This is a genomic window from Scandinavium sp. UTDF21-P1B (assembly GCF_040750395.1).
Taxonomy (GTDB): Bacteria; Pseudomonadota; Gammaproteobacteria; order Enterobacterales; family Enterobacteriaceae; genus Scandinavium.
In genome coordinates this window covers 1-43,510 of the sequence record NZ_JBFLVD010000039.1, presented here as the reverse complement: position 1 = coordinate 43,510, position 43,510 = coordinate 1, and the positions used below count along the sequence as shown (strand labels likewise).

The 43,510-nt window shown below is 55.5% G+C and carries 41 protein-coding genes and 3 tRNA genes; 27 read left to right on the top strand and 17 right to left on the bottom strand.

Annotated features, from left to right (window positions below):
* Positions 1-67: 67 nt before the first annotated feature.
* Together AB1287_RS22040 and dkgB are read left to right on the top strand one after the other, a co-directional pair.
* A tRNA-Asp gene (locus AB1287_RS22040) sits at positions 68-144 on the top strand.
* 164 nt (positions 145-308) lie between these two features.
* A complete protein-coding gene (gene dkgB / locus AB1287_RS22035; RefSeq protein WP_312629359.1) occupies positions 309-1,112 on the top strand; it encodes a 2,5-didehydrogluconate reductase DkgB in 804 nt (267 codons plus the stop codon).
* 15 nt (positions 1,113-1,127) lie between these two features.
* Here the strand turns inward: dkgB and yafC are convergent, their stop codons facing one another.
* Entirely contained in the window at positions 1,128-2,036 is a 909-nt protein-coding gene (gene yafC, locus AB1287_RS22030) for a DNA-binding transcriptional regulator YafC (protein WP_435619112.1), read from the bottom strand.
* 105 nt (positions 2,037-2,141) lie between these two features.
* Between yafC and AB1287_RS22025 the strand changes: the two genes are divergently transcribed.
* The 3 genes from AB1287_RS22025 to AB1287_RS22015 all read left to right on the top strand — a co-directional run bounded on the left by AB1287_RS22025 (position 2,142) and on the right by AB1287_RS22015 (position 5,107).
* Positions 2,142-3,317, top strand: coding sequence for an MFS transporter (locus AB1287_RS22025; protein WP_435619111.1), 1,176 nt, complete (start codon positions 2,142-2,144; stop codon positions 3,315-3,317).
* 135 nt (positions 3,318-3,452) lie between these two features.
* Positions 3,453-4,253: an endonuclease/exonuclease/phosphatase family protein gene (locus tag AB1287_RS22020; protein WP_435619110.1), complete on the top strand. Its 801-nt coding sequence runs from the start codon at positions 3,453-3,455 to the stop codon at positions 4,251-4,253.
* Between the two features lie 83 nt (positions 4,254-4,336).
* Positions 4,337-5,107, top strand: a complete 771-nt coding sequence (locus tag AB1287_RS22015; RefSeq protein WP_435619109.1) for a class I SAM-dependent methyltransferase — start codon at positions 4,337-4,339, stop codon at positions 5,105-5,107.
* A gap of 47 nt (positions 5,108-5,154) precedes the next feature.
* Here the strand turns inward: AB1287_RS22015 and mltD are convergent, their stop codons facing one another.
* Together mltD and gloB are read right to left on the bottom strand one after the other, a co-directional pair.
* Positions 5,155-6,519 carry a murein transglycosylase D gene (gene mltD / locus AB1287_RS22010; RefSeq protein ID WP_435619108.1) on the bottom strand — a complete coding sequence of 455 codons (1,365 nt, stop codon included), beginning with the start codon at positions 6,517-6,519 and terminating at the stop codon, positions 5,155-5,157.
* Positions 6,520-6,591: 72 nt separating this feature from the next.
* Positions 6,592-7,347 carry a hydroxyacylglutathione hydrolase gene (gloB, locus tag AB1287_RS22005; RefSeq protein ID WP_435619107.1) on the bottom strand — a complete coding sequence of 252 codons (756 nt, stop codon included), beginning with the start codon at positions 7,345-7,347 and terminating at the stop codon, positions 6,592-6,594.
* 32 nt (positions 7,348-7,379) lie between these two features.
* Here gloB and AB1287_RS22000 point away from each other — a divergent pair, with 32 nt between their 5' ends.
* Positions 7,380-8,102, top strand: a complete 723-nt coding sequence (locus AB1287_RS22000; protein WP_435619106.1) for a class I SAM-dependent methyltransferase — start codon at positions 7,380-7,382, stop codon at positions 8,100-8,102.
* Here the strand turns inward: AB1287_RS22000 and rnhA are convergent.
* Positions 8,099-8,566 carry a ribonuclease HI gene (rnhA, locus tag AB1287_RS21995; protein ID WP_312629351.1) on the bottom strand — a complete coding sequence of 156 codons (468 nt, stop codon included), beginning with the start codon at positions 8,564-8,566 and terminating at the stop codon, positions 8,099-8,101. The two genes, AB1287_RS22000 and rnhA, sit on opposite strands and share 4 nt — an antisense overlap.
* A gap of 62 nt (positions 8,567-8,628) precedes the next feature.
* On the opposite strand from rnhA, the gene dnaQ reads away from it, so the two are divergent.
* Both dnaQ and AB1287_RS21985 read left to right on the top strand, forming a co-directional pair.
* Positions 8,629-9,360 (top strand): DNA polymerase III subunit epsilon, encoded by a 732-nt coding sequence (dnaQ, locus tag AB1287_RS21990; protein WP_435619105.1) that lies wholly within the window; start codon positions 8,629-8,631, stop codon positions 9,358-9,360.
* A gap of 128 nt (positions 9,361-9,488) precedes the next feature.
* A tRNA-Asp gene (locus AB1287_RS21985) sits at positions 9,489-9,565 on the top strand.
* A 146-nt stretch (positions 9,566-9,711) separates the two neighbouring features.
* Here AB1287_RS21985 and AB1287_RS21980 read toward each other — a convergent pair.
* Positions 9,712-10,545 carry an oxidoreductase gene (locus AB1287_RS21980; RefSeq protein ID WP_435619104.1) on the bottom strand — a complete coding sequence of 278 codons (834 nt, stop codon included), beginning with the start codon at positions 10,543-10,545 and terminating at the stop codon, positions 9,712-9,714.
* Positions 10,546-10,707: 162 nt separating this feature from the next.
* Here AB1287_RS21980 and AB1287_RS21975 point away from each other — a divergent pair, with 162 nt between their 5' ends.
* On the top strand, positions 10,708-11,652 hold the full coding sequence (locus AB1287_RS21975) for an AraC family transcriptional regulator N-terminal domain-containing protein (protein ID WP_435619103.1): 945 nt from the start codon (positions 10,708-10,710) through the stop codon (positions 11,650-11,652).
* Here AB1287_RS21975 and AB1287_RS21970 read toward each other — a convergent pair.
* On the bottom strand, positions 11,649-12,059 hold the full coding sequence (locus AB1287_RS21970) for a winged helix-turn-helix transcriptional regulator (RefSeq protein ID WP_435619102.1): 411 nt from the start codon (positions 12,057-12,059) through the stop codon (positions 11,649-11,651). The genes AB1287_RS21975 and AB1287_RS21970 overlap by 4 nt on opposite strands.
* Before the next feature lie 97 nt (positions 12,060-12,156).
* Here AB1287_RS21970 and AB1287_RS21965 point away from each other — a divergent pair, with 97 nt between their 5' ends.
* The gene (locus AB1287_RS21965) at positions 12,157-12,906 is read left to right on the top strand and encodes an SDR family NAD(P)-dependent oxidoreductase (protein ID WP_435619101.1); all 750 of its coding nucleotides are present in this window, start codon (positions 12,157-12,159) and stop codon (positions 12,904-12,906) included.
* A 71-nt stretch (positions 12,907-12,977) separates the two neighbouring features.
* On the opposite strand, the gene AB1287_RS21960 is transcribed toward AB1287_RS21965, so the two are convergent.
* The 8 genes from AB1287_RS21960 to fadE form a co-directional block, all read right to left on the bottom strand.
* A complete protein-coding gene (locus AB1287_RS21960) occupies positions 12,978-14,624 on the bottom strand; it encodes an alpha-glucosidase (protein ID WP_435619100.1) in 1,647 nt (548 codons plus the stop codon).
* A 2-nt stretch (positions 14,625-14,626) separates the two neighbouring features.
* Positions 14,627-16,267, bottom strand: a complete 1,641-nt coding sequence (locus tag AB1287_RS21955) for an alpha-glucosidase (protein ID WP_435619099.1) — start codon at positions 16,265-16,267, stop codon at positions 14,627-14,629.
* A gap of 87 nt (positions 16,268-16,354) precedes the next feature.
* Positions 16,355-17,449: an ABC transporter ATP-binding protein gene (locus tag AB1287_RS21950; RefSeq protein WP_312629302.1), complete on the bottom strand. Its 1,095-nt coding sequence runs from the start codon at positions 17,447-17,449 to the stop codon at positions 16,355-16,357.
* Between the two features lie 2 nt (positions 17,450-17,451).
* Positions 17,452-18,297, bottom strand: a complete 846-nt coding sequence (locus AB1287_RS21945) for a carbohydrate ABC transporter permease (protein WP_312629301.1) — start codon at positions 18,295-18,297, stop codon at positions 17,452-17,454.
* Positions 18,294-19,214: a carbohydrate ABC transporter permease gene (locus tag AB1287_RS21940; RefSeq protein WP_312629300.1), complete on the bottom strand. Its 921-nt coding sequence runs from the start codon at positions 19,212-19,214 to the stop codon at positions 18,294-18,296. The genes AB1287_RS21945 and AB1287_RS21940 overlap by 4 nt, the downstream gene beginning before the upstream one ends.
* Complete coding sequence (locus AB1287_RS21935; RefSeq protein WP_435619098.1) at positions 19,215-20,480, bottom strand: ABC transporter substrate-binding protein; 1,266 nt, start codon at positions 20,478-20,480, stop codon at positions 19,215-19,217.
* A 181-nt stretch (positions 20,481-20,661) separates the two neighbouring features.
* Positions 20,662-21,432 (bottom strand): amidohydrolase, encoded by a 771-nt coding sequence (locus AB1287_RS21930; RefSeq protein WP_435619097.1) that lies wholly within the window; start codon positions 21,430-21,432, stop codon positions 20,662-20,664.
* Between the two features lie 172 nt (positions 21,433-21,604).
* Positions 21,605-24,049, bottom strand: a complete 2,445-nt coding sequence (fadE, locus tag AB1287_RS21925) for an acyl-CoA dehydrogenase FadE (protein ID WP_435619096.1) — start codon at positions 24,047-24,049, stop codon at positions 21,605-21,607.
* A gap of 237 nt (positions 24,050-24,286) precedes the next feature.
* Between fadE and lpcA the strand changes: the two genes are divergently transcribed.
* Together lpcA and AB1287_RS21915 are read left to right on the top strand one after the other, a co-directional pair.
* Positions 24,287-24,868, top strand: a complete 582-nt coding sequence (gene lpcA / locus AB1287_RS21920) for a D-sedoheptulose 7-phosphate isomerase (protein ID WP_312629295.1) — start codon at positions 24,287-24,289, stop codon at positions 24,866-24,868.
* Between the two features lie 107 nt (positions 24,869-24,975).
* Entirely contained in the window at positions 24,976-25,743 is a 768-nt protein-coding gene (locus AB1287_RS21915) for a class II glutamine amidotransferase (protein WP_312629293.1), read from the top strand.
* On the opposite strand, the gene dpaA is transcribed toward AB1287_RS21915, so the two are convergent.
* Positions 25,714-26,451: a peptidoglycan meso-diaminopimelic acid protein amidase gene (gene dpaA, locus AB1287_RS21910; protein ID WP_312629292.1), complete on the bottom strand. Its 738-nt coding sequence runs from the start codon at positions 26,449-26,451 to the stop codon at positions 25,714-25,716. The genes AB1287_RS21915 and dpaA overlap by 30 nt on opposite strands.
* Positions 26,452-26,839: 388 nt before the next feature.
* Between dpaA and AB1287_RS21905 the strand changes: the two genes are divergently transcribed.
* The 8 genes from AB1287_RS21905 (at position 26,840) to dinB (ending at position 34,084) form a co-directional block, all read left to right on the top strand.
* A complete protein-coding gene (locus AB1287_RS21905) occupies positions 26,840-28,183 on the top strand; it encodes a Na(+)-translocating NADH-quinone reductase subunit A (RefSeq protein WP_435619095.1) in 1,344 nt (447 codons plus the stop codon).
* Between the two features lie 3 nt (positions 28,184-28,186).
* The gene (locus tag AB1287_RS21900) at positions 28,187-29,425 is read left to right on the top strand and encodes an NADH:ubiquinone reductase (Na(+)-transporting) subunit B (protein ID WP_312629360.1); all 1,239 of its coding nucleotides are present in this window, start codon (positions 28,187-28,189) and stop codon (positions 29,423-29,425) included.
* Positions 29,418-30,212, top strand: coding sequence for a Na(+)-translocating NADH-quinone reductase subunit C (locus AB1287_RS21895; protein WP_435619094.1), 795 nt, complete (start codon positions 29,418-29,420; stop codon positions 30,210-30,212). Before AB1287_RS21900 ends, AB1287_RS21895 begins: the two co-directional genes overlap by 8 nt.
* Positions 30,205-30,843: an NADH:ubiquinone reductase (Na(+)-transporting) subunit D gene (locus AB1287_RS21890; protein WP_435619093.1), complete on the top strand. Its 639-nt coding sequence runs from the start codon at positions 30,205-30,207 to the stop codon at positions 30,841-30,843. The genes AB1287_RS21895 and AB1287_RS21890 overlap by 8 nt, the downstream gene beginning before the upstream one ends.
* 6 nt (positions 30,844-30,849) lie before the next feature.
* Entirely contained in the window at positions 30,850-31,446 is a 597-nt protein-coding gene (gene nqrE, locus AB1287_RS21885) for an NADH:ubiquinone reductase (Na(+)-transporting) subunit E (protein WP_435619092.1), read from the top strand.
* Between the two features lie 11 nt (positions 31,447-31,457).
* Positions 31,458-32,681 (top strand): NADH:ubiquinone reductase (Na(+)-transporting) subunit F, encoded by a 1,224-nt coding sequence (gene nqrF / locus AB1287_RS21880; RefSeq protein WP_435619091.1) that lies wholly within the window; start codon positions 31,458-31,460, stop codon positions 32,679-32,681.
* A gap of 2 nt (positions 32,682-32,683) precedes the next feature.
* Entirely contained in the window at positions 32,684-32,899 is a 216-nt protein-coding gene (nqrM, locus tag AB1287_RS21875) for a (Na+)-NQR maturation NqrM (protein ID WP_435619090.1), read from the top strand.
* A 126-nt stretch (positions 32,900-33,025) separates the two neighbouring features.
* Positions 33,026-34,084, top strand: a complete 1,059-nt coding sequence (gene dinB, locus AB1287_RS21870) for a DNA polymerase IV (protein WP_312624890.1) — start codon at positions 33,026-33,028, stop codon at positions 34,082-34,084.
* 147 nt (positions 34,085-34,231) lie between these two features.
* On the opposite strand, the gene pepD is transcribed toward dinB, so the two are convergent.
* Entirely contained in the window at positions 34,232-35,689 is a 1,458-nt protein-coding gene (gene pepD, locus AB1287_RS21865; RefSeq protein ID WP_312624889.1) for a cytosol nonspecific dipeptidase, read from the bottom strand.
* 255 nt (positions 35,690-35,944) lie between these two features.
* On the opposite strand from pepD, the gene gpt reads away from it, so the two are divergent.
* The 3 genes from gpt to crl all read left to right on the top strand — a co-directional run bounded on the left by gpt (position 35,945) and on the right by crl (position 38,204).
* Positions 35,945-36,403: a xanthine phosphoribosyltransferase gene (gene gpt, locus AB1287_RS21860; RefSeq protein ID WP_312624888.1), complete on the top strand. Its 459-nt coding sequence runs from the start codon at positions 35,945-35,947 to the stop codon at positions 36,401-36,403.
* A gap of 100 nt (positions 36,404-36,503) precedes the next feature.
* Positions 36,504-37,748 (top strand): esterase FrsA, encoded by a 1,245-nt coding sequence (gene frsA, locus AB1287_RS21855; RefSeq protein WP_435619089.1) that lies wholly within the window; start codon positions 36,504-36,506, stop codon positions 37,746-37,748.
* A 57-nt stretch (positions 37,749-37,805) separates the two neighbouring features.
* On the top strand, positions 37,806-38,204 hold the full coding sequence (gene crl / locus AB1287_RS21850; RefSeq protein WP_312624885.1) for a sigma factor-binding protein Crl: 399 nt from the start codon (positions 37,806-37,808) through the stop codon (positions 38,202-38,204).
* Positions 38,205-38,264: 60 nt separating this feature from the next.
* Here crl and ompC read toward each other — a convergent pair whose 3' ends face one another.
* Positions 38,265-39,362 (bottom strand): porin OmpC, encoded by a 1,098-nt coding sequence (gene ompC, locus AB1287_RS21845; protein WP_435619088.1) that lies wholly within the window; start codon positions 39,360-39,362, stop codon positions 38,265-38,267.
* 275 nt (positions 39,363-39,637) lie between these two features.
* Between ompC and proB the strand changes: the two genes are divergently transcribed.
* From proB to AB1287_RS21825, 4 genes are all read left to right on the top strand, one after another.
* Complete coding sequence (gene proB / locus AB1287_RS21840; protein ID WP_435619087.1) at positions 39,638-40,741, top strand: glutamate 5-kinase; 1,104 nt, start codon at positions 39,638-39,640, stop codon at positions 40,739-40,741.
* A gap of 10 nt (positions 40,742-40,751) precedes the next feature.
* A complete protein-coding gene (gene proA / locus AB1287_RS21835; protein WP_435619086.1) occupies positions 40,752-42,005 on the top strand; it encodes a glutamate-5-semialdehyde dehydrogenase in 1,254 nt (417 codons plus the stop codon).
* Positions 42,006-42,105: 100 nt separating this feature from the next.
* Positions 42,106-42,181 (top strand) — tRNA-Thr (locus AB1287_RS21830).
* Between the two features lie 163 nt (positions 42,182-42,344).
* Positions 42,345-43,510 (top strand): tyrosine-type recombinase/integrase (locus AB1287_RS21825; protein WP_435619085.1); only part of this gene is annotated, 1,166 nt, incomplete at its 3' end.

The following is a 43,510-nucleotide window of genomic DNA, read 5'->3' as shown; positions in this document are numbered from 1 at the left end:
GAACTGCCAGGCATCAAATTAGCAGTAAACCGGGGTATGAAGCCGGCAGAAGTAGAAAAAATTCGGTGGAGCGGTAGTTCAGTCGGTTAGAATACCTGCCTGTCACGCAGGGGGTCGCGGGTTCGAGTCCCGTCCGTTCCGCCACTTATTGAAGGCCCTGAGCATATGCTCAGGGCTTTTTCTTTTGTTTTGAATTTGTCATTGTTGCCAGAATCGCAAAAATCCTCTGCATTTTTCACTCTTTTTCTCCCCGTCTGTACTCGTGATAATCCTCTGACTAGATAAACAAAGCCCTTAATGAGGAAAATATGACAATCCCTGCATTTGGTTTAGGTACATTCCGTCTGAAAGATGACGTCGTTATTGCATCTGTTAAAACGGCACTGGAGCTTGGCTATCGTGCTATTGATACTGCACAGATCTATGACAATGAAGCAGCGGTAGGACAGGCTATCGACGAAAGTGGCGTCCCGCGCAGTGAGTTGTTTATCACAACCAAAATCTGGACGGAAAACCTAAGCAAAGAAGCGCTGATTCCAAGCCTTAAAGAGAGCCTGAAAAAGCTTCGTACTGATTACGTCGATCTCACCTTGATCCACTGGCCGTCTCCGCAGGATGCCGTGTCTGTCGAAGAGTTTATGCAGGCGCTGCTGGAAGCGAAAAACAGCGGATTAACGCGAGCAATTGGCATTTCTAACTTCACCATTCCGCTGATGGAGAAAGCCATTGCAGCGGTAGGTGCAGAAAATATTGCGACCAATCAGATTGAACTCTCTCCGTATCTGCAAAACAGGAAAGTGGTTGAGTGGGCGAAACAGCACGGCATTCATATTACTTCCTATATGACGCTGGCCTACGGTAAAGCGCTGAAGGATGAGGTCATTAACCAGATTGCTGAGAAGCATAACGCAACGCCAGCACAGGTTATTCTTGCGTGGGCAATGGGTGAAGGCTATGCGGTGATCCCATCCTCTACGAAACGTGAAAACCTGGCGAGCAATCTTCAGGCGCAGGAGCTTATCCTGGATGAGGCTGACAGGGCTGCGATTGCGAAACTGGACTGCAACGATCGTCTGGTCAGCCCGGAAGGTCTTGCACCAGAGTGGGATTAATCAAAGAGGGGGCATTCATGCCCCCTCTTTACTTTTCCGCTGAGCTTCATGTTCGCTCAGAAAATCAATAAAGGCGCGGATCCGCGTACTCACTGCACGATCGCTGTAATAGACAGCACTGAACGGCATTTCGACCGGAAGCCGTTTATCTGCCAACAGTTCGACAAATTCCCCGCTGGCAATCTCATTATCGACCATAAAATCTGACAGGCACGCGATGCCATTCCCTTGCAGACAAAGCTGCTTCAGTGTTTCACCGCTGTTTGAGGATATCCCACACTGAATTTCGTGCAGCTGCCCGTCGCAGCACGAAACCGGCCACATATTGAGCGATACCGGCTCGGTAAATCCGATACAAAGGTGCTGCTTCAGTTCTTCTACCGTTTCTGGTTTTCCGTGACGAGCAATGTAGTCCGGTGAAGCAATGATCTTCCTGAGGCTGCTGAAAAGAGGGCGAGCGCGAAGGCTTGAATCGGCTAATGTTCCCACGCGGATAGCCACGTCAACCTTACGCTCAATCAGGTTGATAAACGTCTCAGAAGAAACCAGCGACAACGTAATTTCCGGATAACGCTCCCGGAACGGTTTGATCAGCGGCATCAGATAATGCAGCACTACCGGGGTGGCGGCATCAATCCGCAGTAGTCCACGCGGTGTATGACGAGCTTCCATCAGTTCATTCTCTGCGGCAGCCATCTCCTGCAGAACGCCCTGCATACGGCGAAAATAGCGCTCACCTTCTTCCGTCAGGCTGAGCTGACGGGTAGTACGATTCAGCAGGCTCACGCCAAGCTTCGATTCCAGCTTTTTCACCGCACGACTGACGGCCGAATTGGCCTGTCCTAACTGCTCTGCTGCGCGACTAAAACTTCCGCTTTCCACGACAGCGACAAAGATAGCTATTTCTTCGGATGTGGCTCTCATTATTGCTTCACCTGCAAAATTCTATTGATACTTTAACCATTTTTGTTATTTAAACACCGGCGCATACTGCGTGTCATCTTAATCCTGAATGATACGGAGTAAATTATGCCTCTGGCGCTACTTGCACTAACGATCAGTGCCTTTGCAATTGGCACGACTGAATTTGTCATTGTGGGTCTGGTTCCCACCATTGCTGAACAACTGTCTGTTTCTTTACCTTCTGCCGGGCTGCTGGTCTCTATCTATGCTCTTGGCGTGGCCATTGGTGCCCCGGTCCTTACGGCCTTAACCGGGCGTATGCCGCGTAAACAGCTGCTGCTGGCGCTGATGGTGCTCTTTACCGCCGGGAATCTGCTGGCGTGGCAGGCTCCGGGCTACGGGACGCTGGTGATTGCCCGCCTGTTAACCGGCCTGGCTCACGGTGTTTTCTTCTCCATTGGCTCGACCATTGCGACAAGCCTGGTGCCGAAAGAGAAAGCGGCATCTGCGATTGCCATCATGTTTGGTGGCTTAACTGTCGCGCTGGTTACGGGGGTGCCTCTGGGGACATTCATCGGTCAACATTTTGGCTGGCGTGAAACCTTCCTGGCTGTTTCCCTGCTTGGCGTGGTAGCGCTAATCGCCAGTGCTGTCCTCATACCTAAAAATATTCCGCAGCGCGCCACGGCGACGCTTCGTGAACAGCTTCAGGTGCTCATACACCCCCGCTTATTGATGATTTATGCAATTACCGCACTGGGCTACGGTGGCGTCTTTACTGCCTTTACCTTCCTCGCACCGATGATGCAAAACCTGGCCGGCTTCTCACCTTCTGCGGTGAGCTGGATCCTGCTGGGATACGGAGTGTCGGTTGCTATTGGCAACATCTGGGGAGGCAAACTGGCCGATAAACATGGTGCGGTCCCGGCTCTGAAAATCATCTTTGCGGCGCTGGTTGTCCTGCTGCTGGTCTTCCAGTTTACTGCTTCGGTACAGTATGCAGCGCTGGCAACGGTGTTGGTGATGGGGATTTTCGCTTTTGGTAACGTCCCTGGCCTGCAGGTATATGTTGTCCAGAAAGCAGAACTGTATACGCCTTCTGCGGTTGATGTGGCCTCCGGCCTGAACATTGCAGCCTTCAACGTAGGGATTGCTCTGGGTTCGATTATCGGTGGACAGACGGTGGAACATTATGGTCTGGCACAAACTCCGTGGATTGGTGCAGTCATTGTGATGGCGGCGTTCCTGCTGATTGGCATCAGCGGTCGCCTTGATAAGACCGTAAACGTGGCTATCGGCTAAGTCCGCATTTGCTTACAGTGTAACGAGCATCTTTCTGGAAAATGGCGTTGAAACCGTAAGCAAAAATCCCTATAACTGAAGAACCACTCCGCGATGGCGGCGTGGTTTTTCTGCTATTGAGGCCAGAAGTTTAACGTGCGAAAAAATACCTATGCCATGCGCTATGTTGCCGGACAACCGGTCGAGAGGATTTTACCTCCCGGCTCGTTTGCAACTATTGGCAAGGCATTGCCGGCAGGAGAACCGCTGAGCAGTGAAGAAAAAATTCGTGTTCTGGTATGGAATATCTTCAAACAGAAGCGCGCCGAATGGCAGTCGGTTCTGAAGAACTTTGGCAAAGATGCTCATCTGGTTTTGTTACAGGAAGCTCAGACGACACCTGAGCTAGTCAGATTCGCGACCACCAACTATCTTGCTGCCGATCAGGTTCCCGCTTTTGTCTTACCGCAAAATCCTTCTGGCGTGATGACATTGTCATCTGCTCATCCGGTGTATTGCTGTCCTCTGCGCGAACGCGAGCCGATTTTACGCTTAGCGAAATCGGCGCTGGTGACGGTTTATCCATTACCGGACTCCCGACTTTTGATGGTTGTAAACATCCACGCCGTCAATTTTAGCCTCGGTGTCGACGTGTACAGCAAACAGTTGCTGCCTATCGGCGATCAGATTGCTCACCATAGCGGGCCCATCATCATGGCTGGTGATTTTAACGCCTGGAGCCGCCCGCGTATGAATGCGCTGTATCGTTTTGCGCGCGAGATGTCGCTGCGCGAAGTCCGTTTTACCGACGATCAGCGCCGCCGCGCGTTTGGTCGCCCCCTCGATTTTGTGTTCTATCGTGGTCTGAATGTGCATGAAGCCTCCGTTCTGGTAACCAGCGCATCCGATCACAACCCTCTACTAGTGGAATTCAGTCCCGGCAAACCTGAGCGATAAAGGTAAGTCAGGTCTGCCGTGGGGCAGACCTGTGCACGTGAGGTGCTGCCCTTTTATTCATTCAACCAAGCAAGGACAACACAATGACCACACAAACTCACCATAATAATGTCGACAAGCAGTTTGGCTCTCAGGCAAGCGCCTATCTGACCAGCGCAGTGCACGCGTCCGGGCGTGATTTGCAGCGCCTGGGGGAAAGGCTGAGCGCATTTCCTCAGGCTCAGGTGCTTGATGTGGGCTGCGGAGCAGGCCATGCCAGCTTTGTGGCAGCAGCTAATGTATCCCGGGTGACGGCTTACGATCTGTCGTCACAGATGCTGGATGTCGTGAAGCAGGCGGCGACAGATAAAGGGCTGAGTAACATCACCACAGCTCAGGGTTATGCTGAAACTCTTCCCTTTGATGATGACGTATATGACGTGGTTATCAGCCGTTATTCAGCCCACCACTGGCACGATGTCGGGCAGGCGCTGCGGGAAATCAAACGCGTGCTGAAGCCGGGTGGGATCTTCATCATGATGGATATCATGTCGCCGGGCCATCCACTGCGGGATATCTGGCTGCAGACCATTGAAGCTTTGCGTGATACCTCGCACGTGCGAAATTACTCCAGTGGGGAATGGTTCTCAATGGTTAACGAGGCAGGACTGGTTACCGATAGCCTGATTGCGGACCGGCTGCCGCTGGAGTTCAGCTCCTGGGTGACGCGTATGAGAACGCCTGAAGCGCTGTGTACTGCGATTCGCCTGTATCAGGAGAGCGCTTCGCAGGAGGTGAGGGCGTACTTTGAACTGCAGGAGGAAGGGTCGTTCACCAGTGACACGCTGATGATTGAAGCCCATAAAGCGAAGTAAATAAAAAAGGCACCGGGGAATCGGTGCCTTTTTCGTTGAGCAGAGTATCAGGAATCGGGTCTGTCGCTGTTTTTGACATACAGCGTCAGCTGATCGCCCGGTCGCAGATTGTCGGTATCGCTGTTCCAGCGGACAACATCATTGATGTTGACGCCATGACGCTTAGCGATGCTCGACAGCGAGTCCCCTTTGCGAACGCGATAGGTAATACTATCGCTATTCTTCGCCAGACGGGATGCGCTGCTGCCTGCGCCTACGGTCAGGTTTTGACCGACTTTCAGCTGTGAGCCACGCAGTGAATTCCACTGCTGCAGATCCTTCGAGGTCACGCCTAAACGTGCCGCGATGCCTGAAAGCGTATCACCAGAACGAACCTTGTAACTACGGCTGGTCATTGGCGTGTTATCGGCCACCAGAGTCGGCTGAACGGCGGCAATTTCGCCAGACGCCAGAGACTCACGCAGCTGATCGGCATGCTTTTTCGGAACCATTACGTATTTTGGTCCGCTGGCACCGAGGGTCGAGCCCTTAACGCCGGCATTAAATGCCTTCAGCCTGGTGACTGAAATACCCGCCATATCTGCGACCTGCTTCACGTCTACTGGGTTATCCAGGCGAACGCGGGCAAGTGCACGACTCTCATCTGCCGTTGGCAGCTGAACGCCGTAGCGTTTGCTGTTCTTGAGAATATCGCTCAAGGCCAGCATCTTGGGTACGTAGATCTTCGTTTCCTGAGGCAAAGAGAGCGACCAGAAATCGGTTGGTTTCCCGCGCGATCGGTTCGCTTTCACTGCTTTCATGACCCGGCCTTCACCGCTGTTATAGGCCGCGACGGTTAACAACCAGTCGCCGTCAAACATCTTGTTCAGACGCTGCATCATGTCGAGAGCTGCCGTTGTAGAGGCAACCACATCGCGACGTGCATCGTATGCTCGGGTCTGTTTTAAACCATAATTGCGCCCTGTGCTCGGAATGATCTGCCAGATGCCTGCGGCATTGGCGCCAGACGTTGCATGGGGGTCAAAAGCGCTCTCCACTATGGGTAGTAGTACTAGTTCCATGGGCATGTTGCGTTTCTTAACTTGCCCGGCTATCCAGTACATATACGGCTCTGCCCGTAAAGTTACATCGTGGAGATAGCTCTTATTACGTAAATACTTCTGTTTCTGTTCGCGAATCCGGCCATTATCCGGAATTCCCATCTTTAGCTCGCCGCCAATGAAAGCCCACAAATCCTTATCCTGCGCATAAAACGTTCCGTCGTCCATCCATCGCGCTTGACTTGTAAACTTTCCTGCTTCCCCTTGACTAGCCGCAGAAAGGCTCTGTGCGTGCTGCTGTACGTTACCATCTCGATTAGCCTGGCAACCCACCAGCAGGACAGAGGCGAGTAATATCGCTCGTGCCTTCATGTGTGTGGTCAATAGTTGCTTAAAAGACGAGCAATCATAATGGCGAAAAATTAAAAAGGCAACCCTGAATGTCTAGAAGTTATCTTTCTTTGACCGTAACCATGCAAAACGCTGTTCAGGTTGTTGCAATTTTGTTTCTTTGTCTATTTCTTTAATTAAATCAATATCATTTGTGCGTAAAAATACATTATTACGTCGTTCATTTTTCAGAATTACGGGTAGTGTCATTTGGTTTTTTGCACGTAACTCCTTCACTTCACTGTAATAATCATTTATGGCTCGATCCTGAGGCAAAATGCTGAGCGCAAACTTCATATTTGCTAATGTGTACTCATGGGCGCAACATACAAGCGTATGGTCGGGAAGTGCACTTAGCTTTTGAAGTGACTGATACATCTGCTCCGCAGTACCTTCAAATAACCGCCCGCAGCCGCCAGAGAAGAGCGTGTCGCCGCAAAAAAGATAAGGATCGCTAAAGAAACATATGTGCCCCAGGGTGTGGCCTGGCGTGGCAATTACAGAAAATTCGCATCCCAAAATAGTGATACGATCGCCTTCCTTAACGATGTTCGTCGCCCCTTTATGTTGTGTCTCTTCAGGGCCATACACCACAAGATCCGGAAATGTATCCACCAGTTCCTTCACGCCGCCAACGTGATCGTTGTGATGGTGAGTGAGCAAAATGGCCTCCGGCTGCCATTGATGTTCGGCAATCGCCGCAAGCACCGGTGCCGCTTCGCCCGGATCTACAATCAGGCAACGACCCTCGTCCTGATTCAGAACCCAGATGTAGTTGTCCTGCAACGCAGGAATACTGTTAAGATTCATAAATTACCTCTCATAATGTCGCGGAAGGTGTGATGAAACCGGCAAGGATACCTCTGAAAGCCACGGCTCCCCGCCACTGGGCTGAAATGCCCTGGGGCGAATACTATCGCGAGGCGCTGGAGCAACAGCTGAAGCCGTGGTTGGCAAAACTGTATGGATTTCATCTGCTTAAGATTGGCAATTTGAGCGCGGAAATCAATACCGATGCGTGCGCTATCTCTCATCAGGTTAACGTCTCCCTGGATGGCAACCCGGTGCAGGTGAAAGCAGATCCGCTGTATTTGCCCTTTGCGGAAAAATCAGTGGATGCCTGTTTACTGGCGCATACCTTGCCCTGGTGCTCTGATCCGCACCGTCTGCTGCGCGAGGCCGATCGTGTGCTGATTGACGACGGCTGGCTGATTCTGACCGCCTTCAACCCGATAAGCCTGATGGGCTTGCGCAAAATGGTGCCGGTTCTTCGTAACCGTATGCCTTATAATAGCCGGATGTTCAGCCTGATGCGTCAGCTCGACTGGCTGGCGCTGCTTAACTTCGAAGTATTGCATCAGGGACGCTTCCAGGTGCTGCCCTGGACGAAACAGGGCGGGCGACTCCTGAGTACGCATCTCCCGGCTTTGGGATGTTTACAGGTGATTGTGGCGCGTAAAAGGACGGTGCCGTTAACGCTCAACCCAATGCGCCAGAGCAAAGCGAAAACGCAGTTGCGTCCGGCGGTCGGAGCCACAAGGCAGTATCGTAAACCTCAGGATTAGTTTTCCGGCTTGTAGCCCGTATCTTCCTGCGTCGGGCTCATTGCTGCGGCGCGGGCAAGCTCATCGCAGCGTTCGTTTTCCGGGTGGCCCGCGTGGCCTTTTACCCACTCCCAGCGAATTTTGTGCTCGCCAAGCGCGGTATCCAGTCGCTGCCAGAGATCGACATTTTTCACCGGTTTTTTATCCGCCGTTTTCCAGCCGCGTTTTTTCCAGTTGTGGATCCACTGGGTAATTCCCTGGCGCACATACTGGCTGTCGGTGCTCAGCACCACTTCGCAATGCTCTTTCAGCGCTTCAAGCGCCACGATGGCCGCCATCAGTTCCATCCGGTTATTGGTGGTCAGGCGATAGCCTTCGCTGAAGGTTTTTTCATGCTGACCGTAGCGTAAAATTGCGCCATAGCCGCCGGGTCCTGGGTTACCGAGGCAGGAACCGTCGGTGAAAATTTCTACCTGCTTAAGCATCTCTGGTAGACTTCCTGTAATTGAATTCGACGTAAACGGTAAGTCTGACATAAATGAGCGACATGAGCACTGCAATTACCCGCCAGATCGTCCTCGATACCGAAACCACCGGTATGAATCAGATCGGTGCGCATTACGAAGGGCACAAGATCATTGAGATCGGTGCGGTTGAAGTGATCAACCGCCGCTTAACAGGAAACAACTTCCACGTTTATCTCAAGCCCGATCGGCTGGTGGATCCGGAAGCTTTTGGCGTTCACGGGATCGCCGATGAGTTTTTGCTGGATAAACCGACCTTCGCCGATATCGCCGATGAATTTATCGACTACATCAAAGGCGCCGAGCTTGTCATTCATAACGCCTCGTTCGATATCGGCTTTATGGACTATGAATTCGGCAAGCTGAACCGCGGTATCGCAAAAACCAATACTTTTTGTAAGGTCACCGATAGCCTCGCGCTGGCGCGTAAGATGTTCCCCGGTAAGCGTAACAGCCTCGATGCGTTGTGCTCACGCTATGAAATCGATAACAGCAAACGTACGCTGCACGGCGCATTGCTCGATAGTCAGATCCTGGCCGACGTCTATTTGCTGATGACCGGCGGGCAAACGTCTATGACTTTTGCGATGGAAGGGGACAGTGCTCAGCGGGCAGGGGATACCGGCATTCAGCGTATTGTGCGTGCGGCAAGCCAGCTAAGAGTGATTTCCGCCACGGATGAAGAGTTAGCTGCCCATGAAGCGCGCCTCGATTTGGTGCAGAAGAAAGGCGGCAGCTGCCTCTGGCGTGCCTGAGCAGCGTTCAGATGCGTTAAAAAGCAGCGCGTGGGCGATTTTTGCAGCAAACGGTTCAAAACCTGAGAAAAAGCGTTGACGCTGGATCGAGGAATACGTAATATTCGCCTCGTTCCCAAGGGAACAGTGGAGCGGTAGTTCAGTCGGTTAGAATACCTGCCTGTCACGCAGGGGGTCGCGGGTTCGAGTCCCGTCCGTTCCGCCACTATTCGAGGCCATGCTATTCAGTAGCATGGCCTTTTTCGTATCTGTGTTTTCTGGTATGCCTGTCCAGTATGCCGTTCCCGCCCGGCAAAGTGCAAAGCGATGCCCTGAAGCAACCCTGGACCGTTGTGATGCCAGCCCTGTGCCTTAGCTATCGGTTGATTTGCTGACTGATTGCCATGCGTCAATATCGGCGCTCATCTGCCGGAGTTTATCCCTGACGAAGGTCACAGCGTCGCTGCCTAAAAGCAGGGAGGTCGGCGGCGTCGGAGAATCCACGAGCTGTAAAATCGCCCAGGCAGCCTTCTGCGGATCGCCTGCCTGGTGGCCGCTGCGCTGTATTCGCGTATCGCGAATGGGGCCAAAACTCTCATCGTAATCGCTGATGCTGCGCGGAGAGCGCACCATTGAGCGCCCGGCCCAGTCGGTTCGAAAGGAGCCCGGCTGAATGGCAGTCACTGCGATATTAAACGGCTTTAGCTCCTTAGACAGGGTCTCAGAAATCCCTTGCAGGGCGAACTTGCTGCCGCAGTAGTAGCTGATACCGGGCATGGTGATAAAGCCGCCCATTGAGGTGATGTTCAGAATATGCCCTGCGCGGCGCGAGCGGAACCAGGGCAGAAAGGCCTTAATCGTTGCCACGGCTCCAAATACGTTGACGTTAAACTGTGCCAGAATCTCGCTCATGGGTGACTCTTCCATGATCCCTTCGTGGCCGTAGCCGGCGTTATTGACCAGCACGTCGACCGCGCCGACCTCATGTTCCACGGCATCCACCATGGCGGGAATAGCGTCGAAGTCGGTGACGTCGAGGATGCGGCCCACGCAGCGCCCGGGAGCCAGGGCTTCAAATTCAGTCCGCGCCCGTTCGTTTCTTACCGTTCCCACGACCCGATGCCCTGCCTTGAGCGCCTCTTCCGCCAGCGCGCGCCCTAAGCCGCTGCTGACGCCGGTGATAAAAAAGAGTTTTGCTGTATTCATCGATTGTTCCTCCGTTTGCCAGAGGGGAAAGGATACGGCGGGGGGAGGGGAAGCGTAAGATCCGATTCTCTCTGATGTTTGCCTGTTTCTATGAACGCTCTGGACGCCGTCAATACCGGATGTCAGACTTGAGGAACTCGCCACCTCACTGTCGCAGGCTATATGACCGATGACGCATCACCCATCACCCGCGAGATGGTCAGGCTTCTTGAGCGCCTGACCCCGCATGAGGGCTATACGCTTACCGCTTTACCGGACGTGCGCTTTCTGCGCTCTAACCGACCACTGCTGCGCACCCCGGTGCTGTACGAGCCGGGGATCGTGATTGTGGTGCAGGGAAGGAAGCGGGGCTTTCTGGGAGAGGATGTCTATTTGTATGACGCCCGGCATTATCTGATGGTTTCCCTGCCGGTGCCGTTTACCATGGAAACGGATGCCAGCGCCGATGAGCCGATGCTGGCCATTTACATCCGGCTTGATTTCAACCTGGCCGCGGAGCTGATGCTGGATCTGGATGAGCGCGGTATGGCCGCTGCCGCCGCACCGCCGAGAAGCATGATGTCGAGCCCGATGGATGAGGCCCTCAGCCGTTCGGTTTTGCGTTTTCTGGAGATCATGTCCGATCCGCTTGATGCCGACATTCTGGGCCACTCCCTGCTGCGGGAGCTGTACTATCGTGTGCTGACCGGCGAGCAGGGACAGACGCTTCGCAGCGCGCTTAACCTGCGGGGCCAGTTTGGCAAAGTGGCAAAAGCGCTGCGCAAGCTGCACGCGGAGTATGATTCAAACCTGGATGTTCCGGCATTGGCGAAGGAAGCCCGGATGAGCGTACCGACGTTCCACAGCCATTTCCGGGCCGTCACCAACACTTCGCCGATCCAGTATCTGAAGTCGACACGCCTGCACCAGGCCCGGCTGCTGATGCTACGCAACGATCTTACGGCCTCTGCGGCCAGCGCCCGGGTGGGCTATGAAAGCGTGTCTCAGTTCAGCCGTGAGTTCAAACGGCTGTTCGGACTGAGTCCGGTACGTGAGGTGGAGCGTATGAGACGCACCTTTTCCGTTCCCGCACCGGTTACGCCCTCAGAGTACGTTTCCTCACACTAAGCGCGGCGTATCCCGGGATGATTATCGTGCGTGCCTTCAGGGGCGGAGGAAGTCCCTGAGGGCCGCTGTTCCCGGTTCTGTACGATTTTACCAATCTCCGCCGTATGCCGCTCTCCCCACTGGCACAGCGGTGCCAGCGCGCTGGCCAGCGACTGGCCGAAGTGAGTCAGCGAATACTCCACCCGGGGTGGGATCTCGCCATAGTCGGTACGCTCGACGACGCCGTCCAGCTGCAGCTCCTTAAGCTGTTGAATCAGCACTTTATCGGTCACTTTGCCGACCGCGCGCCTCAGCTCACCGTAGCGGTGAACGTTGTGGGCGAGGTGGAAAAGTACCAGGGGTTTCCACTTGCCCCCCAGCACAATTAAAGCGGCCTCAAGACCGCAGCTAAACTCTTTATTTAACATGCTCGCCGCTCTTTACATGGTACTTACCAAAAGGTGCATACTATACTAAATGACTAACGCTATCTATGCTATGGCCTCCACCACTGAGGAGGTCGATATGAGTAAGTTAGCGGGAAAAGTCGCGGTGATTACCGGCGGCAACAGCGGAATTGGTCTGGCAACGGCGAAGCGTTTTGCGCTGGAGGGGGCGCAGGTGGTTATCACCGGGCGCAGGCAACAGGCGCTGGATGAGGCGAAGGAACTCATCGGGCACGACGTGATGGCTATTCAGGGCGATATTGCCAACCTTGCCGATCTGGAACGCATTTTTTCTCAGATCGGCGCCGTAAAAGGGAAAATTGATATCCTCGTTGCTAATGCCGGGCTGGGTGAGGTTCAGCCGCTCGGGGAGATCACTGAGGCATCCTACGAAAAGACCTTTGGCGTGAACGTTAAGGGGACGCTTTTTACCGTACAGAAAGCGCTTCCGTTGATGTCGTCAGGAGGATCGATTGTCCTCACCGGCTCAACGACCGGCTCGATGGGTACGCAGGCCTTCAGCGTCTACAGCGCCTCTAAAGCGGCAATTCGCAACTTTGCCAGAAGCTGGGCCCTGGATCTGCGAGGCACGGGGATTCGCGTCAACGTCCTGTCTCCCGGCTCAACCATCACCCCCGGTCTGCTTAACGTAGCGGAAAGCACCGGGCAAAAGGAGGCAATGCTGGCAGATTTTGCCCAGCAAACGCCGCTCGGCAGAATTGGCGATGCGGATGAGATCGCTGCCGCCGCGCTGTTCCTCGCCTCCGACGACAGCAGCTTTATGACCGGCAGCGAACTGTTCGCTGACGGCGGGCTGGCCCAGGTGTGATAGTCAGGCCACAGCCGCTTCTTCGGCTGTGGCCTGAGCATCAGGTTGAAGTGGAAAATGCCCCGCTGCCCTCAAAACTGATAAACCCGCGTTTCCCAGTGATGCAGCCGGTAAGGCTCGTCAATCTGTGCAGCGTTCCCCAGCACACACTTCGCACCTTCAAGGCTGAGCTCGCTCTGCGGCCAGTGTGCAGATTTGGACGACAAATTACACAGCACCAGAAACGTCTCGTTGCCCAGCTCACGGGTATAAGCATAGATCTGCGGGTGATCCGCCAGCGCCAGCTGATAGCGGCCATAGATTAGCGTGCGCTCTTTTTTACGCAGGGCGATCAGGGCCCGATAAAAATTGAGCACCGAATCGGGATCCTGCTGCTGAGCGGCGACGTTAATGATGACGTGGTTGGCATTGACCTGAAACCAGGGCTTAACCTCACTGAAACCGGCATAGGTCGAGTGATCCCACTGCATAGGCGTGCGCGAATTGTCGCGCCCGGTGTGGGTGAGGAAAGCAATGATTTCCTCTTCGCTTTTGCCCTGCGCCGCCATATCCCGCCACATGTTTTTCGCTGAGACATCATCGAAGTCGGCCAGGTTATTAAAGTGGGTGTTGGTCATGCCGATTTCCTGACCCTGATAGATAAACGGCGTGCCCTGCATCAGAAAATAAAGCACCGCGAGACAAGTCGCACTTTCCCGCCAGTAGTGCTGGGTATCGCCCCAGCGTGAGGTGATTCGGGTTAAATCGTGGTTTTCGACGTACAGCGCATTCCAGCCTTTGCCCTCCAGCGCCTCCTGCCAGGCGGTGAAGATTTTTTTCAGCTGAGCGGGAGAGGGGCGGATCCCGGCTTCGGTTTCCCACAGCCGTACGTGCTCGAACTGGAACACCATATTCAGACGATTGCGATGCTCGCCGACCCACTCCTCGGCGTGAGCGGAATCCAGGCCGTTTACCTCGCCAACGGTGACGATATCGTAGTGCTGAAAGACGTTGCGGCTCATGTCGTCGACGTAGTCCAGCAGCCCGTCGTAGTTGAGGTGGCTTTTCATTGACGGCACATAGCGCAGATTATCAGGGTTGGGCACATCGGCAAGCGTCGGCTCTTTTTTCATATGGCAGATGGCGTCGATGCGAAAGCCGTCGATGCCTTTGTCCAGCCACCAGCGCATCATCTCGTAAACCGCGCTGCGTACTTCCTGATTCTCCCAGTTCAGATCCGGCTGACGACGGGTAAACAGGTGCAGGTAATACTGTTCAGTGTGCGGATCAAACTCCCACGCTGAGCCTTTGAAAATGCCTTCCCAGTTGTTCGGCTCCGCGCCATTTTTCCCGTCGCGCCAGGTGTACCAGTCGCGTTTCGGATTGTCTCTTGAAGAGCGGGATTCCAGGAACCATGGATGCTCGTCGGAGGTATGGTTGACGACCAGATCGATAATCAGCCGCATCCCGCGGGCGTGAACTTCGGCCAGCAGGCGGTCGAAATCGGCCATTGTGCCGAACTCCGCCATGATCTGCTGATAGTCGCTGATGTCGTAGCCGTTGTCGTCGTTAGGCGATTTGTACATCGGGCAGATCCAGATCAGATCGATGCCCAGATCCTTCAGGTAGTCGAGTTTATCGGTGATGCCGTTGAGATCGCCAATGCCGTCGCCATTGCTGTCCTTAAAACTGCGCGGATAAATCTGGTAGGCCACGGCCTCTTTCCACCAGGTTGCCATCGTTATCTCCCGATCAGTATTGCGAAGGATTCATAAGGTTGGAGCTCGATGCTCGAGCCAAGCAGTTCGCGTGGGGCGTAATGGCTAATCACGCATTCGCCGTGCCAGCCGTGCATCTCTTCTGGCAGCTTCAGCATCACGCGTTTGCGGCTGAAGTTGTTTATCACCAGCAGCGTGTCGCTGCCGAGGGTTCTGAGCCACGCGAAAACCTGCGGGTGGCTGGCAAAGATCTGCTGAAAGTCGCCGTACACCAGAACAGGGTGCTGTTTACGCAGCGCCACCAGCTTCTGGTAATGCCAGAAAACAGAATCCGGATTCGCCAGCGCGGCGGCGACGTTGACTTCCCTGTAGTTGGGGTTCACGGCAATCCATGGTGTACCGCTGGTGAAACCAGCATTTGGGCTTGCGTCCCAGTGCATTGGCGTGCGGGCGTTGTCGCGCCCGTTGGCGTGGATGCCGAGCATCATCTCTTCATGGCTGACGCCTGCCTCCACCCGTTCGCGGTAGAGGTTCAGGGTTTCGATATCACGGTAGTCATGGATGGATTTGAAGCGCACGTTGGTCATGCCGATCTCTTCGCCCTGATAGATATAAGGCGTCCCCTTCAGGCAGTGCAGGGCGGTGGCGAGCATTTTGGCAGAGGCTTCGCGATACTCTCCCTCGTCGCCGAATTTGGACACCGCTCGTGGCAGATCGTGGTTGCTCCAGAACAGCGAGTTCCAGCCTTCGTGCGCCAGCGCCGTTTGCCATTTATCGATCACGGCTTTGAAACCCGACAGCTCAAACGGCCTGCTGCGCCACTTTCCGGCGTGCTCGTCCCAGAACTGCTTGATGTGGTCAAACTGGAACACCATCGACAGCTCATCGCGATCTTCAGCGCTGTAGAGCAGCGCATCCTCCGGCGAGGCGCTCCAGGCTTCACCGACCGTGACGTAATCACCTTTGCCGAAGGTGGCCCGGTTCATCTGGCGAATCAGCGCGTGCAGGTTTTTGCCGTTGGCCATGATTTGCTTATCGACCTCTTTGCCAATCAGGTCGATAACGTCCATGCGAAAGCCGCCAATACCGCGGGCGAGCCAGCGATTCATCATGGCGTGGACTTCTTCGTGTACGCGCGGGTTATCCCAGTTGAGATCGGGCTGGCGCTTTGAAAACTGATGCAGATAGTATTCACCGCTCGCCTCGTCGAACGCCCAGCCGCTGCCGCCAAAATAAGAACGAAAGCCATTCGGCGGCCCGCCGTCCGCTGCCGGTTTGCGCCAGATGTAGAAGTCACGGTATTGGCTATCGGGGGATTTTAGCGCTTCGAGAAACCACGGATGCTCGTCGGAGGTGTGGTTGACCACCAGATCCATCAGGATGTGGATATCGCGCCGTTTCGCCTGTTCGATAAGTTCGTCCATTCGGGCAAGGGTACCGAACTCGGCGGCGATATCTTCGTAGTCGGAGATGTCGTAGCCGTTATCGTCCATCGGCGAGCGATACACCGGCGAGAGCCAGATCAGGTTAATACCTAGCTGGTGGAGGTAATCGAGCTTACTAATGATGCCGCCGAGATCGCCGATCCCATCGCCGTTGCTGTCCATAAAGCTGCGCGGATAGATCTGGTACACCACGGCGCTGTGCCACCATTTTTGCTCCATTGCTTTCTCCTTTGAATGTCGGGTGGCGCTGCGCTTACCCGACCTACAAAACCCTTGCAGGGGGGATAAGCGTAGAGACATCCACCACTAAAGCCTTTGAAATGCCAGTCCCGCATCATCGAACAAATAGCAGCGCTCCGGCGGCAGGCGCAGGCCGAGGCGCTGATCGGGCGCGATTTCCAGCCGCGACGTCAGGCGCGTCACCAGAGGTTCGCTGCCATAGCCTCCGTTGACGTAGAGCAGCGTTTCGTTGCCCATCTGCTCGACAAACAGCACTTCGCCCTCCACATCCGCCACGGGCAGGTCAATCAGCTGAACGTGCTCCGGGCGGATGCCAAGCCATACGCGATCGCCAACTTTTCCCCTCAGCGTATCTATTGGCAGCACCATGCGCTGGCGGTTCTCCAGATCCACCCCCGTTTCGCTTTCGCTCGTTGCGGTGAGCGTGCCAGCAATCAGGTTCATCTTCGGTGAGCCAATAAACTGCGCAACGAACAGGTTGGCGGGGCGATCGTAGAGCTCAAGCGGAGAGCCGACCTGCTCTATATGGCCCTGATTCAGCACCACAATCCGGTCAGCAAGCGTCATCGCCTCCACCTGATCATGGGTGACGTACAGAATGGTGGCGTTAATACGCTTGTGCAGCGCGGCGATCTCCATGCGCATCTGTACGCGCAGTGAAGCATCAAGGTTTGAGAGCGGCTCGTCGAACAGAAACAGGCTGGGTTCGCGCACTATCGCCCGGCCAATCGCCACGCGCTGACGCTGGCCGCCGGAAAGATCTTTCGGCCGCCTGTCGAGCAGGTTTTCAAGTTGCAAAATGCGCGCACTGTTCCTGACTTTTTCATCGATCTCCTTGGCCGGGCGCTTTGCCATTTCAAGAGCAAACGCCATGTTCTGGTAAACCGTCATGTGCGGGTAGAGCGCGTAAGATTGAAACACCATCCCGATGCCGCGCTCGGAGGGGGAGTCATCGTTCACGCAAACGCCGTCGATGCGCATTTCGCCTTCGCTTATCTCTTCAAGCCCCGCCACCATCCGCAGCAGCGTCGATTTGCCGCAGCCCGAAGGGCCGACCACAACCACGAATTCGCCATCGCTGACGGTCAAATCCAGCGGCTTGATCACCTCCGAAGAGGAGCCGTAACGCTTGCTGATCTTGTCGAGTACCAGTTGCCCCATCGTTACCCCTTAATTGCTCCGCTGGTGAGCCCGCTGACGATACGTTTCTGAAAGATCAGCACCAGGATGATGATCGGCAGCGTCACCACCACCGATGCCGCCATAATGCTGCCCCATGGCAGCTCGAAGGTGGAGGCACCGCTGAACATGCTGATGGCTACCGGCACCGTGCGTTTGTCTCCGGAGATGATGAACGTCAGCGCGAACATAAATTCGTTCCACGCGCCGATAAACGCCAGCAGGCCCGTGGTGACCAGCGCCGGGGCGAGGATCGGCGCAAAGACGCGGCGGATAATGGTCCAGGTGCCTGCGCCATCGACAATGGCCGCTTCTTCGAGTTCGACCGGGATCGACTTCATAAAGGTGGTCAATACCCAGACGGTAAACGGCAGCGAAAACGTGGTGTAGGAGAGAACGAGCGCGCCAAGTGAGTCATACAGCCCCAGAAAGCGCACCAGTTCGAACATGCCGGTCAGCACCGCCACCTGCGGGAACATCGATACGCACAAAATGGTGAACAGCAGAAAGCGCCTGCCGCGAAATGGCACGCGGGCCAGCGCAAACGAGGCGGTGACGGAGACCAGCAGGCAGATGCCAACGGTGATGGTCGCTACCAGCACCGAGTTCAGCAGGCTGCGGGCGATACCGTTATCCACCAGCGCGACCACATAGTTGTGCCAGTGCCAGCCGCTCGGCAGATAGGCCGGTAAAAACAGCTCCTGTCCGGTGCGCAGCGAGGTCAGGATTGCGTAGTAAAACGGGAAAACGCAGAACAGCACGGCAAGCGTCGCGCCTGCGTAAATCGTGAGGTTTTTGCCAAAGCGTCGCTGGGTGCGCGTGGTTTTCATGGCCGCTTCTCCTTGTCGTTAAGCTTTGAGACGCGGATAAAACAGGCGGCAATGCCCGCCACCATCATAAAGACCAGCACCGACGCCGCGGAGCCCGCGCCCATATCCTGATAGGAGATGATCTGCTCGCGGGCGTAGCCGGAAACGGACATGGTGGCTTCGCTGTTGGAGGTCAGGACGAAAATCAGATCGAAAATGCGCATGGCGTCCATCACCCGGAAAATGACCGCCACGACCATGGCAGGCAGGATCAGCGGCAGCGTGATGCGCTTAAAGCGCTGCCAGGCGCTTGCGCCGTCCACGCGTGCGGCTTCGTAGAGATCGCCCGGGATCAGCTGTAGAGCCGCCAGGAGCATCAGCGCCATAAACGGCGTGGTTTTCCAGACGTCGGCGATCACCACGGCCCACATCGACAGCGACGGTTCCGCAATCCACGCCAGATGCGCCTGATAGCCGAAGATCTTCGCCAGCAGATCGTTCACTACGCCGTACTGATCGTGGAACATCCAGCCCCACATTTTGGCGCTGACGATGGTCGGAATAGCCCACGGCACCAGGATGGCGGTGCGCACCAGCCCCTGGCCGCGAAACTTCTCGTTCATCAGCAGCGCGAGCAGCATGCCGAGCAGCACTTCCAGACAGACGGAAACCACCGTGAACCACAGCGTGTTGCCTACAGCCTGCCACCAAAGCGGATCAGCCAGCACGCCGCTGATGTCGCCGTCATGGTTGAGGTAATAGTTAGCCAGCCCCACCATCTGATACTCGCCCGGGTTGTCGAGCATCGCGTTGGTGAAGCTGAAAAAGAAGGTGCGAGCCAGCGGCCATCCTGCCGCCAGCGCCAGTAATAAAAGGGCGGGCGCCACCAGTATCCATGCGATACGGCGGCGCCGCTGCTGATAGCCTGAGTGCGCCAATTAATGCCAGTCCTTGCCTTTCACGCGCTCCAGGCGCTTTTGCAGATCCGCCACCGCAGTTTTGCCGTCGCTGCCGCCGTTCAGCACCTTAAAGGTGACGTTGAAGATGGCGTTGGAGACGCGCGGGTACTGACTCCTGGTCGCAGTTGCCGGGCGCGGGACCGCATTGGCGAAGATCTCTTTGAACATCGTCAGGTGCGGCGCGCTTTCCATCACGGCTTTGTCTTCATACAGCGCTGAACGCGTCGGGGCAAAACCGAGATACTTCAGCTGCATTTTCTGCGAGTCGGCATCGGTGAGGATTTTCAGCAGCGCAATAGCCGCGTCTTTGTTTTTGGTGTTGGCGTTGATTGACCACTGCCAGCCGCCCAGCGCGTTGGCGGATTTGCCGTCCGGCCCGGCAGGCAGAGGGGCTACGCCCACTTTGCCTTTCAGCGGGCTATCCGCCCCTTGTGATAACAGGTAGGCGTATGGCCAGTTGCGCATAAAGAGCGCGTCACCGTTCTGGAATACGGCCCGTGACTCTTCTTCTTTATAGCCGAGTGCGCCTTTTGGCGTGATTTTGCCAATCCAGCCTGCGACCATGTCCAGCGCCGCCGCGGCCTTTGGATTGTTAACGGTCACGTTCCCTTTTTCGTCGATAAAGGTGCCGCCACCGTAGGAATCAATCCACTCCAGCGCGTTACAGGTCAGGCCTTCGTAGGATTTGCCCTGGAAGATCATCCCCCAGAAGTTGTTGTGCCCGGCCTTGCGCTCTTCGGCCTGAATTTTGGTGGCAATGCGGGTCAGCTCATCCCAGGTTTTTGGCGGCTGCTCGTTGTATTTTTCCAGCAGGTCTTTGCGGTAATAGAGCACGCCAGTGTCCAGATAGGCGGGGATAGCTTTGACCTTGCCGTTTACGGTGTCATTGGCCCACGGGCCCGGGAAGAAATCGCCCTTCATGTCGCTGACTGCGTCGGTCAGATCCAGAGTTTGCTTATCGAGCAGCCCGACCCAGATGGTGTCTGACTGGAACAGATCCACCGCTTTTTCATCTTTAGCGGCGAACAGCTGCTGGAGCAGGGCGAGCTTCTCGTCGGAGGCCGCCGGGAATTCAATAAACTCCAGCTTGTTGTGGGTTTGCTTTTCAAAACGGTCTTTGACGTAGCTGCAGTATTCCTTACCGCCGGGAGAGATAGGGCATTCCATACGCAGGGTGTCGGCCAGCGCCGCGTTTGCGACACCTGCCAGCGCTAAGGTCATCATACTTAACGTCAGTTTTTTCATTATGTCCTCGACTGTTCAGACGTAACCAGAGGTGGCGTATATAGAAAACGCCATCTCAAAAGCTAGTTAACAACGAGGCCAGGCAGCAAGTTAGCTGCCTAATCTTTGTGCTAAATCCGGATCTACCGCACGAACAGGATTTTTTTTCAGCGCTTCGCAGAAAGAAGCGCTAAGAGGGAAGTCAGTCGAGGGTGAAGGTGTCGGCATCCTGCCAGGCCGGGAATTTTTCGCGGTATTCCTTCAGCGCAGTTAGCGACAGCTCGGCGTGAATCAGCGTGGCCTGATGCGGCTCGGCTGTGGCGACGATCTCGCCCTGGGGATTAATCACCCGGCTGTCGCCGCGATAGTGATGCCCGTTGCCGTCGGTGCCGACGCGGTTGCAGCCAACCACGTACGCCTGGTTTTCAATGGCGCGTGCGGTGAGGAGCGCCTGCCAGTGCAGAGAACGCGGCGCGGGCCAGTTGGCGACGTACAGGATCAGATCGTAATCGTTGTGGTTACGTGACCATACGGGGAAGCGCAGGTCGTAGCACACCAGCGGCAAAATCCGCCAGCCGCGCCACTCAAACACCACGCGCTCGTCGCCAGCCTGATAGTGATGATGCTCATCGGCCATGCGGAACAGATGACGTTTGTCGTAGTGATGAATGGTGCCGTTGGGCTCAACCAGTAAAAAACGGTTAACCGGGCCGCGTTCGGTTTGCAGGGCAGCGCTTCCGGCAATCAGTGCATCGGCCCGCTGAGCTTTATCCTGCATCCAGGCAATGACGTCCGCCTCAGGTAGCGACTGAACGGCGGCCTCCATGGCAAAACCGGTGGTGAACATCTCCGGCAGGACAATCACGTCCCGCCCGCTGACGGCTTCCAGCTGACGATCGAAGTGGCGCAGGTTGGCGGGGCCATCCATCCACACCAGGGGCTGTTGCAGGACGGTTACTTTCAGGTTAGGCACGGTCTAAAACTCCCGATGTCAGGCTCACGATTCAGGCTTCTACCTTATCAGGGCAGGGCGAGAGTGCGTAACATTTCAATAAAAAAAGCGGAGAATTTCTCCGCTTTGAGTATGAACACGTGATGTGATTTTCATGGGCCGAATCGTTGTCCGGCCCTGTTGTTATGCTTTGTTATGCGGCTTCAATCTTGCGCACTTTTTCCGGGAGCTTTACCGGTTTGGTGGCCAGTGCGTCAGGTTCGAAGTCGTCCACGTTGATGCTGCGCAGGCGGCTCTCTTCGGCTTTCGTCAGAACGGCAGCTTCTTCCTGATCAATCAGCCCTTTCGCCAGCGCGTTGCGGGCCAGCTCATCAAGGCGGGTGAACGGCAGGTTTTTGCCAATCTCTTTGCAGATCCGCTGGTGGATAGGATCGGCAGCCATCACGTCAATCAGTGCTGATTCCAGCAGACCCACCGGGTTGTGCTCGCTCGGCGTCAGGTACTGACCGCGACCGATGCGCGAACGGGTGGCGCTTGGTACCTGCAGGATTTTCGCCACGGCGTGATCCAGTTTGTCAGAAGGTGCGGCGTAGTGGCGGCCCGTCGGGAAGATGACAAAGCGCATCACGCCTGCCACGAACCCGTTCGGGAAGTTGCGCAGCAGGTCATCAATGGCCTGTTCTGCCTGATGCAGGGCATCCTGAACACCCCAGTGAACCAGCGGTAGATCCGCTTCGTTCCGGCCTTCATCGTCATAGCGTTTCAGCACGGCAGAGGCCAGATAGAGCTGGCTCAGCACGTCGCCCAGGCGGGCTGAGATGCGCTCGCGACGCTTCAGGCTGCCGCCAAGTACCGCCATCGACACGTCTGACAGCAGCGCCAGGTTCGCGCTCAGGCGGTTCAGGTGTTGATAGTAACGACGAGTGGCATCGTGGGTTGGCGTGCTGCTGGTCAGGCCGCGAGTCAGGCCGAGCCAGAAGCTGCGCACTTTGTTGCTGCCCACGTGACCGATATGCTTAAACAGCAGCTGGTCGAACGCGTCCAGGTCTTTATTCTGCGCGGCGGCCATCTCTTCGAGCACGTACGGATGGCAGCGGATGGCGCCCTGGCCGAAGATCATCATGCTGCGGGTCAGGATGTTGGCACCTTCCACAGTGATGGCAATTGGTGCGCCCTGATAAGCACGGGCGAGGAAGTTGCCTTCGCCGAGCATAATGCCTTTCCCGCCGGTGATGTCCATCGCATCAATGATTGACTGCTGGCCGCGGTGGGTACAGTGGTATTTCACGATTGCCGACAGCACCGCCGGTTTTTCGCCGAGCATAATGCCGTAGGTAATCAGGGATGCAGCAGCATCCATCACGTAGGCGTTGCCGGCGATACGCGCGAGCGGCTCTTCAATCCCTTCCATCTTGCCGATGGAGATTTTGAACTGACGGCGAATGTGGGCATATGCACCCGTCGCCATCGCCACGGATTTCACGCCGCCCGTAGAGTTAGACGGCAGGGTAATGCCGCGGCCCACAGAGAGGCATTCCACCAGCATGCGCCAGCCCTGACCGGCCATTTTTGGCCCGCCGATGATGAAGTCGATCGGCACGAAGATATCCTGACCGCGGGTTGGACCGTTCTGGAACGGTACGTTCAGCGGGAAGTGACGACGGCCAATTTCCACGCCCGGCGTGCCGGTTGGGATCAGCGCACAGGTGATGCCTAAATCCTCTTCACCGCCGAGCAGTTTGTCCGGGTCAGAAAGTTTGAATGCCAGGCCCAGCACGGTGGCGATAGGGGCCAGCGTGATGTAGCGCTTGTTCCAGGTCAGGCGCATGCCCAGAACCTGTTCGCCCTGCCATTCACCCATGCAAACCACGCCGGTATCCGGAATAGCGCCCGCATCGGAACCCGCTTCAGGGCTGGTCAGCGCGAAGCATGGAATTTCCTGACCGCGTGCCAGACGCGGCAGATAATGATTTTTCTGCTCGTCGGTGCCGTAATGCTGCAGCAGCTCGCCCGGGCCTAAGGAGTTCGGTACACCGACGGTGATCGCCAGGATCCCGGAGACGCCGGAGAGTTTTTGCAGCACGCGGGACTGTGCGTAAGCGGAGAATTCCAGGCCGCCGTACTCTTTCTTGATGATCATCGCGAAGAAGCGATGTTCTTTCAGATACGCCCACAGTTCCGGCGGCAGATCGGCCATTTCGTGGGTGATTTCAAAGTCGTTTGCCATGCGGCACGCTTCTTCTACCGGCCCGTCGATAAAGGCCTGCTCTTCCGGCGTCAGGTGCGGCTGAGGATAGTTGTGCAGCTTTTTCCAGTCCGGATTGCCCTGGAACAGATCGCCTTCCCACCAGGTGGTGCCCGCTTCAATTGCTTCTTTTTCGGTGCGGGACATCGGCGGCATAACTTTGCTGAAGGTGCGGAACACCGGCGCGGAAATCATCGATTTACGCATTGGCGTCAGGTTGAACGGCAGCAGGATAATGGCCAGCGGCACCAGCAGCCAGATATTCCATAGCCCGACAGCGCCCAGCGCACCGGTCCAGACCAGCAGAACAAGGCTGCTCAGCAGCAGGTTAACCCGATGATAGAACAGCACCCCGAGTAACACGATGGTTGCAACAATACTCAAAATCATCATAAAGAAATGCTCCCTTGCTTGTAGGAGGTCTGACCACTTGTGATGATATGGTTGTAGTGGATGTTATTTCTTTTATCAATGTGTTTACAAAATAATTACAACCCAGCTCACACTGTTGCCGTATTCGGGGGCACGGAAAATCAAAAGCGGGGTGGATTACGCAGGGGAGTGCTTCTCGCGTCAGCCGCTATCCGTTACACTGCTGAGGTTAATAATCAAAGCGGAAGGACACTCCTCATGTACCAGGATCTGATTCGTAATGAACTGAACGAAGCCGCAGAAACGCTGGCTAATTTCCTCGCCGATGAAGCGAACATTCACGCTATCCAGCGCGCCGCAGTACTGCTGGCGGACAGCTTTAAGGCTGGCGGGAAAGTCCTTTCCTGCGGCAACGGCGGCTCACATTGCGATGCCATGCACTTTGCCGAAGAGCTGACTGGACGCTACCGCGAAAACCGTCCTGGCTACCCGGCGATCGCGATTTCCGACGTCAGCCATCTCTCTTGCGTGAGCAACGACTTCGGTTACGAATACGTCTTCTCCCGTTACGTGGAATCCGTTGGCCGTACCGGCGACGTGCTGTTTGGTATCTCCACCTCCGGTAATTCCGGCAACGTTATTAAAGCGATTGAAGCGGCGCGCGCGCAGGGCATGAAGGTGATCACCCTGACAGGTAAAGACGGCGGGAAAATGGCGGGTTCCGCGGACGTTGAAATTCGCGTGCCGCACTTTGGCTACGCCGATCGCATTCAGGAAATCCATATTAAGGTTATCCATATCCTGATTATGCTGATCGAAAAAGAGATGGTTAAGGCCTGATGATGTTGTGCCGGGCGGCACTGCGTTTGCCCGGCCAGCAACTCAGCCCACAGGCCGGGTAAGCAACGCGCCACCCGGCGCTGCCTGAAAGCGCTAAGAGGTGATTTATGTGCGAACTGCTCGGGATGAGCGCCAATGTGCCAACCGATATCTGCTTCAGCTTTACCGGGCTGGTACAGCGCGGTGGCGGCACCGGGCCGCATAAAGATGGCTGGGGAATTACCTTCTATGAGGGTAAAGGCTGCCGCACGTTTAAGGATCCGCAACCGAGCTTTCAGTCGCCGATTGCCCGGTTGGTGCAGGACTATCCGATCAAATCCTGCTCCGTCATTGCCCATATTCGCCAGGCGAACCGCGGCGAAGTGGCGCTGGAGAATACCCATCCCTTTACCCGCGAGCTTTGGGGCCGCAACTGGACCTACGCCCACAACGGGCAGCTGACGGGGTATAAATCGCTGGAAACCGGTCAGTTCCGCCCGGTAGGCGAAACCGACAGCGAAAAGGCCTTCTGCTGGCTGCTGCACAAACTCACTACACGCTACCCACGTACGCCGGGCAACATGAACGCGGTATTCAAATATATTGCGACGCTTGCGGGTGAGCTGCGCGAAAAGGGCGTGTTCAATATGCTGTTGTCGGATGGGCGCTACGTAATGGCGTTTTGCTCGACCAATCTGTACTGGATCACGCGTCGTGCGCCGTTTGGGGTGGCAACGCTGCTGGATCAGGATGTGGAAATTGATTTTCAGCGGGAAACCACACCGAACGATGTGGTCACCGTGATTGCCACACAGCCGTTAACCGGCAATGAAACCTGGCACAAGATTATGCCAGGCGAGTGGGCGTTATTTTGCCTGGGGGAGCGTGTAGTTTGACACGAGCTGCGAGCGCACCTCGTGGCTCAGCGGCTTGCTGACAACATAGCGTCCGTTGACGACGGAAACCGTTGGCGGCTTATGCGTCTGCTGGAAGTAGTCATATCCCGGCTTCAGCTGTGACCAGAAGTCTTTATAGTATGAATATTTGTGGCGTTCCATGTTGGCGTCGGTCATGCGGAACGGGTAAATGCTCACCTGCACGCTTGACTGACCAAACACCAGCGCGCCGGTCACGAACTGGAAAATCTCATCAATACCGGTATCGGTCATGGCGTAGCAGCCAATCGACACGCAGGCACCGTGGATCATCAGGTATTTCCCTTCATAGCCGTGTGCCTGATCGTAGGCATTTGGAAAGCCGATGTTGATGGCTTTATAGAAGCGGCTGTCGGGTTTGAGCTGACTGCGGGAGACGTTATAAAAGCCTTCCGGAGATTTGAAATCGCCCTGACGCTGTTTTGGCCCCAGCCCGCCGGAATAGTTGCAGATTTTGTAGCTGTCGAGCAGCTGGTACGTTTCGCCCATCTTCACGTAAAGATCAAGGGTGCGTTCTTCTTTGAAGATCTGGATATAAACCGGTGAGCCCATCAGCTGCTGCTTGTATTCTTTGCTGACTGGCGTGGTCGAGCTGGAGCTGCTCAGCAAACCGGCAAATGACATGCACGGGATCAACAGCATCGCAAGTAACAATGCGATTTTGCGCATACTACATGTTCCTTGATAAAACGGTGAAGAGAGGCCGGGAGGCCAAAATAAACCCGGAATCAGAATTGTCCTGAATTGGTGCGCTCACATTAGCATCACCAAAGTTTTTCGCAAGTCCGGACTGCGCGGTTTACAAATAAGTTTTACGTTATAAACCGTTTTTCTGCTCAAATCTGTCAGAACTTTGCGTATTTGCTCGCAAATACTGGCCTGCAAACCGCGTAAATGCTGCTTTCGAGCGACTCATCCTGTAAACTTCTTCGGTCTTACGATCAGGTTAAGAAAGGATGCTTTACTCTCATCGCACTGCCGCCAGCAGCGCCCTCTGGCCCTGGCTTTTCCTTTCTTATTTCTTCTTTCTACGCTGGGTTTTAGTGACAGTAACGACATGATTAAAATTACAAAAGGGTTGAATCTGCCTATCGCAGGCGTGCCTTCGCAGGAGACTGCCGAAAGCGTAAAGATCACACGCGTTGCCGTTCTGGGAGAAGAGTTTATCGGCATGCGCCCTTTAATGGCGGTGCAGGAAGGCGACCGTGTGCGTAAAGGGCAAGTGCTTTTTGAAGATAAAAAGACGCCCGGCGTATGTTTTACCGCTCCGGCAAGCGGTGTGGTCAGCGCCATTCACCGTGGCGAACGCCGCGTGCTGCAGGCCGTGGTCATTGATATCGACGGTGAAGACGCGATTGCGTTTCCACGCACGGAGGCCGCGGAACTCGTTCGGCTGGATCGCGAAGTGGTGCAGCAGCAACTGCTGGCGTCAGGTTTATGGACCAGCCTGCGCACGCGGCCTTTCAGCAAAATTCCGGTACCGGCAAGCGTGCCAGCGGCGATTTTTGTCACCGCTATCGATACCAACCCGCTGGCCGCCGATCCGCTGCCCATCATCTTTCAGCATCGCGAAGCCTTTAATGCGGGCTTAACGGCGTTGACGCGCCTGACGGACGGCAAAGTGCACGTCTGCCAGGCAAGCGGCGGCATACTGGGCGGGCATCCCGTCGGCCAGGTCACCTTCAATACCTTCACCGGGCCGCATCCGGCAGGCCTTCCGGGCACGCACATCCATTTTCTCGAACCGGTCAGCCTGACGAAGCAGGTCTGGCATCTGAATTATCAGGATGTTATCGCCATCGGCAAGCTGTTCGTGGAGGGCGAGCTGTGGACGGAGCGCGTTATCTCTCTTGCCGGGCCGCAGGTGAAAACGCCGCGCCTGGTGAAAACTCAGCTTGGCGCAAGCCTTGAACAGCTGACGGCAGGTGAACTTGCTGAGGGTGAAAACAGGGTTATTTCCGGATCGGTGCTGAGCGGGACGCGTGCGCTGGGGCCATATGCGTTCCTCGGCCGCTACCACCTGCAGGTGAGCGTAGTGAAAGAAGGGCGTGAGAAAGAGCTGTTTGGCTGGGTGATGCCCGGCAAAGACAAATTCTCTGTTACCCGTACCACGCTCGGCCATTTTCTCAAGCGCAAGCTGTTCAGCTTCTCCACGGACACTCACGGCGGCGAACGGGCGATGGTGCCCATTGGCAACTACGAGCGCGTGATGCCGCTGGATATTTTACCGACGCACCTGCTCCGCGATTTGCTGGCTGGCGATACCGACAGCGCGCAGGCGCTGGGCTGTCTCGAACTTGACGAAGAAGATCTGGCGCTTTGCACCTATGTTTGCCCGGCAAAATATGAATACGGCCCGGCGCTGCGTGAGGTCTTAACCCGCATTGAGCAGGAAGGATAAATGATGGGTTTGAAAAATCTGCTGGAAAAAATTGAGCCGCACTTTACTCAAGGTGGCAGGCTGGAGAAGTATTACCCGCTGTATGAAGCGGCGGCGACTATTTTCTACACGCCGGGTCAGGTGACCAGAGGGGCATCGCACGTTCGTGATGCCATCGATCTCAAACGCATGATGATCCTGGTATGGCTGGCGGTATTCCCGGCCATGTTCTGGGGTATGTACAACGTCGGGCTGCAAACCCTTCCGGCTTTGCACAAGCTTTACGGCGTGGAACAGCTGCAGCAGGTGATTGCCAGCCACTGGCACTACAGCGTGGCACAGTGGCTGGGCGTGAGCTTCGCGCCAGATGCGGGCTGGCTCAGCATGATGGGATTAGGCGCGGTCTTCTTCCTGCCCATTTATCTGACCGTATTCATCGTCGGCGGCTTCTGGGAAGTGCTGTTTGCCATCGTGCGCAAACATGAAATCAATGAAGGCTTCTTTGTCACCTCCATTTTGTTCGCGCTGATTGTGCCACCCACGCTGCCGCTGTGGCAGGCGGCGCTCGGCATCAGCTTTGGCGTAGTGATCGGCAAGGAGATTTTTGGCGGAACCGGACGTAATTTCCTCAACCCTGCACTGGCGGGGCGTGCGTTTCTGTTCTTCGCCTATCCAGCGCAAATCTCGGGCGATCTGGTGTGGACGGCAGCGGATGGCTTCTCAGGTGCAACGCCGCTTTCCCAATGGGCAAGCCACGGCGGAGAAGCGCTGGTGAACGTTACCACCGGGCAGCCCGTCACCTGGATGGATGCCTTCCTCGGTAACATTCCAGGTTCAATTGGTGAAGTCTCCACGCTGATGATTTTGCTCGGCGGCGCGCTCATTATTTTCGGTCGTATTGCTTCCTGGCGCATCGTCGCGGGCGTGATGCTCGGCATGATAGCGACAGCCACCCTGTTCAACTTTATCGGCTCCGCGACTAACCCAATGTTTGCCATGCCGTGGTACTGGCATCTGGTGCTCGGCGGGTTTGCCTTCGGCATGATGTTTATGGCGACGGATCCGGTTTCGGCATCCTTTACCGACAAAGGGAAATGGGCCTACGGTGCGCTGATTGGCGTGATGTGCGTGCTAATCCGCGTGGTTAACCCGGCGTATCCGGAAGGCATGATGCTGGCCATTCTGTTTGCCAACCTCTTTGCACCGCTGTTCGATTACCTGGTGGTGCAGGCCAACATCAAACGGAGGAAGTCGCGTGGCTGAAGTGAAAAGTAACGATAGCATCGGTAAAACGCTGCTGGTTGTGCTGGTGCTTTGCCTGGTTTGCTCCGTCATCGTGGCGGGCTCGGCGGTCGGTCTGAAGCCCCGTCAGCAGGAGCAGCGAGCGCTGGATAAGCAGCGCAATATTCTGGCTGCAGCCGGGCTGATGCAGCCGGAAATGACGCCGGGCGACGTCGCATCGGTTTTTGCCGGGCGTATTTCTCCGCGATTGTTGGATCTGAAAAGCGGTGCGCTGCTGGATAAAGATCCGGGCACTTTTAACCAGGGGCTGGCGCTTAAAGATCCTGCTCAGAGCATTCAGCTGGCGGCCGGCGACGATCCGGCTGGCATTAAGCGACGGAGCAACGTGGTGGAAATCTACCTCGTTAAAGATGCTCAGCAAAAGGTGCAGCAGGTGGTGCTGCCTGTTTACGGCAACGGCCTGTGGTCGATGATGTATGCCTTTGTGGCGCTGGATACAGACGGACGCACGGTGAAAGGCATCACTTACTACGATCAGGGTGAAACGCCGGGGCTCGGTGGGGAAGTGGAAAACCCGGCCTGGCGTAAGCAGTTTGTCGGTAAAAAAGTGCTGGATGACAACGGCATGCCTGCGCTGAAGGTCATGAAAGGCGCGGCGCGTCCGGGCGATGAGTATGCGGTGGACGGGCTGTCCGGCGCGACGCTGACCTCCAACGGCGTGCAGCACAGTTTTGATTTCTGGATGGGAGAGCAGGGTTTTGGGCCATTCCTCAAACAGATGCGTGAAGGAGGCCTGAACCATGGCTGAACTCGGTGAAATGAAAGAAGTAAAACGGGTGCTGGTGGGGCCGCTTATTGCCAATAACCCGATTGCGCTGCAGGTGCTGGGCGTCTGTTCGGCGCTGGCGGTAACGACCAGGCTGGAAACGGCCTTCGTGATGACCATTGCGGTCACGCTGGTGACGGCGTTTTCCAGCATGTTTATCTCGATGATCCGCCAGCACATTCCGAACAGCGTGCGCATTATCGTGCAGATGGCGATCATCGCCTCTCTGGTGATTGTGGTCGATCAGCTCTTACGTGCGTTCGCCTATGAAACGTCTAAACAGCTGTCGGTATTCGTTGGGCTCATCATCACCAACTGTATTGTGATGGGGCGCGCCGAAGCCTACGCCATGAAGTCGCCGCCGCTGGCGAGCTTTATGGACGGCATCGGTAACGGCCTGGGCTATGGTGCAATCCTGATGATTGTCGGGTTCCTGCGCGAGCTTATCGGCAGCGGAAAACTGTTTGGTATCACCGTGCTGCAAACCGTGCAGAACGGCGGCTGGTATCAGCCAAACGGCCTGTTCCTGCTCGCCCCGAGCGCGTTTTTCATCATTGGTTTGCTTATCTGGGCGCTGCGCAGCTGGAAGCCGGAACAGCAGGAGAAGGAGTAACTGACTATGGCTCATTACCTCAGTCTTTTTGTGCGCGCGGTGTTTGTGGAAAATATGGCGCTGGCCTTCTTCCTTGGCATGTGTACGTTCCTGGCGGTATCGAAGAAAGTCTCTACGGCATTTGGCCTGGGCGTGGCGGTCACCGTCGTGCTTGGGATCTCCGTGCCGGTCAACAACCTGATCTACAACCTGGTGCTGCGCGACGGTGCGCTGGTGGAAGGAGTGGATCTGAGCTTCCTCAATTTCATCACCTTTATCGGGGTGATCGCCGCTCTGGTGCAAATCCTTGAGATGATCCTCGATAAATACTTCCCGTCGCTCTACAACGCGCTCGGGATCTTCCTGCCGCTTATCGCCGTGAACTGCGCCATATTCGGCGGCGTGTCGTTTATGGTACAGCGCGACTACAGCTTCCCGGAATCCATCGTTTATGGCTTTGGCTCCGGTATCGGCTGGATGCTGGCGATTGTGGCGATGGCAGGCATTCGCGAAAAAATGAAGTACGCCAACGTGCCCGCAGGACTGCGCGGCTTAGGGATCACCTTTATCACCACCGGACTGATGGCGCTGGGCTTTATGTCATTCTCCGGCGTGCAGCTATAAGGGCGTAAGCGATGGAAATCATTCTCGGCGTAGTCATGTTTACGCTTATCGTGCTGGCGTTGTCGTTGTTGATTCTGGCGGCGCGCGCCAGGCTTGTGAACGCGGGCGACGTGGTCATTGAGATCAACAGCGAGGCGGACAAGCAGATTCGTACTCCGGCGGGCGATAAGCTGCTGAATACGCTCTCCAGCAACGGTATTTTTGTTTCTTCGGCATGCGGCGGCGGCGGCTCATGCGGGCAGTGCCGCGTGACGGTGAAAGAGGGGGGAGGCGATATTCTGCCGACTGAGCTTTCGCATATCAGCAAGCGTGAAGCGAAAGAGGGCTGTCGTCTGGCGTGCCAGGTGGCGGTTCGTCAGAACATGAAAATCGAGCTGCCGGAAGAGATCTTCGGTGTCAAAAAATGGGAGTGCGAGGTTATCTCCAACGATAATAAAGCCACCTTCATTAAAGAGCTGAAGCTTGCAATCCCGGAAGGCGAAAGCGTGCCGTTTCGCGCGGGAGGCTATATTCAGATTGAGTGCCCGTCGCACAAAGTCGCCTATGCCGATTTCGACGTGCCGGACGAATACCGCGGCGACTGGGATAAATTTAACCTTTTCCGCTATGTATCCGAGGTCAAAGAGCCGACGCTGCGAGCCTACTCGATGGCGAACTACCCGGATGAGAAGGGCATTATCATGCTCAACGTCCGTATCGCCACGCCGCCGCCGTCCGCAGCGGATGTGCCACCCGGCATCATGTCGTCGTATATCTGGTCGCTGAAAGCGGGCGATAAGGTCACGATTTCGGGGCCGTTTGGCGAATTCTTCGCGAAAGAAACGGACGCAGAAATGGTCTTTATTGGTGGTGGTGCGGGTATGGCGCCGATGCGTTCGCATATTTTCGATCAGCTCAAGCGTCTCGGGAGTCAGCGCAAAATCAGCTTCTGGTACGGTGCACGCTCGCTGCGCGAAATGTTCTACGATGATGAGTTTGAACAGCTTGCGCGCGATAATCCGAACTTCACCTTCCACGTGGCGCTCTCCGATCCGCAGCCGGAAGATAACTGGACGGGGCACACCGGGTTTATCCATAACGTGTTGTATGAAAACTACCTGAAGCACCATAACGCCCCGGAAGACTGCGAGTTCTATATGTGCGGGCCGCCGGTGATGAATGCGGCGGTCATCAGAATGCTGAAAGATCTTGGCGTTGAAGATGAAAACATCATGCTCGACGATTTCGGAGGCTGAAGATGTTGACGGTCTTTCTGGCTACGTTCGCGGTGTTTGTGCTGGTTGTCTTCGGCATGTCGCTCGGCTATCTGGTGAAGCGTAAAAGTATTCAGGGGAGCTGCGGCGGGATTTCGTCGCTGGGGCTGGAGAAGGTCTGCGATTGCCCCGAGCCGTGCGATGCACGCAAAAAGCGCCTGGCCCGCGAGGCGCAGCGCCAGCAAAACCGTATACTCTGAATTTGTTTCTGACATAGGCCCGGCAAACGAGGTGTCGCCGGGCAACATTCCTCGAAGCCAAATCCTCGCCTTCGCGTCTCTCATTATTTTACTGTATACTTAACCAGTAATGTGTGAGGGCTGAGTATGCGCAAAATTATCCATGTCGATATGGACTGTTTTTTCGCCGCGGTGGAAATGCGGGATAATCCAGCCCTGCGCGATATTCCCATTGCCATCGGCGGAAGCCGGGAGCGGCGGGGAGTGATCAGCACTGCTAACTATCCGGCACGTAAGTTTGGCGTGCGCAGCGCGATGCCGACCGGAATGGCCCTCAAGCTTTGTCCACACCTCACGCTGCTTCCCGGCCGATTCGACGCCTACAAAGAAGCCTCAAACCACATCCGCGAAATATTCTCCCGTTACACTTCGCTGATTGAGCCGCTCTCGCTGGACGAGGCCTACCTGGATGTGACCGACAGCATGCACTGCCACGGTTCGGCCACGCTGATGGCGGAAGAGATCCGCCAGACTATCCATAAGGAGCTGGATTTGACAGCATCGGCTGGCATTGCGCCGGTGAAATTTCTGGCCAAAATCGCTTCCGATCTGAATAAGCCCAACGGCCAGTACGTGATCACACCTGATGATGTCCCCGTTTTCCTGAAAACGCTGCCGCTGGCGAAAATTCCGGGCGTTGGCAAAGTTTCTGCCGCGAAGCTCGAAAACATGGGGCTCCGCACCTGTGAAGACGTGCAGCGAACCGATCTGGCGATGCTGCTTAAACGCTTTGGTAAGTTTGGTCGGGTGCTGTGGGAGCGCAGCAACGGCATTGACGAGCGAGATGTGAACAGCGAGCGGCTGCGCAAATCAATCGGCGTGGAGCGCACTTTGGCGGAGGACATTCACGAATGGAGCGACTGCGAGGCAATCATCGTGAACCAGCTATACCCGGAGCTTGAGCGCAGGCTTACGAAAGTAAAACCGGATCTGCTGATTGCCCGCCAGGGTATCAAGCTTAAGTTTAATGACTTTCAGCAGACCACCCAGGAGCATGTCTGGCCGAAGCTGAACAAAGACGATCTGATCGCGACGGCGTATAAAACCTGGCAGGAGAGACGAGGCGGGCGCGGCGTGAGGCTGGTAGGGGTGCATGTGACGCTGCTCGATCCACAGCTTGAACGGCAGCTGGTTTTAGGGCTGTGACGCCTGGCGGCGTTTTGCTTGCGCAGGCCTACGCTGATGACAAATTTGTAGGCCCGGTAAGCTTGCGCCACCGGGCTCGAGCCAACAAAAAAGCCTCCGTCCGGAGGCTTTTTTATGCAGAGATCAGCAGGCTTATTTTGCCGCTATTTACTTCGCAGGAATGGCTTTCAGCAGTTCGGTCAGCAGGGTCCAGTACTGGCCCACGCTTTCGATGTGAACCTGCTCGTCCGGCGAGTGCGGGCCGGTGATGGTTGGGCCGATGGAAACCATGTCCATGTCCGGATACGGTTTTTTGAACAAACCGCATTCCAGACCGGCGTGGATGATCTGGATGTTCGGCGTTTTGTCGAACAGGCGCTGATAGGTTTCGCGCACCAGGTGCATTACCGGAGAGTTAGCATCAGGCTGCCAGCCTGGGTAGCCACCCTTCGGTGCCGTTTTCGCGCCTGCCAGCTTGCCCAGTGATTCCAGCATGCTGACCACGTAGTCTTTGCCGCTGTCGATCAGAGAACGAATCAGGCAGATGATTTCGACGTTGTCGTCCTGCATGGTGACCACGCCGACGTTCAGGGAAGTTTCCACCACGCCTTTAGCGACGTCGGAATTACGGATCACGCCGTTTGGGGTAGCGTTCAGCAGCTGAATGAAGCTGTCGCGGGATTTTTCACTCAGGGCGTTTTTATCCGCGCTGACCGCTTCCAGAATCACGATCAGGTTCTTCTCTTTTGCTTCCAGCTCATTTTTCAGGATGGCCTGGTATTCTGCTGCCAGTGCTTTCAGGGTATCCGCTTTCGCCGCTGGTACCGCCACGGTGGTGAAGGCTTCGCGCGGGATGGCGTTGCGCAGAGTACCGCCGTTGAAATCAACCAGGCGCAGATCCAGCTCGGCTGCGTGACCGGCCAGGAAACGCGCCAGCAGTTTGTTGGCGTTGCCCAGACCTAAATGAATATCGCCGCCGGAGTGGCCGCCTTTCAGGCCTTTCAGGGTCAGCTTAAAGCTCTGGAAGCCAGCCGGAATCGCTTCACGAGTCAGCGGCAGGGTGGTGATAAAATCGATCCCGCCCGCGCAGCCCATGTAGATCTCACCTTCTTCTTCGGAGTCGGTGTTGATCAGGATGTCCGCCTGCAGCCAGTTTGGCTGAAGACCAAACGCACCGTCCATGCCTGCTTCTTCGGTCATGGTCAGCAGCACTTCCAGCGGGCCGTGAACCACGGTGTCGTCCGCCAGCACAGCCAGCGCAGAAGCCATACCGATGCCATTATCCGCACCCAGTGTGGTGCCGCGTGCTTTTACCCACTCGCCGTCGATGTATGGCTGAATCGGATCTTTAGTGAAGTCGTGAACGGTGTCGTTGTTTTTCTGCGGCACCATATCGAGGTGAGCCTGCATAACCACCGGTTTGCGGTTTTCCATACCTGCCGTTGCGGCTTTACGAATCAGGATGTTACCTACCTGGTCGCGCTCTGCATGCAGGCCTTTTTCCTTTGCCCAGCCCATGATGTGTTCGGCAAGCTGTTCTTCGTGATAGGAGGGATGGGGAATGGAACAGATTTTGGCAAAAATGTCCCACAGTGGCTGCGGGGACAGTTGAGACAGTTCAGACACGGTGAGTCTCCTTACGGCTCCTGCAAAACGGCTTGCAGGTAATGGGTTAGCAAGGGCAAACAGGCGTGGAGCCTGACTTGCGAGATGGCGTTGAGAATACCACTTTCTGCCCGCTCTGGTAGTGGGATACGCGCAAAAACTCCCGGCGAGGCCGTTAAACACTGGTTTTTAGTGCGTCAGATCTCTATAATCTCGCGCAACCTGGAATCACCCCGAACATTTTTTAAGCCGTTTTACAGGCTGGGATACAATCACATGAGCGAAAAATACGTCGTTACCTGGGACATGTTGCAGATCCATGCACGCAAACTGGCCGCGCGCCTGATGCCCTCCGAGCAGTGGAAAGGCATTATTGCCGTCAGCCGTGGAGGTCTGGTACCAGGCGCTCTGCTGGCCCGTGAACTGGGTATTCGTCATGTCGATACCGTCTGCATTTCCAGCTACGACCACGACAACCAGCGCGAGCTGAAAGTCCTGAAGCGTGCCGAAGGCGATGGTGAAGGCTTTATCGTGATTGACGATCTGGTCGACACCGGTGGCACCGCCGTTGCAATTCGTGAAATGTACCCGAAAGCGCACTTCGTCACTATCTTCGCTAAGCCTGCCGGCAAGCCGCTGGTTGATGATTACGTGATTGATATCCCTCAGGATACCTGGATTGAGCAGCCGTGGGATATGGGCGTGGTGTTTGTGCCGCCTATCTCTGGCCGTTAATTCAACACTATTCTTTCAGCGCCCGGCTTGCCGGGCGTTGTTCTTTTTGGCGCCCGGCAGGTTACAATAGAGTCCATGTCGTATTTATGGAGTCTATGCGATGCCAGAAGCCAACCTCAGCGAAGTCCTCTTTAAGCCCCGTTTTAAACACCCCGAAACCTCGACGCTGGTGCGTCGTTTTAATGCTGGCTCGCAGCCCGCGGTGCAATCTGCGCTGGACGGAAAAAACGTGCCGCACTGGTATCGGATGGTCAACCGCCTGATGTGGATCTGGCGCGGCGTTACGCCGCAGGAAATTCTCGACGTGCAGGCGCGTATCGTCATGAGCGAGGCCGAGCGCACCGACGCTGAACTTTACGATACGGTAGTGGGCTACCGCGGTGGCAACTGGATATACGAGTGGTCAAAACAGGCAATGCTCTGGCAGCAGAAGGCCACGCAGGAGCAGGATGACGCGAAAGCGGGCCGCCACTGGCTCCACGCTTCCAACCTTTACAGCATTGCTGCTTACCCGCACCTCAAAGGCGACGAGCTGGCCGACCAGGCTCAGGCGCTGGCGAATCGTGCCTATGAGGAAGCGGCACAGCGCCTGCCTGGCTCTATGCGTGAGCTGGAGTTCACCATTCCGGGTGGCGCGCCCGTCAGCGGTTTCCTGCATATGCCGCCGGGGGATGGCCCATTTCCGACCGTGCTGATGTGCGGCGGGCTGGATGCATTGCAAAGCGACAACTACAGCCTGTTTGAGCGCTATCTGGCGCCGCTCGGCATCGCCATGCTGACGCTGGATATGCCGTCGATTGGTTTCTCATCAAAATGGAAGCTCACTCAGGACTCGAGCTTCCTGCATCAGCAGGTGCTGAAGAACCTGCCAAACATTCCGTGGGTTGATCATACCCGGGTGGCCGCATTTGGTTTCCGCTTTGGCGCGAACGTGGCGGTGCGTCTGGCGTATCTGGAATCGCCGCGTTTGAAAGCAGTGGCCTGTCTTGGGCCGGTGGTGCATGGTCTGCTGTGCGATCCGCTGCGTCAGGGGAACGTGCCGGAAATGTATCTCGACGTGCTGGCGTCCCGACTGGGTATGCACGATGCTTCCGACGACGCTTTACGCGTTGAGCTTAATCGCTATTCGCTGAAAACTCAGGGGCTGCTGGGGCGGCGCTGCCCGACGCCAATGCTTTCCGGCTACTGGCAGAACGATCCTTTCAGCCCGGAAGAGGAGTCACGCCTCATCACCTCTTCCTCTGCGGATGGTAAATTGATGCAGATCCCGTTTAAGCCGGTTTACCGTAATTTTGACAAAGCGCTGAAAGAAATTGCCGGGTGGATCAACGATCGATTAGGTTAATAGATTGCTAAATTCTATTGTTTTGGTAAAACAGGTGCATCACTAAAGGAGACTGTAATGACGTTACCGAGTGGACACCCGAAGAGTAAACTGATCAAGAAGTTCATGGCCCTGGGCCCGTACATCCGGGAAGAGCAGTGTGAGGACAATCGCTTCTTCTTCGATTGCCTGGCCGTCTGCGTCAATGTTAAACCGGCACCCGAGAAGCGTGAATTCTGGGGCTGGTGGCTGGAAATGGAAGCCCAGGAAAAGCGGTTTACCTACAGCTATCAGTTTGGCCTGTTCGACAAAGACGGCGTCTGGCAGCCGACGGCTATCAAAGACACCGAAGTGACTGACCGGCTGGAACAAACGTTGCGTGATTTCCATGTGCGAGCAGAAGAGCTGCTGAAAACCCTGGGTCTGAAGCTGGAGCCTGCCGAAGACGTTACCCAGCCCGTGAGATTATCAGCCTGAAATCTGCCAGAATAATAAAAAGGCCCCTCATCATGAGGGGCCTTTTGCATTGGGGAATAATCAGAACTGATAAACCAGGCCCAGAGCAACCACGTCGTCGTTGTTCAGGGCAAGCTTATTGTCATCGCTCAGCTGGTTAATTTTATAATCCACAAAGGCAGACATGTTTTTGTTGAAGTAGTAAGTTGCCGCTACGTCAATATATTTCACCAGATCCGCATCGCCAACGCCTTCAATATCCTTGCCTTTAGACTGGATATAACCGATGGACGGGCGCAGACCGAAATCAAACTGGTATTGTGCCACAACTTCAAACGCCTGGTTTTTATTCGCAAAACCGCTGACTTTGGTATCTACACCGCCGATCGAAGCCGTGCCGGAAATTGGCGTCATATTACGGGTTTCAGCATAAATCGCAGCCAGGTAAACGTTGTTAGCATCGTATTTAAAGCCAGTGGTCCAGGCTTCGGCGTCGCTGCCCTTGCCGAAATCGCTGTCCTGCTGGGTCAGCGTGCGGTTAGAGTTGGCGTACGCTGCGCCCAGAGTGAAGCCCGAGTCGCCGAAATCATAGCTCAGAGAGGTACCGAAGCCGTCTCCGTTGGCTTTGCTGGCCGCACGGCCATCGTTCTCGTTCTTGCCCTGATACTGTACCGCCACTTTCAGGCCGTCGACCAGGCCGAAGAAGTTGTTGTTACGGTAGGTTGCAACACCGTTGGCACGACCGGTCATGAAGTTATCGGTTTTAACGAAGGAGTCATCACCGAACTCCGGGATCATATCCGTGTAGGCCGCAACGTTATACAGAATGCCGTAGTTACGACCGTAGTCGAAGGAGCCTGCGTCACCTGCTTTCAGACCCGCAAAAGCCAGACGGGTTTTCGTCGTATTCGGGTCACCTTCCACTTTGTTGGCGGCAACCTGATATTCCCACTGACCAAAACCGGTCAGCTGGTCGTTAATTTGAGTCTGGCCCTTAAAGCCCAGACGAATATAAGACTGGTCGCCATCCACGGCATCGTTATCACTCATATAGTGTTCGGCTTTCACGCGGCCGTAAAGATCCAGCTTATTACCGTCTTTGTTATAAACTTCTGCGGCTTGTGCTGCACCAGTAGACATTACGCCCAGTACGATTAATGCCAGTGTTGTCTTTTTCATTTTTAACCCTGATTTATCTACGCGCTGAAATTTGGGAACTCGCCCGATGTAAAAAACAGGAAGGGTTGTAACGCCGGGAAATGAACGTTTTATGACAAAGTAAGAATAATTTTAAATATCTGTATTTATCTATTTCTGTCATAAAAAAGCCATTTTCTGCCGCTACGCTTCCTGATCCCGCGCAACAAAGTGCTCAGCAACCCTTTGCGGGAGTTGGCAAGCCGCCTGACTCCTGCTAAAACGTCCTTTTCGTAATGATTGAATGGCAGAGAATCATGAGTGACAGCCAGACGCTGGTCGTAAAACTGGGTACCAGTGTATTAACCGGTGGCTCGCGCCGCCTGAACCGTGCGCATATCGTTGAACTGGTGCGTCAGTGCGCGCAGCTTCACGCCGCAGGACATCGTATTGTGATCGTGACGTCAGGCGCGATTGCCGCCGGACGCGAACACCTGGGCTACCCGGAACTCCCTGCCACTATCGCTTCCAAACAGCTGCTGGCGGCTGTTGGCCAGAGCCGTCTGATTCAGCTCTGGGAACAGCTTTTCTCCATCTACGGCATTCACGTGGGTCAGATGCTGCTGACTCGTGCCGATATGGAGGATCGCGAACGCTTCCTGAATGCACGCGACACGCTGCGTGCGCTGCTGGATAACAACATCGTACCGGTCATTAACGAGAATGACGCGGTGGCGACAGCTGAAATTAAAGTTGGCGATAACGACAATCTCTCCGCGCTGGCGGCCATTCTGGCGGGAGCGGACAAGCTTCTGTTGCTGACAGATCAGCAAGGCCTGTTCACCGCCGATCCGCGCACCAACCCGCAGGCGGAGCTGATCCAGGACGTTCACGGCATTGATGATGCGCTGCGCGCCATTGCTGGCGACAGCGTTTCCGGCCTTGGTACCGGCGGTATGGGTACTAAATTACAGGCCGCCGACGTCGCCTGCCGCGCGGGCATCGATACCATTATCGCTGCGGGCAGCCGCCCGGGCGTAATTGGCGACGTGATGGAAGGCATTGCCGTTGGCACCCGCTTCCACGCGCAAACCTCTCCGCTCGAAACCCGTAAGCGCTGGATTTTTGGCGCACCTCCTGCGGGAGAAATTACGGTTGATGAAGGCGCTGTTTCCGCGATTCTGGAAAGAGGGAGTTCATTACTTCCAAAAGGAATTAAAAGAGTGACAGGCAACTTCTCCCGTGGTGAAGTAATCCGTATTCGTACGCTGGACGGTCGCGACATCGCCCACGGCGTATCCCGCTACAACAGCGACGCGCTGCGCCGCATTGCCGGCCAGCACTCACAGCAAATCGACGCCATTCTTGGCTACGAGTATGGCCCGGTAGCCGTGCATCGCGACGACATGATCATCCGTTAAGGAGCTTTCAATGCTGGAACAAATGGGCATCGCTGCCAAAGCGGCTTCGTACAAGCTGGCGCAGCTGTCCGGCCGCGAAAAAAATCAGGTTCTGGAAAAGATTGCTGATTATCTGGAAGCGCAGACGGATACGATTTTGAGCGCTAATGCGCAGGATCTGGAAGAGGCTCGCGCCAGTGGCCTGAGTGAAGCGCTGCTCGATCGCCTGACGCTGACGCCCGCTCGCCTGAAAAGCATCGCTGATGACGTGCGTCAGGTGTGCAAGCTCGCCGATCCGGTCGGGCAGGTAATAGACGGCGGATTGCTGGACAGCGGCCTGCGTATCGAACGTCGCCGCGTGCCGCTTGGCGTGGTAGGGGTGATTTATGAAGCGCGTCCGAACGTCACGGTAGACGTTGCCTCGCTGTGCCTGAAAACGGGCAACGCGGCTATCCTGCGCGGGGGGAAAGAGACCTGGCGCACGAATGCCGCTACCGTAAAAGTGATCCAGCAGGCGCTGGAAGAGTGCGGTTTGCCGGCGGGTGCCGTGCAGGCCATTGAAAGCCCGGACCGCGCGCTGGTGAACGAAATGCTGCGCATGGACAAATATATCGACATGCTGATCCCACGCGGTGGCGCTGGTCTGCACAAGCTGTGCCGCGAGCAGTCGACGATCCCGGTGATCACTGGCGGAATTGGCGTGTGTCATATCTACGTCGATGATTCTGCAGAGTTTGAACCGGCCCTGAAGATTATCGTTAACGCCAAAACCCAGCGTCCGAGCACCTGCAATACCGTGGAAACGCTGCTGGTCCATAAAGATATCGCCGACACATTCCTGCCTGTGCTGAGCAAACAGATGGCGGAAAGTGGTGTAACGCTGCACGCAGACGCTAACGCGCTGTCGCAGCTTCAGGCTGGCCCGGCGAAGGTGGAAGCGGTTCAGACGCAGCAGTATGACGATGAATATCTGTCGCTGGATTTGAACGTGAAGCTGGTCGACGGCCTCGACGGCGCAATTGCGCATATTCGGGAGCACGGAACCCAGCATTCCGACGCCATTCTGACCCGTACGCTGCGCAACGCCGACCGCTTTATCAACGAAGTGGATTCCTCTGCGGTGTACGTCAATGCCTCTACCCGCTTCACCGACGGCGGCCAGTTTGGCCTGGGGGCCGAAGTGGCGGTCAGCACGCAGAAGCTGCACGCACGCGGCCCGATGGGGCTCGAAGCGTTGACCACCTACAAGTGGATTGGCTTTGGTGACGATACAATCCGTGCGTAATTGAAAACGGGTGATGCAAAAACAGGCAGTTGATTCTAAAGGCCATTGACGCATCACCCGCAGCGTTTTAAGCTTTTGCCCCGTAGCACTTCCCCTCAGTGCCGATATAGCTCAGTTGGTAGAGCAGCGCATTCGTAATGCGAAGGTCGTAGGTTCGACTCCTATTATCGGCACCATTTCAAACTCTTCCCAAGCCTACCGAAATCAACTTAAAGCCCGTATACTGCGGTTTCTAGCCCGTATTTTATCTCCTGTTATCAACTGGACTCAACCGGAATCAAGTTACAGTTGGGGGCATAAGTGGGGGCATTCTGTGTTCGGTCCAGGGAGATGCCCCCAATGAAGCTAAATGCGCGACAGGTGGATGCAGCTAAACCCAGAGAGAAAGCCTACAAGCTGGCAGATGGTGCTGGTTTGTATCTTGAAGTCGTTCCCTCTGGTTCTCGATACTGGCGGATGAAATATCGCTTCAATGGAAAAGAGAAGCGTATGGCTTTTGGTGTTTATCCAGCTGTGTCCCTTGCACAAGCTCGGGCACTGCGTGATGAAGCCAAGAAAAAACTGGCCGAAGGTATCGATCCATCGTTTGCAAAGAAAGAAGAAAAGCTGATTCGTGATGTGCAGCTCAATAATACGTTCCAGTCTGTGGCGCTTGAGTGGCACGGTACGAAGGTGAGCAGATGGTCAGAAGGGTATGCTTCAGACATTCTGGAGGCCCTTAATAAAGATATTTTCCCCTATATCGGCCAGCAGCCGGTGAATGAAATCAAGCCATTGGTTCTACTGAATGTGTTACGTCGAATGGAAAGTCGTGGCGCGACAGAGAAGGCCAAGAAGGTTCGCCAGCGCTGCAGCGAAGTCTTTCGTTACGCCATCGTTACTGGCCGTGCGGAATACAACCCTGCAGCGGATCTAACCAGCGCGATGTCAGGGCATGAATCGAAGCATTATCCCTTCCTTACCGTTGAGGAGTTACCAGACTTCTTTAAAGCTCTTTCTGGCTATACAGGCAGCCCGCTGGTTGTTCTTTCCGCTCGTCTGCTGATCCTTACGGGAGTTCGCACTGGCGAGCTCCGAGGTGCTTTCTGGAGTGAGTTTGATCTTGAAAAAGCGGTGTGGGAAATTCCCGCGGAGCGTATGAAGATGAAACGCCCTCACCTTGTCCCCCTCTCTACCCAAGCGCTTGAGATCGTACAGCAGCTCAAAGTGATGTCTGGGCAATATCCTCTGGTGTTTCCTGGAAGGAATGATCCCCGCAAAACAATGAGCGAAGCGAGTATTAATCAGGTGTTTAAGCGGATTGGATACACGGGGAAGGTAACGGGACATGGTTTCCGCCACACGATGAGTACGATTTTGCATGAGAAAGGGTTCAATACGGCATGGATTGAAACCCAGCTGGCTCACGTTGATAAGAATGCGATTCGTGGGACGTATAACCATGCGTTGTATCTGGAAGGAAGGAGGGAGATGATGCAGTGGTACTGCCAGCACACCTGTTTTAG

Bases quoted from the DNA above. Each gene is read 5' to 3' on its own strand.
- dkgB (WP_312629359.1), top strand. From the start codon at position 309: ATGACAATCCCTGCATTTGGTTTAGGTACATTCCGTCTGAAAGATGAC.
- yafC (WP_435619112.1), bottom strand. From the start codon at position 2,036: ATGAGAGCCACATCCGAAGAAATAGCTATCTTTGTCGCTGTCGTGGAA.
- AB1287_RS22025 (WP_435619111.1), top strand. From the start codon at position 2,142: ATGCCTCTGGCGCTACTTGCACTAACGATCAGTGCCTTTGCAATTGGC.
- AB1287_RS22015 (WP_435619109.1), top strand. From the start codon at position 4,337: ATGACCACACAAACTCACCATAATAATGTCGACAAGCAGTTTGGCTCT.
- mltD (WP_435619108.1), bottom strand. From the start codon at position 6,519: ATGAAGGCACGAGCGATATTACTCGCCTCTGTCCTGCTGGTGGGTTGC.
- gloB (WP_435619107.1), bottom strand. From the start codon at position 7,347: ATGAATCTTAACAGTATTCCTGCGTTGCAGGACAACTACATCTGGGTT.
- AB1287_RS22000 (WP_435619106.1), top strand. From the start codon at position 7,380: ATGAAACCGGCAAGGATACCTCTGAAAGCCACGGCTCCCCGCCACTGG.
- rnhA (WP_312629351.1), bottom strand. From the start codon at position 8,566: ATGCTTAAGCAGGTAGAAATTTTCACCGACGGTTCCTGCCTCGGTAAC.
- dnaQ (WP_435619105.1), top strand. From the start codon at position 8,629: ATGAGCACTGCAATTACCCGCCAGATCGTCCTCGATACCGAAACCACC.
- AB1287_RS21980 (WP_435619104.1), bottom strand. From the start codon at position 10,545: ATGAATACAGCAAAACTCTTTTTTATCACCGGCGTCAGCAGCGGCTTA.
- AB1287_RS21975 (WP_435619103.1), top strand. From the start codon at position 10,708: ATGACCGATGACGCATCACCCATCACCCGCGAGATGGTCAGGCTTCTT.
- AB1287_RS21970 (WP_435619102.1), bottom strand. From the start codon at position 12,059: ATGTTAAATAAAGAGTTTAGCTGCGGTCTTGAGGCCGCTTTAATTGTG.
- AB1287_RS21965 (WP_435619101.1), top strand. From the start codon at position 12,157: ATGAGTAAGTTAGCGGGAAAAGTCGCGGTGATTACCGGCGGCAACAGC.
- AB1287_RS21960 (WP_435619100.1), bottom strand. From the start codon at position 14,624: ATGGCAACCTGGTGGAAAGAGGCCGTGGCCTACCAGATTTATCCGCGC.
- AB1287_RS21955 (WP_435619099.1), bottom strand. From the start codon at position 16,267: ATGGAGCAAAAATGGTGGCACAGCGCCGTGGTGTACCAGATCTATCCG.
- AB1287_RS21950 (WP_312629302.1), bottom strand. From the start codon at position 17,449: ATGGGGCAACTGGTACTCGACAAGATCAGCAAGCGTTACGGCTCCTCT.
- AB1287_RS21945 (WP_312629301.1), bottom strand. From the start codon at position 18,297: ATGAAAACCACGCGCACCCAGCGACGCTTTGGCAAAAACCTCACGATT.
- AB1287_RS21935 (WP_435619098.1), bottom strand. From the start codon at position 20,480: ATGAAAAAACTGACGTTAAGTATGATGACCTTAGCGCTGGCAGGTGTC.
- fadE (WP_435619096.1), bottom strand. From the start codon at position 24,049: ATGATGATTTTGAGTATTGTTGCAACCATCGTGTTACTCGGGGTGCTG.
- lpcA (WP_312629295.1), top strand. From the start codon at position 24,287: ATGTACCAGGATCTGATTCGTAATGAACTGAACGAAGCCGCAGAAACG.
- AB1287_RS21915 (WP_312629293.1), top strand. From the start codon at position 24,976: ATGTGCGAACTGCTCGGGATGAGCGCCAATGTGCCAACCGATATCTGC.
- dpaA (WP_312629292.1), bottom strand. From the start codon at position 26,451: ATGCGCAAAATCGCATTGTTACTTGCGATGCTGTTGATCCCGTGCATG.
- AB1287_RS21905 (WP_435619095.1), top strand. From the start codon at position 26,840: ATGATTAAAATTACAAAAGGGTTGAATCTGCCTATCGCAGGCGTGCCT.
- AB1287_RS21900 (WP_312629360.1), top strand. From the start codon at position 28,187: ATGGGTTTGAAAAATCTGCTGGAAAAAATTGAGCCGCACTTTACTCAA.
- AB1287_RS21890 (WP_435619093.1), top strand. From the start codon at position 30,205: ATGGCTGAACTCGGTGAAATGAAAGAAGTAAAACGGGTGCTGGTGGGG.
- nqrE (WP_435619092.1), top strand. From the start codon at position 30,850: ATGGCTCATTACCTCAGTCTTTTTGTGCGCGCGGTGTTTGTGGAAAAT.
- nqrF (WP_435619091.1), top strand. From the start codon at position 31,458: ATGGAAATCATTCTCGGCGTAGTCATGTTTACGCTTATCGTGCTGGCG.
- nqrM (WP_435619090.1), top strand. From the start codon at position 32,684: ATGTTGACGGTCTTTCTGGCTACGTTCGCGGTGTTTGTGCTGGTTGTC.
- dinB (WP_312624890.1), top strand. From the start codon at position 33,026: ATGCGCAAAATTATCCATGTCGATATGGACTGTTTTTTCGCCGCGGTG.
- gpt (WP_312624888.1), top strand. From the start codon at position 35,945: ATGAGCGAAAAATACGTCGTTACCTGGGACATGTTGCAGATCCATGCA.
- frsA (WP_435619089.1), top strand. From the start codon at position 36,504: ATGCCAGAAGCCAACCTCAGCGAAGTCCTCTTTAAGCCCCGTTTTAAA.
- crl (WP_312624885.1), top strand. From the start codon at position 37,806: ATGACGTTACCGAGTGGACACCCGAAGAGTAAACTGATCAAGAAGTTC.
- ompC (WP_435619088.1), bottom strand. From the start codon at position 39,362: ATGAAAAAGACAACACTGGCATTAATCGTACTGGGCGTAATGTCTACT.
- proB (WP_435619087.1), top strand. From the start codon at position 39,638: ATGAGTGACAGCCAGACGCTGGTCGTAAAACTGGGTACCAGTGTATTA.
- proA (WP_435619086.1), top strand. From the start codon at position 40,752: ATGCTGGAACAAATGGGCATCGCTGCCAAAGCGGCTTCGTACAAGCTG.